Origin of the sequence: Paenibacillus sp. TC-CSREp1 (assembly GCF_050171015.1) — a bacterium.
Classification (GTDB): domain Bacteria; phylum Bacillota; class Bacilli; order Paenibacillales; family Paenibacillaceae; genus Paenibacillus; species Paenibacillus silvae.
In genome coordinates this window covers 1-57,671 of the sequence record NZ_JBNOKM010000019.1, presented here as the reverse complement: position 1 = coordinate 57,671, position 57,671 = coordinate 1, and the positions used below count along the sequence as shown (strand labels likewise).

Below are 57,671 nucleotides of genomic sequence, written 5' to 3'. Positions count from 1 at the left end.
ATCAGTAAGTCTCGGTATCAGATTATGTTGTTACTTCTTTTTTCATTAGTTGCTCTAATACTTCCAGATACAGTTTTTTCATTTTTATATTTATCATTCGCTGAGACAAGCGATTCAAATGACTTTTTAAACCAAACAAACAATAATGACGCTTCAAAAATGTTTTTCTATTACATTAAATCCTTTTACTACTCCTTTTGTTTGCATTTTGCTGTGCCAATTCCTACAACAGGGTTCTATAGTAATATGCAACACGCAGTCATGAGTTATCCTCATTTAAAAGTATTACAATTTCTGCATTATACACAAAATAAACTTGTTGAATTAACATTATTTGCAGTTATAGCTGGTCATGTATCCAATGCTCTTGGACTTGGGACTAAAAATAGTAATGAAGATACTATTAAAGCTGGCGAGAACCATCGATAAATTTAATTCTATGGATAATCTTTAGGTTTCAATTGAAGTGTTAATGTGGAAAGATTGCCTCTAACAAAAAAAAGCAAAGCTTCTTTTGCTTTTTTTGTTAGTCATCTTTGGATTCATTCAGCAGCTCTCTTAGAATGTTTCTGGATAAACGGATTTTGTTTGAAGAAGACTCTCTTAACATATCTACTATCTCTTGAATGATTATATCTGTCTCAGTAAACTCAACTTCATCACTTACATAAGCAAAAAGTTGAGATACATTGACCTCCAGTGCCTCTGCTATCTTACCAAGATTAATCAAGGCAATATTCTTTTCTCCACGTTCAACTTGTCCAATGTATGTAAAATGGAAACCACCTTTTTCTCCAAGTGCTTCCTGTGATAACCCTTTCTCTTTCCTTAAAACTTTAATTCGTGCACCGACTAATTTTAGAATTTTTCTATCATCCACAAACAGATACCCCCTCTATTCAAAAGTGTAGACAAGATTTTGGGGGCTAAACATGGGTATATGAATCGTGAAAACAAAATAAATTATATCTTTAGATATTTATTTTGTTGTATAATATTGGTATTAACTCATTGGAGGGATGACAATGGCAAGAAATCGGTCCATTACCGAAGCACATTGTAATCACCAAGTAGGTTTTACTCCTCGTTTTCAAGAACGTTATAACTCTATGCAATCTGTGTTCAGACATAATCTAGATGACTATAGACTCCGTAATACAATCATGGGCTATCACGAACATTCGAAATATCACATCAAACTTGCCATCATCATGCATAGTCACAATCAGTTCCAAGCCTGTCTGATACTCTGCGATTGGGCACTTGCCTCATTGATTAAGGCATTATATATCCAAAAGTACCGTGCAGTACATCCACCGAAGGAGCTTACTATGAATGAGATTTTGCCTTTGGTGCATACAGATACTGTACCTGGATTGGACATTGCTTTGTTCATCGGTACGATTCAACATATGTCCTCCGTGGGGGAGTTTAACCAGGATCGGATTCTAAAGGCAAACAACATCAAAAAGCTTCTTCAACGAACAGAAGAAATATTGAAGGAGTTAGAGAACCGGTTGAAGCATGAACTATCAGAGCTAAAATAGTCAATTTATTCAACGTGTGTATAAATTGATGAGTTTTCTTAAACATAGGACTCTAAGGTTAAAGAACAATTTTTATAATAAGGGAAAATCAGGATATTGGACGGATGTATATATCACATACTTCTGCTAACATAGTAAAATCTTATTTACTTCGGAGAGAAGCGTATGAGTACAATAAAAGTAACACCGGAGCAACTACTATATGTATCTAAACAGATTGAGCAGGGAAGACAGCAACTCGAATCGATACGGAATGACCTGACCGCAAGAATCGGCTTCATTGAGTCTCAATGGGCGGGAGCAACACAGGAACGGTTTTTCTATGATTTTCGGCAATCTCGTCCTGTACTGAATCGTGCACTGGAAAGCATGGTGATGTCCTCTCAGGATCTCAGGGCCATTGCCGAGAGGTTCCAACAGGTGGATCAGGAACAGGTGAGCTTGGGAGCTATTGCTGGGCAGATTGCTGCTGGCAGCATAATGAATCAGGATACAGCTAACCGGGAAGAGCAACAAAGAATGGTATACAATCCTTTGTTTGGTGTAGTTATGCCTGCCAGTGAAGCTGAGGATGGGATGCCTGGACAGAAGGAACTAAGGGAATACTTTAATAATGGTGGTTCATTAGAGGAAATGAGAGCAGGGCCGAAGCAACCGGAGTCTAGTGGGGGAGATATTTACGAGGAACAAATTAGCGCATTAAAAGAAGGCTATAATCCCTTTAACGGGGAAGCTGTCCCTGCATGGCAAGCTGGAGTTTCTATCGCTAGTTTGCATCTTGGCAAGATCGCGATGGCTTTTACAGGAAAGTATAATAAAAGTTATAAGGTTCCGAAAGAAGGACTAGGTTTTCCCAAAGGGATGATTGGTGCAAGATATACCGTAAGCAGCGAAAGAGTTCACCACGCTTCTATTGGAGAGTTTAACTCCAAAAACAGATTAATTAATGGCGGTCATGGACAGGAAAATATAAAATTTCTAATTAAAAATAAAATTCCATTTAACATTACTAAAGAATATGCAAACGGTGTGAGGGTTGGAAATATCCCAAACCACAAAAACAAAGCAAAGCGAAGTGGAGAGGGCCAAGCGTGGTTCCCTAAAGAGTGGACAGCAGAGGATATCAAAAAGTCAGGTGAGTACGTAGCCAATCTCCCTAAGAACAGAAATAAAGGAGATGGAGAATGGATGTTTGGGACTTATAATAATGTTAGGGTGGGGGGAATCAAGAATGATGGCCAGATCGGAACAATTACTCCAGATAACTCTAAACAACCGTGAGGAGAGTACAACATGATAGATTTCAGCGAAGAAGTAATTTCGTTAGTACAGAAGAGAGAAAACTTACATCCTGATGATCCGGCTATTCAGTTAATCTGGAACGAGTTGGTTAATCTTTTAAAGCAGGATGAGGAAAGTACCATATTATTTCTAGAGCAATGTGATAAAAAATATTTATATTGGATTAGTGAGATATTTGAGGAATTATCTGCTGAATTTCAAAGTCGAGCATTTATAGATTGTCTTCTTCAATTGCAAAAGAAATATCCTGATCTGGATATGGAGCAAGATATCGAATATGCGATCCAATCCATAGAAGAATAAACTGAGATCAAAGCTTATATGTGCTGTGCTGCTAGAGGTTGGTGAAGAATGTGCCAAAGAGTATTTATTTTAAGCAAAAAGAAGAGTTATTGCCAGAGGAACTCATGGCCTATACATTAGCCAAATTGGGATCGTACGAGTGGAACAGGACAGAGATGTACAATCCAAACCGGATTTATGAGCATCCTGCGGGTTTTTATTTTAGATTCCACAATGCCGATCAGGTTTATGAACAATTAAAGCCGTGTATTGAGCAGTTTAAAGGTAGCCTGAAATGGACAATCCATGTAAGTCCTATATCTAAAAACAAAAATTATGTTATTGAGCCCGCCGATGTATATCATGCAAAACAAACGGAGGCATATCAGGCTAATATGGAACTCGAAGAAGTGCTTCAAGCATCGTATAAGGAAATCTGTGAACTAGCGATTCAAGATATTCCTCTATTATGTAACCATGTTGAGCAATGGTTTGAGTTGGAGCATAAAAAACTGTATCCACCCACTATACCGAGTTAATGAGTAGGAGAGAATAATTTAGCGTGAGTACAATTTGTTATGTTCAGCGAATAAGTTATATACAAGATGTTCTATATCAAAATGTCACGAAACTTCCTAGGAAAATTGATTGGTTATTTCATGTAATAGGATGAGTGGTTCTGGACAAAATGATTTTGACTGCCTAAAGGGGTTTTGGACATGGGAAAGTATGTGTCTGTTAGAGGTTGGTTAGAGTGTGATGAGAGCACACTTAATGAAGTGAAAAAGATACGGGATGACTTTACAACGAATTACAATGAAGGTTTACTAGATGAAGAAAAATTGGAACTGTATCAGTCTGGCTGGACATTTCCGGAGAAGCAAATTAATTGGACGGCATATGTTTTTTATGGAGCAGATATCAGAGAGTACCATCTTGATTTTATGAAAAAGCAGCTTTCTGAGATGGCTAACATTGAGGATATAACAGGATATTTTTTGATAGATGATCATGACGGAGAATATCATTTGTGCTGGCAGATAAGTGATAATAAGATTATTGAAAGTGAACAGGAGAACATCGTATTCAACAAATAAATAAGAATGTAGTCATAAGCCCATTACACTTGTAACAGAAGAGTTATGGACTGTCTTCGTTGGAGGTACTGAAATAATGGCATCAGCTTTTGTATTGGTAGAAGAAAACAGTAATATACCCATAGATCGTTTGGTGGAAGATATACGACAAGTTTGTCTGGAATCAAACTTGCATTTAATTGATGGAATTAAAGATGTAGATTCAGAACAGAACATGAAACATTGTGCCTTGGGTATTTCACGTCCAAACCAACAAGATTCAGACAATAGTGTGGCGAACGATATGATCAGAGTTGATGTTTATGATGAACCTGCCCTACATCAATACAGAGAATTGGAATGGAGAGAGGATGGGCAGATATACTTTAACACACTTATTATCGATGAAGTTTATCAAAATGAAGAGGTCACGCTAACCTTCCTGTATCATTTTCTTGCGAAACACCCACAGCTGATAGTTTGGATAGAGGAAGATTGGGTGTATACATTTTCTGATCTGGAGAAAGCTTTGAAAACTTCAAATCTGTCTGATTGGTGTTACGTGAACCCGAACGCCTTATAGGTAACACGAATTTCGAAGTAGGCCCATTTCGACTCCTAAATGAGTAGCTAAGGGCATTTTTTATTTCTCATTTGCTCCCATCACTTCACAAAATCCACCTCTCTCCATCCATGGCAAATGATATAATGGCAAAAAGGGAGATTCTGGCGTGAAGCTGGAGAGCTTCCAGAGCAGAAAGGATGAAAAACCACATGCCTACATACAACAAATTGGTGCGGGACAAGATTCCGCATATTATCACATCCAGCGGCAAGGAGTGTCGGACGCGCATTCTGGACCCGGAGGAATATAAGCAAGAGTTAAGAACAAAGCTGAGCGAAGAATCGGAAGAATACATGAGTGCTGAAAGTGATCAGGAAGCGCTGGAGGAGCTGGCGGACATGCTCGAAGTGATCCGGGCGTTGGCAGAGGTTCATGGAGCCAACGCTACGCATTTGGATAAGCTGCGTGCAGATAAAGCCGAGGCACGCGGAGGATTTCAGGAGAGAGTGTATCTGATCGATGTCGACGAAGCTTAATGTAAAACTCATTAGCTTTTGAATTCATAAATAGCCAGAATAATAATGGCAATTAGAGCTATAAGAAAGAAAATGAAAAGGGCAGCTAACAGTCCGTAACCTAGGATAGAAGCTAACTTCGTGATTAATTTTCTCACAAGGAAACGTCCTTTCTATATATGGACTTCTTTCATAAAAACAATCTTATATATGATAGTACCATACGTATTTACTGATGAGATGCTGAAAAAGGATAAGAATTAATTCTAAAGATTATTCTAGTAATTCTCTTTTATCCATTTGATATACACGAACGATAAGTTTGAGATATAAACAAGCGGTTGACGTGAGAATACAACGAAGGCTTACCTTGCTTCAAAAATTGAAGCAGATAAGCCTTATTTTTGTAATCCGTTTAAAATGAGGTTATGACTTGGATGATGGAATCATCGTTTTTGCAATGCGAAGCAGCTCTTCATCGGAGATGTTGCCTTTAGCTGATCTCAGGACGTAATGATATGCATACTTGGTTTTTGGGTCTTCATGCACCCATATGAACTCGGAAGGTCCACTGCCATAAGTCCGTTGGATGACATCCTGCCCGTTAATTTTAATCTTATGACTAGTGACTTTAATGCTATCTTGATAGGAAGCAGTGACTGTGCCCGTGTCCTTACTGTTCAGAATGTTCAGAGAAACTTCTTTTTTGCCGCTGGTGTAAGTCAGGGTGGTGAGCCAGAACTCGTCTGTAAAAGGAACCGGCATCAAGGCGTAGTTTTTTCCTGAAGCCTGTGCTTCCAGAAGAAGCTTGTTAGCGATGTCTGCCTTTTCCGTCTCGGAGAGCTTGTTGAGGTCCATTCCATGCTCCATATGCACGCTTGCTTTTTGGAATGTATATTTTTCTTTTCCTTTGCCAGCAATCTCTTTAACTAGAGGTTTGCCCGGAATGTTAACCATCTTTTGCAGGGGGGTGAAATTTTTAATAATATGCGAATTCGCCTTGAGGTAGAGCTCCTGGTTCGGATTGTTGGGCACGATGTAGATGATCGCTGCTTCACCTGGTTTAATTTGATTCACCCAGATGTTATTCATGAGACGAATTCTTTTGTCGTCATCCTCGGTACGATTAGATTCTGCGTAGGTCATTGGCTGTTCTTGAAAAAGTACATCCCCGTTGTCGTTGGTCAGAGACTGGTATTTCACGGCAGCAAATCCGGTTGAGGCGGTTAACAATAAACCTAGAGTAAGTAGAAAACTGATTTTGTATTTCACAAAAAATCGCTCCTTTGGTTTTATTTTTTCTTCAAGGTGAATCTGGTTCATAATCCGGTGATATAAGGCATTACCGACGGGTTCAACCTTCTGAAAACGAAATTTCAGACCCTGCCCGGGATCGAAGTGCTCCAATGATTTCCCCTCCCTTCTTACACTGGATATAACGGAAGGAAGGGGTTATAGTGTGACAAATGGTTGAATAAATTATGTAATTTATAGTTTTATTTTCAATATTGGGCGTGTTATCTACGAGGTGACTCTGAGGGGAGTATGCACAAGAATGGTCAACATACTGCTGCAGAGATAGAGATAGGAATAGTTGGAAAAATAAAAAAGGCTTATCTTGCTTCATTCTGTTGAAGTGGATAAGCCTTTATTTTTTCCTATTGGCATCCGGAAAATTTATCGGTCAGATGCTGGAATCAGAGTCTCCGCAATGTGAATTAACTCTTCCAGAGGAACCACACCTTCTCGAACACCAAGCGTATAGTGGTATGCATACTTGGTTTCGGGCTCCTGATAAGCCCACATTAGTTCTGCGACATCACCGCCGTATGTTCGCGCGATCACATCTTGTCCGTGAATGTTTATTTTGCGACTGGTGGTGTTGAGATCCTCATCATATGAAGCGATCAGCGGTTCGTTATCCTTGTTATTCATAATACTTAGCGAGATTTCATTCTGTCCGCTAACGTAGGTCATGGAAGAGAGCCAAACTTGATCGGTTACAGGTACAGGCATTAGCGCATGATCCTGACCTGAGGTTTGAGCTTGAAGGCGCAGCTCTTGAACCAGGGCTTCTTTTTTCTCATCCGAAAGCTCATATACATCCTGCTTGTACTCCATACTTACACTTGCCTTCTGAAAAGTATATGTACGTGAAGCACCTGATAGCTTTTGGGATAGCGGTATGCCAGTGACATGAACCATGTGGCTTAATTGCTCAAAATTTTCAACTCTAAGCGGGTTAGAGCGGATATCGAACTGATGATGTGGGTTATTCGGAACGACATAGATTAATGCGGCTTCACCCGGTTTAATTTCATTCATCCAGATTTCATTCATACGTTCCAATCGCTGCTGTTCTCCTTGAGATGGTTGGTGCACAGGATCAGCGGTGAGTGGTTTTTCTTCCAAAAGAACATCGCCTTTATCGTTGAATAACGACTGATAATTCATTGCCGCAAATCCGGTGGATGCTGTCAGCAACAAGCCTGCGATCAGCAGAACCCCGACACGATGTTTGACGATGAATCGCTCTTTCGGTGCGGATTCTTTGTGAATCAGGCTCATGATTCGATCTTGCAGGTCAGAGCCTGAAGGTTCAACTTTTTGAAATAGTCGTTTCAGCTCGTGTTCGGGATCGTTGTGCTTCATTTGACTTTTCCTCCTCTTGGCTGACGTAGTTCTTTCTGAATTTGGCAGCAGCACGTTGAAATTTTTTGCGTAGATAAGCGGTATTCGGATTCAGTACAAGACTGATATCGTTGTAGCTTTTGTCCTCGACACAGCGCAGGATTAGCAAGCTTCGTTCTTCTGCGGACAGTGCAGCAAGTGCGTGTAAAACGGCAGGGTTATAATATTTGTGATCGATCGCTTGATCCACGTGATTGTTCTCCCGGTCGTTTTTGTACAAAAAAGGCAGCAGCCTTGTGACCTTGCGCTTACGAAGCATATCGATGGAATGGTTATAGGCAATGCGGTACAGCCACGCTTCGAAAGGTCGATCCGGTTGATAGGTATGCAGTCCGCGATAAGCCTTCAGGAATACCTCCTGGCTGCAGTCCTCTGCATCGCCGTAATCCCCCAGCATGTGGTAGCAGTAATTAAAGATGAATTTTTCACAGCGAGTGACGATCAAGGCATACTTATCTTTTTCTCCTTGCAGCACATCCTTGATGATCTGCTGAATTGGTTCCTCCAAGTGATTCCCCCCTAACATATAGTATGACGGTATGAGAGATACAAAATGTGACAGGTAGGATGAAAAAGAGAGGGGAAGATAGCTTTTGTTACAATATTACTTCTCTTAAATTTAATTTTGAAAGTAAACTTAAATAAATTATCAAGATTAAGTAAGTTTTCATGTATTAAATTGGAAAAACACCCCTCTAGAGGAGTGTTCCGTTTCATATTATCAAAATTCGTTTCACGACTATTTCTCCATGCTTTTTCAAGAGATTGATTTCGGCGATGATTGAGCTTTCTCCAGAAAGACTCAAGATTGAACGGCATGATCGAACAAAAAAGCTAGTCCTTGGGCGATTATAACGCCAAATTTACCAGCAAAGCTAACAGCATGATCAAAATGGCTTTCAGCATATTTACTTTGAAGTGACTGGTTAGCAGATTTAGCGCCTATAGCTTCGAAAAGTGTCTTTCATCGGATAGGATATTCCTTCCACTTGTTGAGATGCATTCTCCCCAAGTGATTGTTTTCTTCGAAGAATCCAGTTTTCTTAACAATTTGTCTTTTAAGTTGTCTGTCAATGCCATACTTCTTCATTTCCTTATGTTTTGGAATACTCATAAAGGAAGCAGGTTATAAAATAACCTGAAGTGAGGGAATCAATTATGAAAAAATATATAACTCTGTTTTTAATTCTGTGATTATAGGATCGTAAAGCAAGCTTGGTATTATTTATACAATTTTTCGCCAAGCTGATTAGTGAATCAACATTTGGCCAGACAAAGACTAAAGAATACTCTTTGCCTGAGGAAATAGAAATTTAAAGCGAGTTAATTGCATTTTTCTTGTATTTGAACATTATTGTTTGTAATAGTGGCAATAGTGTATCCAGATCCACTTTCTGTATACGAACAAACCGTTTTTCTAATGTTTTCTCCCGTTGCATCTATATATTTCAAATATATACCTCCCTCTCCCGTGATTGAAAGTCGAGGTTTGATTACGGTCTGCTTTCCACTCTCTAAAGGAATGGAATATGTTTGTTTTGATTTTTCTTCGATAGAATTTCCGGAATCAGCACTTTGTAATACTCCCATCTCCACCAACTCCACCTCAAAATCGGAATCATTAATGACTGTTAAAGAAAAGCTTTGGAATTGGCTCAGAAAACCTCCCCTTAACGAATTTAATCCGACTGCGATGATAATAATTAGAAACAAACTTCCAATGACAATGCTAACTAATAACTTTTTATTCACTCTGTCGCACCCTCCTTATTTACTACTGGAGGCACCACAGCACAATGCCTCTACAATAATTAACGAAGCAACCATTATTAAAGTTATGCATAGCCGTAGATTTAATTACTGCAAGCAATATGAAAAGCTGACCCCTTCTTAATTTAGAAGGAATCAGCTTTAGCATTTTATCTTAACCTTATTGCCAATATCCAAAAGCAGTGCTTCTAACTGAAGAGTTAACATTACTGGTCCATCCAATTAACGCATTATCAGTGGCGAACGCTTGATAAAAAGCATCGCCAACATTAGGGTTAGAATTATATAGTGCATATCTTCTTCCTTGTGAGTTGTTGTAGATATCCATCACGCTGTCGGCTGCAAATTGAGAATTAAAAGCGCTTAGGCTTCCTTGTGTGTTAGATCTTATTACAAATGCTCTAGCCACTCCATAGGTTACTTTTTGATCAAATGAAAGTGCTGTTTGATTGTTTGCATCAACAGCCGCTGCCATTGCAAGTTCATGGTAATCTCCAAAAACTCGTGCATCATTTGCACCTATGTCTTTAGTGTTTAACCAGTTCCAGGCGAAGTGCCTGTATGCATCTGCAGGATTGTCCCATGTCTGCGTATAACCCATTAAATTTGCGTAAGTTACTCCAATATCTCTTGCGGTATTGGCGTTTTGAAAGGATTTCGCTATATCAGATACTGATAAGGTTGGAAAACCCACATAAATAGCAGCCTCTATAGCTTTGGATAATTGTGATTCAAAATACATAGGTGTAATTACGTCAGTATCTGTATCGGAACTAACGGATGAAATTATGTTGTTGTAGTACTCCTGAGATGCTACTACGATTTCCAACATCTTTTCTTTTTCTTCTTGTGACAATTCATCGTATTCTCTTCCCTCAATTGCTTGGAATAATTCTGGTGCCTGATTTAAAACTAATGGTTTTTCAATCTCTACTGTTATAGTAGCATTTTGAATAGTACGTTTATTCAATACCATTTCTGCTGCGTCCCGTGCCTTTTTTAATTCTCCATTATCTGAACTTTCCACAGATGCGCCGATTGCTAATGGTGCAAGGGTAAACATGAGGATCGCCACAAGCATGAAAGAAATAATTCTCTTCAAAAAAACACTTCCTTTGCATTTTATTATTGCGAATGAATACTAATCTTCAACAGTTTCCTCCTGTCCTCCTTTCTGCGATATTTAGAAAAGTAGATTTTCTTGGTGTCTATATTATATAGACGATTGAAACATGCAAAATATGACGCTTTTTATCAAAAATAAATAAAATATTATTTATTGCAACAATTATAATTATATAATCCTTATTTACATTATATTACCAATTAATTAAACTGAAAGGGAATACATTTTACGTGATCATACTACGTATTTGAGATCATTGGGGGTACTATGGAAAAATGGTGGCTATTATTAAAAGCAGATTTCGATATGTTGGACCCCGAACTTCAGAGACATATATATAATTGCTTCTATTGTTTTGCATATAAAGAAATCATTTTTTTTCTCAAAGATCATGCATTGGCCGAGGATATCATACAGGAGGCGTTCTTAAAAATAACTGCCAAGCATCATCAGCTCCTTAAGCCGGAATCTGCCAAGCAATGGGCAAAGAGACTCATCCGAAATCAGATGTTGGATACGCTCCGAAGAAAAACTCGTTATGAAATGGGTACGGATAACGTCTACAAGGAAAATAAAATTGCCGCTAGAGTGGAGACGGCCGTTTCTGTCGAATATACAGTCGAGGAAGCATTTCGCAACCAGGTGCTTCACGAGACAATCGTGGAGTTAAAAGAAGACTATCGAAGTTTACTTTTAAAGTTTTACATGGAGGAAAGACCTATCAAAGACATAGCTACAGAATCAGGGGTAAGCGAGCAAGTCATTGCCCAACGTCTAGTCCGCGCCAGAAAAAATTATTGGGTCAATTTTCAAGAAAATGGGTTGATGACGACGAATAAACGGGGAAATGCAAAACTTGATCGGCATATATGTGACTTATCCGAACAAATGGAGATAACCCCAATCATTGGGCCTGTTAGACTTAATTATTGGTACAATATTAGAAGTTGTTAAAGTGGTGATAAAAAGTGAACAAAACACTCTTGATTTCTATGATGCAGTTAGGAAAGCTCAAAGTGGGGACCAAGAAAGTGTGATGCAAATTATTTAATGCATTCCAGTCATTTATCCAACGGTTGAGGAATCAGGTTAGATCATAAGAACGTGATGATTTGCCCAAAGTATTATTGAAGGACTAGTGATTAAAATTATCAATTACAAGTCGCACGTTGTCCCTAAACATACGGAGTTCTGAAACAATTACAGGATAAGAATTATATGATGAAACAAAACAATCACTAAGTACGTCTGAAGCTTGAGCCAATCTACATACCAGGAGAGGATGGGCTTCCTATGAAAAAAATGATGATGTTCATCGCTGCACTATGCGTTGTATCTGTGGCCAGCGCACTGTATGCTTCAACTGCCAAAGTCAGCGCAGCCGCGTCTACGCCAGAATACAGCTTAACGGTCAATGGAAGAGCGGTAGAAGTTAAACGTGCAGAGCAGATGCCTTATGAACAAAAAGGAACAGTGATGGTGCCTTTGCGCGCTACGGCAGAATCTCTGGGGTACAAGGTAAGCTGGATTGCAGCGGATAAAGCCATTCGTGTTGAAGACAGCATACAATCCGTTGTCGTGAAGGATGGCAGCACGCAAGCCAGGTTTACGGGCAAGTTGAAGGTCATTAATTTGACCCATGATGTAGAGCTGCCTGTACCCGTGCAATCCAGGAAAGGCGTAACGTATGTGCCCGCTTCATTCTTTGAACCATTCTTCAACGAGGTGGTTGTAAAAGAGGGGAATGTGTCCATCTCGGCGCAGATGTCGAGCATTCAATAAGTTTAAGCCAGCGACAATCCATGTGTTTAGACACGGTATGGGTGATGCATGCAAACGGCGGGGTTCATTAAAACCCGATCATTCGAGTCCAAACCTTTGAAGACCTGCCTCCACAATGGAACAGGAGTCTTGAAGGTTTTTTCTTTTTGCTAGGCAGCCTATACTGCATCTTACCATTCAACCCAAACAGGCAAAAGTACCTTAGCACGTATATTACTTAAGTATATTACTCACGTAAAATACTGTAGCCAGCATGTATATAACCGCAGCTTTTCAACAAAAATATGGAAGGAAATACGTCATCAAGATCCATATTCCATAATCTCGTTCAAGTCAGGGATCACGCAAGTTTCGAAATAGACACATGTTTCAAAAAACGCTTCCAAAATTTCAATTCTGCCCTACCTTTTCGGCTCAGAAGCTGAGATAATGGGGATGGCTAATCCGATGAAGGATTTTAGACGACATAAGGGATAGCGGTTACATGCCGCTTGCATATGAAATGGGAGGAATAGAGATGACCACACAGGTAACACAGCTTATTCAATCAACACAGGGACAGGCCTTGCTTGCGCAAATGTACGGACCACAGCATGTAGAGGAGCAGGGTGCACGTTATGTGAAGCTGGATGCTTCATTCCGTGAGCACTTTGGTGAGCAGGATAACATGCATCTGTTCAGTTCTCCGGGACGCAGCGAGATCGGCGGCAATCATACGGATCATAACCATGGTAAAGTGCTCGCGGGAAGCATTACACTGGACACGATTGCAGTAGCCGTGCCGACGGGCGACAACGTAATTACGTTCTACTCCGAGGGATATGACAAAAAGTATGTGATCAACCTTGCTGACCTGAAGCCTAACGCGGAAGATGACGGTACAACCGGATTGATTCGTGGTATGGCGGCAGGCTTTGTCGAATTGGGCTACAGCATTGGCGGCTTCAAAGCGGATATTTCCAGTAACGTATTTGCGGCTTCGGGTGTAAGTTCTTCTGCGTCTTTTGAAATGCTGATCTGCACCATCCTGAACCATTTCTACAATGATGGCAAGCTGGATGTGGTGACACTGGCAAAAATCGGACAGTATGCGGAAAATCATTACTGGAACAAGCCGTCCGGCCTTCTGGATCAGATGGCTTGCGCATATGGCGGCCTGATCTCGATTGATTTTGCCAATCCGGCTGAACCTGTGATTGAGCCTGTGGAATGGAATTTCCAAGAGAACGGATATTCCCTGGTCATCGTGAATACAGGCGGCAACCACGCCGACCTGACGGAAGATTATGCTGCTGTTCCTAACGAGATGAAAGCTGTCGCGAAGGCACTTGGCGCTGAATACGTGCGTGAGATTTCGGAAGAGGACATCTATGCGAAGCTGCCTGCGATTCGCGAAGCGGCTGGGGATCGCGCGGTATTGCGTGCGCTGCATTTCCTGGCTGAGAATAAACGGGTGGATGGACAAGTGGCGGCTTTGCGTGAAGGTCGTTTTACTGATTTCTTGTCACTGATCACTGCATCGGGGAATTCGTCATGGAAATGGCTGCAAAACGTGTATCAAAGCGGTGCGACTCGTGCACAGGAAATCTCAGTGGCGCTTGCGCTGACCGAGAACTATTTGAGCAATCTGGGAGACGGCGCATGCCGAGTGCATGGCGGTGGATTCGCAGGCGTTATTCTGGCGATTGTTCCTAATGCCAAAGCAGAAGAATATATGAACTGGATGCGCGGCATGCTGGATACACCAGTGATCGTTGTTAACGTGCGTCAGCACGGTTCCATCTGCTTGAATGCAGAACTGAATCAGGCTTAATCATAGCCATACGTAGATTATAATTTACCGAAAAGCGGACTCAATGGGTGTAACCCACGGAGCCCGCTTTTTTCTTAGGACAAAGATATGCAAATAGCCTCATGCAGAAACTGCAAAAAAGATTCATCCCCAAACTGGCGAAAATACGTTATATATCTTGAATCGGTCCTATAGATCTCGGCAATACATCGCAGAATCTCAGCGTCACAGGTCATGTAACGTGAGATGATATGTTTCCACTGTAACACCAAATCTTGTACCTCTTCCGCAGCAGGAGACAAGTGCTGAAGTACGGCCAGCTTTTGAAATACCGCCTCCATATCTGCTGCAAACTGCTGATTCGCCTGTTCCTTTGCGGCTGGAGAGAGTGCTGCCATATGCGCTTCATATTCCTGAAATCGTTGTGTTTCTCCGTAGAGCAGCTTCGCCTCGGATACATATTGCGACTGAATGGAGTGGATAGGCGAGTCGCTGAACAGCTCCAGTTGAGTCCTATCTGTTCCATCTACATAATGGTCGAGTTGACGTATGGTGGCTTCGAGCTTTTCTTTTCGCTCAACCAGTGTCATCCGATGCGTTCGCAGCATCTCTTTCTGTTCATCTATAGATAATTCCAGCACGGCCGCGATATCCTGTAATGTAAAATTCATTTCCTTGAACAACAGGATCGTTTGCAGCCTGCCTAGCGCTTCCTGATCGTAGAGACGATAGCCATTCGCTTCAATTTTGCTTGGTTTGAGCAGATGGGTCTGGTCGTAATAATGCAAGGTTCGTTTGGTAATACCCGTGATCTGCATCATCTCTTTAATCGTGAAATAACGTTTCTTCATGCCAAAATTCCTTTGTCTCAGCAAGGATAACACTTGCTGGTGTAATGGTGGCTTCTGTAATCGGCTGACCTGTTTTGTTCAGATAATACCGAATCAGATGATATCCACAGGCGTAACCGGCGGCATAAGGAACACCAACGGGTGTAAAGTTCTGCATCCTCGCGATTTCGTCGCCGTAAAGATAAGCATGAATCTGATCGAATCCCGTCACATCCAACTGGTCTTTGAGCTTGGGCTTGATGATGGTGTTTAACGTGTTCATATCCGTTTTGGTCACCCATGGACCTAGCAGTTCCTCCCCATACAGGGATGTCGCAAAATTCTCTGCAAGCCCCTCGCTCACAACCATCTCTCCAAGCGTAATTCCAGGATTCCACTGGATATGCTGGTATCTCACATTGTGGTTACACTCATGGGCAAGCACGGATGGAATGCGAGGTAGAGTATACGCGTTTGGCACCAGATTGGCAATAATATAGCCTGGAATACCACCATCTCCACTAATGCCTTCATTCATCTGCAGCATCGGGCTGTCCGGATCACCTAATAAAATGGTATACAAATAGTCCGAAACGTTCAGGGTGACGCCTTCCTTGATAAATACACCCAGACTTGTCTCAACGGCCTGCTGACATTGTTTCCAGAATGCTGCGGTAGAGATGGCGGCCAAAGGCTCGTTGATGTCGGATGTAATCGCCTCAGGTGCGATATTCATCCAGTTGTTCATCGTGATCACATCGAATCCGCCAGGCTCTTGAGCCCGGAAAGGGATGTGCTGGATGTTCCATTTTGCCATAAAAGGGCTGAGCATCTCCTGACGGTACAATTCCTGTTTTTCCGCTGGTGCAGCTTGTATGATGTTACGGTAGATCTGGTCTGACTGTAACGCAGTTATTTTGACGGACATGTTCAATTGCTCCTTTGTGTATGATTGAGCTCATTATCCGGGATAACGTTACGTTACAGTCAAGCGAGTCAGGAAAATACGTTTCATTGCTGTTTGTCTGAGGTCGAAGTGTGCTTTGAAATAGCATCAATGATTGAATCCCAATCATCATAGTGAAGCTCATGCCCGGAACCTGACAATGTCAGCAAAACCGAGCCGGGGATCTCCTTGGCGAGATTTTCTCCATGTTCATAAGGAATAATGGGATCTTCTGTTCCGTGTATGATCAAAGCAGGTACATTGATTTCTCTTGTTCTAACCAGATAGGACTCTCCGCCTGACAGCAGGGCATGGTTGCCCATACTTGCTGGAAGGTCACTTCTCGCAAATTCTTTTTTAGCCAGGAAGCCGACCTTTTCCTCATCAAAAACATGCTTTGAACCGACCAGGAGTCTTGATCTCTCCACAGCAAAATTGACGACCGATTCTTCGCTAGTCCAGTCGATCATGCCCATGTTCGAGAAAAAATCCATAATCCTTGCTTCCATCGGGGGAAGATGCGGTGCAAAATTGGACGTTGCTAGCAGGGTAATGGTGAGGACTCTCTCCGAATGCCGCAGAGCAATCATTTGAGTTAACATACCACCCATGGACATACCTACAATATGTGCCTGTTCAATCTTGTAAGCATCCAAAACTCTAACGGCATCATCTGCCATATCTTCGAATGTATAACCCGGTTGACCCGGTTCGTAAGTTGTTGAACGTCCAACATCGCGGTTATCGTAACGAATGACAAAACGTCCGGTGTCTGCCAAACGCTGGCAGAATTCTTCTTCCCACCAGATCATTGAGGATTGAGCACCCATTATTAATAAAACAGCTGGATTAACAGGATTCCCAAAACTGTCTGAACATAATTTAATTCCATCTACCTCTACTAATCGTTCGTTCATGTCAATTCCTCCTCCAATATCTATATACAAAATAAAAAAACACAGGCTATAGGCCTGTGCATATCGTAATCGAAAGAGAGAATGCGAATGAACGCCATACATGTTCCCCCGTGACCAGAACTGCAGTCTGATTATTGGGTAGACATTAAAGACTTCATTTCACATTCTTCAACTTCAGCATATGCGATATCAGAGTAAAGTTACCCTGTTCCACTCGCATATCACTAAACCAGGTTACCGCGTTGGTAAACCATTCTTCGATTACTGTGCACACCAAAATAGCCCTGAAACCACTATTCGATTCATTGTGCAAACAATATCGAAGAATTAGATTAACACACGTAACCCCTCCGTTCGTATAAGTTAAAGCGATACTAGCATGAGATAAACGACAATGTCAATTGTTTTAAAACCGGGTTCTATGAGGCTTCAAATCATTACTGTTCCGGTACATTTCGCATTTTGGAAGCAAACAGGAAGCAGGCCACGATGTAAACCCCACTTAGTAACAGGTAAGGTAATTGCAGCGAGAACAGACGGTCAAAAAAGGTTTCGCTCACGCGAACGAGCAATCCGCCAAGCAAGGTGCCGATGGCGCTGATGCCAAAGGACAGGAACCTGAACACGCTCCCTACACGCCCGAGCAATTCATTAGGCACGGAACGCTGCAGGATCGACGAACGGGTTACGTTGTAGACAACAATAAAAAAGGCTGCGCAGAAGTACATGCCACCCACTACATATGCATTGGATGTCAGACCAACCGCTCCATAGAGCAGACCCATAGCTAAGATGGATAGAAGGATGAGCTGCTTCGAACTCCAGCGTTTGCGCATAGAAGCCACAGCCTGACTGCCCAGAATACTGCCGATGGTTGCAATTGAGATCAGGATACCAAAAGCGTAGGCTTCAAGCTGCAGCACTTCACGTACAAAGAAAATCTGGGTTACGAGAATCATGGAGAACATCAGCGTAATCGTAACTGACAATATAGCCAGACCGCGTAGAAATTGATCCTGAAATACATATCGAATCCCCAGCCACATTTCCTTTTTCCAATTTTTCAGCGGATGGGCCTGCTGCTCGTTCTCCTCTTGAGTCGTTTGTTGCTTGGAAGCTGCCGCAGACGTTTCCTGAGCTTGGGCTGCTTTCGTGATAGTCGGCCGGAAGCTGCCGCGTAAGCCAATGATTAGCAGAAGGGAGAGCACCGCAGTTACGGTGTCGATGGCAAAAGGATACACGATATGCATCGTGATAATAAAACCGCCGAGGGCTACGCCCAGAATATCGCTGGTAATCAGCTGCCCGGCTGTGAACTGGCCGTTGGCCTTTTCCAGCTTCTTTTCCTCCACAATCTGCGGAATAATCGTTTGCACCGTACTGTCAAAGACAACACGACTCAGACCGATTCCGAACATAAACAAGGCAAGCAGCGGTATGCTGATCCAGCCTCCCCAGATACAGATTGTCAGCATCAATAGAAATATCATACGGGTAAAGCTGGCTCCAACGAGCATATGCTTGCGTGAATATCGGTCAATGAGAACACCAACCGGTAAGCTGAAAATGAGCCAAGGCAGGCGCAAGGCTGTCATCGTAATGGATGCATACAACGTATCGGTTGTTAAGGTGGAGACAAGCCAGGGTACAGCAGCTAGCGTTAATCCATCTCCTAGAAAAGTAAGGGAAAAGGCACCGAACAGCTTGGAGTAGTTATGCTTTACAGCGTGTACTTCGTTCTTCATTCCTTCCTCCGTTTCGTAGATGTAGATGTAGATGTAGATGTAGATGTAGATGTGGGTGGTTTTCTGTCAGAGTTAGCAAGGTAAAATGATAAATTTGGTGTAATACCACTGTATGTTATTGTAAAATGGATTTCAATCCTGATTTTGTAAGCCTTTTCTGATGTACATGATATAAACATGCTTTGCATCAAACTTGTTTGTCTCTGGAGTGTTATTTATTTTATGGAATTGAACTAAGAGGAGGGATATTCATGAATACAACAAAGGTTGAAACAAGTCAGACAGAGGGGCATTTGTATGAGGAGCTTGGTCATGTACTAGGCGAGTTTTCGGAAGGGGAACGGCGGCAGGTTATGCAGCGTATGATCCGTCGATTGAAGTTTAAGCAATGGCGCAATGAGCGTTTAAGCTGGATTGAAGACTCTTGGAATAGTGCTAAACCAGTCAAGCTCTGGGTCTGCATCGCCACTGGAGCGCTGGCACCGGTTGTATTTTTCTGTATATTCATCTGGCTATCTCTTTGGGTAGAGTAGCGGTATAAGAAATAAAAAATAGTTAGATTCGGGAGAGAACAAGCTCCGAATCTAACTATAGTTCATTTATATGTGGTTGGCTGGGATACAAGGGACTAGTTATTATTTATTCATCATTTTGACTTGACCCTGTACATATTCATGGTAGTCACGAAAACTGTTGATATGCTGCAGGGCATCCGTCTTCGCAGACTGGATTTTAATTTTTCCGGATTGAGGTTTGCTTTTCATTTCGGCCACTGCATTCTTGGAGCCTTCAATATCTCCTGACATCTCCTGAATTCGTTGTAGCAAAGCAGGATGACCGTCATACTGCAGCATCTCGGCGAGTGGCCTCATCTCTTCCAGTTTCTGACTGGAACGTTCCAGTGTTGTCATCACCTGATCCTCATCCGTACTTACGCTCAGGGAAACCATGCGATGAATGTGATCCTTTTCCATGCGCTCAAGTGCTTCAAGGTGAGAGGCTTCAAGGCGTTTAGGGTCTCCCCAGCTTTGGGCCTGTTCATTATGATTAGGCTGATCTACGGCCGATCGGCTGGTATTGTTGTTCCCGTTTCCACACCCCCATACCAAGGATATACATACGAATATGGTTCCTATAACAACTAATTGTTTTTTCAAACTCATGCCGTTACTCCTTCCGTATTTTTCTAAAGGTAGTGTGAGCTGTAGATTCCAAAAATATGCTTTAATTTATATTGTTTTTCCAAGAAGGAGGAAGCATGGCGATCTATAAAAATCCAATCTGGCGCTGGACGATCAATCTTCTGTATCCTGCGATCATTTTTATTTTTCAGAGCTGGGGACCAATCTTAGATTCATGGGTTTTTCCTATATTGTTTGCTGCTTTGTTTTGTTTCTTATGGAGTGATGTGAAGGATATGCTGGCTTCTACAGTGTTAACATGGGGAGTAGCCATTCCAATATGGTGGTATTTTATTGAGCGTCCAAAGCCTACATTCGGTGCAGAACATTTTGCCGCTCATCTATGGTTAATTGTGCTGATGTATGTAATCTTTGTGTTAATCCCGCAAATGTTGATCCTCACAACACGATTAAGAGTCATGAACTACTATTGGAAATGAGAAGAGGAGAACCGATCAGGACGGATAGGAGGCAGCTGATAAACGTGATGAAACGGATAAACAGACCCTACTTTGTCTTTTTGATATGGAACGTGTTCATGGTGCTCGCAGTACATGTGATGACCATCAAGCATGAAGCAGGAAAGGGGATATCAGGTAATGGGAATCTCGGAATTCTGGCCTTATTTCCGGCGTTGATTTCTTTTATAATCCTCTGTTTGTGGACCGTATACAGGTGCAGATGGTGGTTTTATGACCAACGAGAGTATTGGGGGAGAAAAGGGAATATCATTATTGTCGTTGGTGCATTAGTCATGAGTGTGCTATCGGTCTGCTGGCAGCTTCATTTTATTGAGGGGCTGCGCCTTCAGTCAACGGATATACAGATAATCCAGGGTCGGTTGTGTACCGATTCGGGTGGTTGAATCAATATACGAATACCTTGTTCTATAATTTCCCCATTTTATTGTTTGGATTATCCGTATCTGTAATCGTTGGTTGGTTGCTGGAACAGTTTTTGCTGCCTCGAAAGTTAACTGAAATAAGTAATAAATAAAGTAATCAATATAAAAAAATAATCAAAATCCAAAGCCCTTCCCGTACATACTTTTCATATACCGCGGAAGGGCTTTGCATCTTTATTTGTCACACTTTCCGTTTATAGCGGCCTGTATATGGGATCGTGAGGTGAACATTTAATTCTTCTATGGAATCCTCGGTGAGAATCAAGTTTTCCCCATCACCGCTCAGCTTGTTCCAGAGCTTCGGGTTTTTGCGGTACAAGTGCTCCTGCAAACCATACACATCCACCCCACGCTTCAAACCGTTACGGTATGTTTCCATGATCTGCTTTTTGATTGTTTCCTCGCTAATCCGGGTCATTTCATCATAAGACATAGGCACAAGGTATTCATACAAAGCAGTCAGATATTTGGCATCTATTTTGAACGTAACCCGTTCTCCCCGTATAATCGGCTTGATCTTGATTGTAGGTAATCCTACACTAAGGGCACCGTAGATGACATCATCTTTTTGAATAAGCAAGGGGGCTCGGCGCATACCTTTGATCAGCCAGTGATAACCAGGTAGCTGACTTTTAGGCAGGAACTCGAATTTCTCACCCATTCGCTCGAAAAAGGCGCCTTCAATCAGGAACAGCTCGTGCTTTTTTTTGTTCTGAAGCCACAGATCTTTGTTCAAGGTAATGGCAGGCAGATACGTTGTCGTTGCCGGATCATTGTGTGTTGCAATTAGCTCGAAGCTGAGTACAGGTTTAAACAAGGAATTTTCCAGATAGCTGGGTAGCGGGTTATGCAGCACACTGTCCAGCGGTGACAGATTGTAGATGGACGCGGTGCTTAGAATGTCCAACAGAGAATCTTTGGTGCCGTACACCCAAGTTGTGTAACGTGCTTCCGGGAAACGACCCATCATATCAAATACGTCCTTAATATGCTTGTTGTTCAGCACACTCTCAGCCAACACGATGGCGGTGACATGCCCCCAGGCGATGTGAAGCTGTGAGGCACGCCACAATTCATTCATAGCAAGGCTCATCGTTGGGCCTTCAGCATGGCCTACCCAGATCGGCGGAGCTTGCGACGTTTTGCTGGAATTATCACTTTTTGCCACGCTGGAGAAGTCCAGTGTCTGTACATAGAGGTGATACATGCCGTCCTTGTATTCAACACCGATGGCTTTGGCGTAATCGACCTGCTGAATTTCGTAAGAGCTCCAGCATCCGGTTGTCATGAGGCAAAGAGACAGGCTCAGCATTGTAAGCAGGCAGCGTGCAAGGAATCGGCTCATTTTCTTTTACCCTGCTTGCTCGGCTTCTGTGTCTCCAAATAGACAGGACGGCGTTTTCGGAGACTGGTTGGCATTTTGAACAGGGACACAAAGGCTTGCCTGATGTTAAGCGGTGATAAGGGGGTCAGATACGGGATGCCGAAGGATTTCAGATCTGTCAAATAGACCAGAAACAGAATCATGGACAGAATGAATCCGTAGATTCCTAGTGTAGCTCCAAGGATAAAGCACAGGAAACGCAGAATCAGGATCGAACTGATCATAACCTGATTGACAATGGTCGCACCGGCTACAATGGTCAAGGCAATGACAACAATCATCAGCGGTGAAACCATGCCTGCCCGGATGGCAGAATCACCAATAATCAGACCGCCCACAACCGTCAGTGTCTGACCGATGGCACTCGGCAAACGAACCCCGGCCTCACGGAATAATTCCATAAGCAGCATGATCAGAAACATCTCCACACCGGACTCCATCGGCAGCCCCATTCGGCCCGCAGAGATCGTTGCCACAAGGGGGAAAGGAATCTGGTCCATATGAAATGAGGTCAGTGCAATATAAAATCCTGGAAGAAACAGGGTGACAAACAGACCGATGAATCGCAGCATACGCCCCATATTAACCGATAGAAAAGGAAAGCTTGCATCCTCTGGGGATTTGAGCAGAAGAAACAGATTAACAGGCCCGATAATGGCGCTCGGATTGCCATCGACAATGAGAATAAAGCGACCGTTCAGCAAGCATTCTGCTGCGAAATCAGGTCTTCCTGTGTAATGCGTTAATGGAAACAAAGTGATCTTGGCAGGAGATAATAACTCCTCCAGTTCGTTGGCTGTCATCAGACGTTCGGTCTGGATGGTGCGCAGACGATGCTTTACATCATCAATCAGCCCGAGGTTGGCTACATTTTTCATATACATCAACGCTACCTTGGTTGCAGACAATGAACCGATCAGTTCAATGTTACAAGCCAGATCGGCTGTTCGTAGCCGGGTGCGGATCAAGGCGACATTTACAGCCAGTGGTTCAATGAAGCCATCCCTTGCTCCGCGAATGGATACCTCGGTTGTAGATTCTTCTGGAGTTCGTGTTGGCATGTTGGAAATATCCATACTCCACATCGTTTGAAGCGAGGGGAGACCGATGAGAAGATGCCCTTCAAAAACACGAAGTGATATCAGGTCCGCGCCATATTGCGGGTCCTGTGTATCCACAATGTTCCATTCCAGACTGATATGCTTTTCTATATCGGACAAACGTATGAAGCGAGTCAATTCATAGGTTCGTTTGAGTTCGGGCAGGATGATATCATAGATAATCTGGGTATCCACCATACCGCTGCAGTAGGCCATTAGCAGCTTCGTTTGCCCATCTCCAAGGGTATGACTGTCGATAATGACATCATCTGACCCGGAGAAAAAGGTCTTCAGATGATGCTGTGTAATGCGGAAAGCTTCATCCTTTGGTTGGATTGGTGTCGTTCGCGGTGGAAGGGCCATGAGCAGGTTCCTCCTTGTCCTTTTTATGTAGTAGAGCAGCCAGTGTAAGCAAAATGGTGACGATGGAGACGTAAGACAGCATGACAGGAAATTGAATGTGGTTCACATAATAATCAACATAATCAATGCGCCACCATTGAATGGCCAAAGCAGACATCAGCAGTGTGACACAGAGGATGGCAATGTATCGTTTCCCGGGTCTGCGGAAGTTGAGCAGATCAACAATGAGGTACATGGAGATCGCCAAACGAGCAAAAGCTCCGCTGAGCCACTGATAGATGGATAGAAAATCAACGTGTTGAAACAACTTTCCGATATTGACCAGCTTCCACTGTTCGAATGGACTGTTACGTTGCTTGGCCGCCTCTTCTGGCCCAAATTCCACAATGGCGCCCATCGTGGGGCCGACAGCCATACTGATCATAAAGATGCCCAGCAACAGAATATGCCACCAGCGAAACCTGCTTTTGATCTCATGCTGAAAGAGCATCAGAATCCAGATTTCCAATAGCCCCGCCAAAGAGTAGATTACACCCCGCAACACGGGAGTCCAGCCATGCTCCACCATAGGAAACAGTTGGCTATAGTCCTTGTATTTCATATTGGCAGACATCACAAAGTACCCGAGCACAATGACAAATGGTAACAGAATGCTGGAGGTCATCGCAATCGAGCGAATCCCTTTGGCAGCGGACCAGGCAGCAACCAAAGCACCAGCACCAGCGAGCACATAGGTTGGCGTAAAAGGAAGGTAAGTCGATACGGTCCAGTTGGTTGTTTCATATAACGTATGTGTTCCCAGTGAAAAAAGCAGCAGAGCCGCGGTAATGCGAAAAATCCAGGCAGTTACGTGACCAAATTCCCTTGCAATCCAGTCCGGAAGCCGCTGCCCGTGAATACGGCGCATAATGATAAACATCATAGCCAGAAAAAGCATAAATAGCGGTGCTGCTGCAAGCACAGACAGCCAACCATCACGACCTGCTGCATCCAGAATAGCCGGGATGGACAAGACATGGCAGACCAGCCCTGCGCTGAGTAAAATAATTGAAATGGATAACCAGATTGTAATCTGTCCTTTATCCTGCCCCATGCGAATCTCCCTTCCGCTTCACTACGTTTCCGTTAGGTTGTACAGTCTATGAGAAAATGATTCGCTTTTCAGTTTTTTTCACAGAAAACGCAGCCCGAGATAGACGGGCCGGGGAGAAAGCTATAACATATAACATATAGGTCGAGTAACACATAGATTGCGAAGTGTATGGACGATATTTATTTTAACGATTCCAGATGAGCTTATTGGAGCAAAATAAGGCCTTCAGAAATTGTAACGATTCCCAGAAGCCTTATTTAGCTGAAAACACGCGAGAAGTGCCCGTTTTCACATCGAATTCTCCAAATAAGCTCTCCTGAGATCGTTAGAAAATAAAATCGGGTGATATGGCCAAAATAGCGTTTCTGGAGATCGTTACAGGAATGCGGAAGCGTTTCACCACCTGCATCACAGAAGCCGAAGTTATAATTGAAGTTGAAAAGTTGAACCAGGCTCATGGAATCGTAGACGAGCACATATATCATCCAAGTACAGGGAGGAAAACGGCAATGACACAATCGGTAAAATCACCTGAAGAGACTAAAGTAGGCTTTATAGGAACTGGCGTTATGGGCAAAAGCATGGCCGGTCATATCCAGCGCGCAGGATATGCACTTCACGTATACACGCGTACAGCTTCCAAAGCAGAGGAACTGGTGAATGAAGGGGCTGTCTGGCATGAAACACCAGCTGCATTGGCAGAAGTGTGTGATGTAATTATTACAATGGTGGGTTATCCGAAAGATGTTGAAGAGATTTATCTCGGGGAGCATGGGCTTGTTGCTCACGCGAAACCAGGCTCGTACCTGATTGACATGACCACCTCCAGTCCGCTGCTGGCTGCACGCATCTCGGAGGCAGCAGCAGCCAGAGGGCTGTTTGCACTGGACGCGCCTGTATCCGGCGGCGATATTGGCGCAAGGGACGGCAGGCTGTCCATAATGGTGGGTGGTGCCGCGGAAGCATTTGAAGCGGTGCGTCCGATTTTTGAGCAGATGGGCACCAACATTGTGCTGCAGGGCAAGCCAGGCGCCGGACAGCATACTAAAATGTGCAACCAGATTGCCATCGCCTCTGGCATGCTGGGCGTATGCGAAGCACTCGCCTATGCCAAGACGTCGGGACTGGACGCGGAGAATGTGCTGAAAAGTATTGCGACAGGCGCAGCCGGGAGCTGGTCTCTCAGCAACCTCGGACCGCGTATGATCAAAGGCGATTATGAGCCTGGATTTTACGTGAAACATTTTATCAAGGACATGGGAATTGCTCTCGAATCAGCTCAAGCGATGGGCATGAAAACCCCAGGACTGGCCCTTGCTGAATCTCTGTATCAGGAAATATCAAAGAACGGCATGGACGAGAAAGGTACACAGGTGTTGTACACTTACTATCTTCAGGCTTAAATAAGGCGTGTACAACGTGAAGGCAGCAGCGGACTCTTTGGTGTAAGGCAAGGGGCTGCTGCTTTTTTCTTGGAATTGCGGGCAGGATTTTGGAGTGCAGCATGTGTCTAAAGTCGCAGATTAGGGTATTGGATATTATGTACATTTAACATAACAATGAATTTGATCCAATGCCCTTTATTTTTGTTCGACTTTATCCGACATAAGGTATAGAAGTATGCTTGATCATAAGGTGCCAAACATCTTGCATGATGCGGGTTGCGCGAAACATCTACATAATGAATAAGCCACTCTAAATAGAACGGAGCTTGCCCATGTTCAAGAAAATCCTGTCTCTGTTCAAGACACGACCGGAGCTTGCGAGTCCACTTACAGATGCTGTCCCGTCTCCTGCGCCTGCTTCTGCTTTATCGCCAGCCACGGGCATTCCCCCTCGTCTGACACGCAGTCGGCGCAAAAAGAAGAAGTCTGATCCCGACTGGATCAGCGCACCGCAAGAGCCATCCACAGCCGAGCTTCTGCTAGGTCTGCCTCGTGAGTATAAGGTGCTGAACGACCTGCTGGTGAGCAATCCTAAGTCTCGTTCAGGGTATTCGCAAGTGGATCATGTCGTGGTTGGCCCGCGGTCGATCTTTGTGATCGAAACCCGGAATCTGACTACAGGAGAGATTCGCGGCGGCCGCCGGGAGGCCAATTGGACGGTCAGCAGCAGTCGGGTCAAAATGTACAATCCGCTCATGCAGCACCGTGCCCATGTTGAAGCTGTCCAGGCCCATCTTGGAGATTACAAACGGGTTCGCGTGGTCTCCATGGTCACGTTTACGAACCGCTGCCGCATCAGCGTCGATCCGGCCGTAAGATATGTAAATTCGGATGAAATGGTGATTTATGACCATGAATTAGTGGAAACGATTCAGCGCAAAACCGAACGGCTGGAGTCCGAGCTGCCCGAGACCTTATATAAAGAGCAGGACATTCAGGCGATCTGGGATATGCTGCATGCCGCGAATTCGACGGACCAACAGATTCGAGCCGAGCATATGGCTAAGGCCAAAGGAATCAAGTAGCGGGATTTTGAGTCAAAATTCAGAATTTGGTCAGAGTCGGCAAAAAAAGATGAAACAGGGATATTCCAGATGACATTGTCAATCTTCGAAATATCCCTGTTTCGTTTTAACCATTAGGGCAAATGAAGTGTTTGAACGTGACTCGTGTGCATAAACCGTGTATAGCCTTCTGCATCAATGACTTCAATTAACTTGTCATTTACATTTTTCAGTAATCCTGTCTGCTCAGGTTTGTAATCCAGATTCAGGATGACGAGTTCCCCTACCATTTTTTGCAGTTGTTGATCGAGTGTGCGAGAGAGGGAGATCGTTGATGGTTGTATCGGGAAATGTTGATGATCCATCGCAAATGGTCTGCTGTTGGAGGGAGAGGGGATAATATATTTCAGATGATGGATGGATACATAGACAGATTGGTGCAGAGGTGAATAGAAAATAAAATAGTCGTTCATGATGCTGGTAATATATCCGTGCAGCTTTCGTCGACCAATAGAGATTTCACTAAATTTTCCGCGAGCATTCATGAGTACTTTTCGGTACGAGATATTGTTATGGTCCATTTCAGGATCAGGTGCAGGCACGTCCATGCTAGTTGTATTTTCTTCTGATCTGGTAAAATGCATCGTTTGAAGATGATGGAGCGGCACATAAATGTAACGCTGATTACCATACAGAACCATGATATCCTCGCCTACATCAATGACCTCACCCTGAATAGGCAATTTGCAGCCGGACAGCTCAAACTCAATGGTTTTACCTAACCATGTCATAGCAGGTTTCACAGTTTACCTCCTCTCAAAACAGCATAGCTACCCAAATATATAAGGAGAATAGGCTAATAATTAAACTGATGGGTATCACTATGAAGGTGACTTTCATATACTGTTTCCATGAGACTCGAATATGGTGAGTCCGTAATATATACATCCAGATTAAGGTGGCAAGTGTGCCTATGGGTGTCAATAATGCTCCAATGTCACTGCCTAGTATATTAGCAAGGTATGCTAGATGTAACTGGGTATCACTCAAATGAAGGTCAGTAACAGCGAATGTTCCGATCATGACAGAAGGCAGATTGTTGAACAAATTAGATAGCACCGTTAACAGTAACCCGGATACAGCAATAAGACTGGCATTTCCTCCTTCTGCAATCGGACCTGTGAATTCGGTAATCCATGATGTCATCCCGGCTCGGTGAAGACTGTCCACGATAATATAGATGCTGAAAGCAAAGAGTAGAATATGCCACGGCGTCTGTGTCACGACATCTTTCAGTCCGGATCGTGTGCGATACCACCGTACAGCGAGCATCATAACAACTCCGGTGATGGCGACAATCTCCATGTGTATACCGAATTGCTCAGCGAGAAAATATCCTGCCCGGATCAATACAACAATCCCGATACAAACACGGAACAACCACCAGTCTACATTGTTTTTGGAATTATGGGATTCGGATTCTGTTGTCTGCAGTGGATGATAACCTGATCCAGATGAATTTTGCATGGATACGGGGAATTGATGAATAACTTTGGGTATGCTTCTGCGAAAATAGTAGAGCAGCAGGAGAGTCATTGCGATAATCCCGAGCATGGATGGTACAAACATCATCTGAGTATAGGCATTCAAGTTTAATCCCACCATCTTCAAAGCGATCAGGTTAGCCAGATTACTGAGTCCAATGGGAGCGCTGGAAGCTGTAGCGATGAGTGCACCGGAGATGAGGTAGGGCAGCTGCTGATGAATTTTCAGACGTAACATGGAACAGATTCGAATGATGATGGGGGTCGTGATCAGAATGCTGCCGTCGTTGTTGAAGAAAATGGTCATGAGAAAACAGAGCAATAGAATCAGCCAGAACAATCGAAAGCCGGAGCCTCGTGCCCTTTCAATCATATTCACAGCGATCCAGCGAAAAAAGCCGATACTATCCAGAATAATCGACATAACAATGGTGGAGAGGATCGTAATCGCTGCCCCGGATACAATTTCGAAAATGCCCAGGATATGCCCCAAACTGCTTACACCAGTCAGGATAAGAAGCAGGGCGCCAAGCGAGGTGGGTATGGATTCATTTAATCCGCCAGGCCGCCACATCAGGAAAATAACAGTGATGATAAATACCCCGAAGGTTAACCACAACTGGTAATCAGGCATTTACTGTGATTCACCTCCCAGGGGGAGAAGTCCTTGTGAAGATTGAATCGGATGTTCATAAGTCGGAGTGGGCCTTCCTGGCATAATGAGCCAATAGAAAGGCACACCTGTCAAGACGATTGCAATAAAGATCAGCATGATCATTCCCCCCTTTAAACTGGCTGTAGCTTAGCTCCTCAGCATAGTCAAATTATCGTCTGCCACCAGACTTATTTCCGCGAGATTGATTCCCCCGTGTTTTGTTTCCACCAGACTTGTTTCCGTGAGACTGATTGCCACGTGACTTGTTGTTCGATTTATTTCCTTGTGATTTATTCCCACAGGCTTGGTTACCTGCACTGCGATTCCCTTGGGAACGATTTCCCCCGGATTGCGTATTTTGTGTTTTGTTCCCCTGGCTTGTGTTTTTGCTGTTGTTATTATTGTTGCTGCTTCCGCGAACCAGAGAGACGGATTTCACATGTTGTAAAGGAATACGGACAATCTCCTGGTTTTTCAACGTCAAAATCAATTGACTCTGGTTGGCATCGGCCAGGATGCCTTCCACTTTTTCCGGACCTCCGCGGTTGATCTGTACCTGACGGAAGCGAAGTGCCTGCATAACGCCAAGGAACGTGTTAGCTGGGATCGGATTCCCCATTGGTCCTTTGGCTCCACCGGAACGACCTGTTTCCGTAATGCTTTTGACATGAGAATCACTCACATATACGATACCTTCCTTGCAGCTCACAGCTAAATAGTCCCAGTGTACATCCATTAATGTGCCTAGTACTGAATCTGGTCCACCACGGTTAATCTTGACTTCTCTTCCAAGTAAACTTCTCATTCCATGACCATGCATAGACATTGTATTTTGCCCCTTCCCGGATATAAGTTCAGATAGGCCATTGACGGTTGTTATATGAATCCCTAACACTCGTCATTGGAGTCTGTCTGTAGTTTAATCATATGTGTCCGTAACATCTGAGGAACCAACGGACAACTATTTTTATAGTAAATTGGCAGTAATCTATGAGAGAAATGGTAATTTATAGATTCGTGTTGTGGTTTTTCAAGCGAAAATATGATTTTATTTACATATGGTTCCAAAAATAGGCTGTACATTCGCCCTTACGGCCTGATGTATATGTGCATAGGATGATGTAATAGCCTACGGGCAATCTCAGGGGTTTTCGAAAGGCGGATGGAAATGGCTCTACCTGTCTACCACATCACGGTGTCCGATAACGAGTATCAAAAGTTAACATCTAATATCTGGTCCGATACGTTTGTGAACGGAACGATGCAGATGCATGGCAAGCAGCTTCCCATTCGAATTCGATATCGGGGAGGGCACACACGCGGCTATGTCAAAAAGTCTTTTGAAATTCGAACGTCCAGCAGAACATTTCATTTCAATGCCGAGTATGATGACCCATCATTGCTGCGCAATGCACTCTCGTTCCGTTTTTTCGAATCCCTACGTGTTCCGGCTCCGTCGACGCAGCACTGTATACTGTATCTGAACGGACAGCTAGAGGGTGTTTATTTGCGTATTGAGGGAGTTAAATCGTTCTTTTTTCGGCAACGAAAAATGCCTGTTCGAAGCATCTTCTATGCGGTAAATGATCATGCGGGATTTGCACTGAATTCGGCTAAAACAAACAAGGATATACTATCTGGATATACATTGATACGCGGCAAGGACGAGGATCGCACGAGGCTCCGTACCTTTATTCAGCAGCTGAATACGAAGTCTAGGCAGGACCTGCTTCGCTTTTTGCAGGCGAGAATGGATACGGATAACTATTTGCGCTGGCTGAGTGGAGCTGTGCTTACAGGCAATTTCGACGGGTTTCATCAGAATTACACATGGTATGAGAAGAGCAAGACCCGGAGGTATGGTATCCTGCCATGGGATTATGAGGGAACTTGGGGAAGAAACTGTTATGGTGCGAGAGTAGATCCTAATCTCGTACGGATTCAGGGATATAACAAATTGACCGGGCGGCTGCTTGCCTTCCGCCTTTTCCGTCAGCAGTACAAGAGAATGTTGCAGCAGCATCTGATGAACGTTTTCACCGAGAAACGAATTATGCCGGTAGTGTATCGATTACACGGTCAGATCCGTGAAGCTGTGGAGCAGGATCCGTACATGAAATGGCCCATTCATGTTTTTTATGGTGAACCCGAAAAGATTCGTACCTATGTGGCAGAGCGTCGGGAATATCTGAAGAAAGAGCTGCACCGATTATAGGTGCCTGGATTAAAAAAAACCAACTAAATTTCTATACAAACAAATTAAAGTAATATAATATAATTTAAAATCAAAGTTAATTAATTGGAATAGTTTGCATTGATAGGGGGGGGATGAAGTGGAAGAACGGGATTGGCGAATTCTGCAGGAATTGTACAAGCAGCGTAATATCACAAAGACCGCGCAGAATCTGTTCATGTCACAGCCAGCACTAACGGCAAGGATTCAACAAATCGAGAAAGAATTTGAAACCACGATTGTGCAAAGGGGAAGAAGAGGCGTAGATTTTACTCCCCATGGTGAATATATGGCAAAAGCAGCTGATGAAATGCTCAAAAGATATCAACATATTAAGGATGATTTACTTAAGCTGGATGACCAGGTTACCGGGACACTGAGACTTGGCGTCGGCTATTTTTTTACCAAGAACAAGCTTCCCCGGATGCTGCAGATGTTCAAGGAACTATATCCGGAGGTGGAGTATAAGGTCACTACTGCACGCAGTAAAACCATTCACAACCTGATATTGAACCAAGATATCCATATCGGGCTCATTCGGGGGGATTATACATGGAACGGGGAGAAACATTTTCTGTTTCAGGACACGTTATGTGTGGTGTCCAAGGAGGCGCTCACCCTGGAAGACCTGCCACATCGGCCTCGGATTGATTACACGACCGATCAGGTTCTTAAATCCGAGATTGATAATTGGTGGTCCGACCATTATTCCGTACCTCCCAGAATAGGCATGGAGGTTGATCATGCAGACTCAGCCAGGGAGATGGTGATGAATGGATTGGGTTACGCCATCATGCCAAGCATGTACTTCAACGGAGAGAAACTGATGAAAATCCATATCAAGAACAGGAAGGGGGAGCCCATCATCCGTCGGACATATATGTTTTATCACGAGGAATTCATGCAGCTTAATCAAGTCAATGCCTTTGTGCAATTTCTGAAAAACTTTGATTTTAACAAATCCCTATAGGTATCATAGGAATTCGTAATGGTCAAGCATAGAGATTTCTTATTTTATTTATCTCACACTTTCAGTTAGAGTGAATTACAGTTACATTTCCAGTAAACGTCGTCACAAGAATGGATAAAGTCAGTTGATAAACCAACTAAACTCATAGGTTAATTCAATTTTAGTTCTGTTCTGCGATTTGATGTGAATCTGACACATATATTTAAGGGAGATGGAAATTATGGCAACGTTGAATGAGTACCTTGCACAGAAAAGAGAAGCCGCACAGGCGTTACATCAACAGGCACTAGCCAACCCGGAGCCAAGAAACTATTCCGCCAAGGTACGCGCGGCAGGTAGAAGCGGGGTCCGCGAGATTCGGATCAGGGATTTTCAGATCATTAGCGATAGTCCCGAAAATTTTGCCGGATATAGTCTTGGCCCGGCATCGCCGGAAATTCAACTGGGCGTTCTGGGCAGCTGCATGACCCACATTACATTGATCCAGGCTGCCAAGCTCGGCATTTCGCTAGAATCCCTCGAGATCGAGGTTCATGGACAGGAACATCCCCTGGCTGGACAAGAAGGGTTTGAACATGTCCCTATCTATCCGCACAATATTCATTACAAAATTCACATTACCTCTGACGAAAGCCCCGAAAAAATCAAGGAACTTCATGAAACGGTTGAGCGAGTATGCCCTATATACAATCTTTTGCTTAATCCCCAGACCATCACAGGCGAGGTTGTGTTAAACGCTGTCTCCGGTCTTCAAGGAGCAGCATCAGAACAAGGGAATTAAAAAAATGGCCAAATATATCGTTCGATCCTTGCTTCAGATAGTCCCGGTTCTCTTCATTATTACAATGATTGTATTTATACTCGTTCATGTCACAGGTGATCCGGTAGCTATGATGCTTCCAGATACAGCCACAGCTGAAGACAGGCAGGTTCTAAGGACTGCCTTGGGTCTGGACCAGCCTTTATATGTACAGTATTCCATATTTGTATCCAATTTGCTGCGGGGGGACTTCGGTGACTCCTTCCGTTACGGTCAATCCGCCCTGCCCATCGTATTGGAGAGATTACCTGCCAGCTTCGAACTGGCGGCGGCTTCGATGGTCGTGGCCTGCTGTATTTCCATCCCTCTTGGCATATGGTCGGCGGTCAAACGAAACTCGTTTATGGATCTGCTGATCTCGGGCATATCCGTTCTTGGCAAGGCAATGCCTAACTTTTGGGTCGGGATCATGCTGATCCTGCTTGTCTCCGTCAAACTGGAATGGACGCCCGTGTCGGGAAGAGGCGGCTTCTCACACTTGATTCTACCTGCGCTCACACTGGGCACTGGCATTGCCGCCGAGATGACTCGGATGATTCGTTCAAGCTTTCTTGAAATTATCGGTCAGGATTATATCCGGACGGCCCGAAGTAAGGGGCTACGAGAAATAATTGTCTTGGGCAAACATGCTCTGAGAAATGCCCTGATTCCGGTCGTGACGATATCCGGATTGCAGCTGACCAATCTGGTCAGTGGATCGCTGGTCACCGAAACGGTTTTTTCATGGCCAGGCATGGGCTTGCTTATTGTCCAGGCGATCAACACACATGATATGGCGATCATACAGGCTGCCGTATTCATAATTGCATTTATCGTAATCCTGATTAATCTGCTCACAGACATCGTGTACAAGCTGTTGGATCCACGGATTAAATACAGCTCCTAATGTCCGACGACATTAATCCTACTTAACCTATAATTAAACTTGGTATATGTTTTGGATCACCCATCAGAGAAAGGCGGATTAAACGATGCAACGTTTGTATAAATGGCCACTAACCCTGCTCATATTCCTTTTAGTTATCACCGGGTGCAATAACACCGCTTCAGTAAGCACCGGCTCGTCTGGCGACGAAAAAGTGCTGACCATCGGCAATACCATTGATAATGTCACTTTTGATGTCCACGATCATGGCAACACACAAACCGAATCCATTCATGTGAATCTGTTTGAGTACCTTGTCAAAAAAGATGCTTCCGACCCCCAAAAGAAGCTGCCGGGTCTTGCCGTTTCCTGGGAAAGAACGGATGATCTGACATGGCACTTTATTCTGAGAGAAGGGGTTACATTCCATAATGGAGACCCGTTCACCTCAGAAGATGTGAAATTCACCCTTGAAAGGGTAGCACGTGACAAATCCCTCATCGATTATCCCTCGTACAATATCATTGACCGGGTTGAGATCAAGGATGATTATACCGTTGATATTATAACGAAAGAGCCTGACCCCATTTTGCTATCCAGGTTGAGTCGAATAAGCTCCGGCATTTTGCCAGCCAAATATTTTCAGGAAAAAGGCGTTGAAGGTTTCAATGCGGCTCCGGTGGGGACAGGGCCCTACAAGTTTGATCGATGGATTAAGGATGACCGGGTTGAACTTGTCAAAAACGCAGACTACTACGCTGGAGAGCCAAAATGGGACAGGGTCATTTTCCGTACAATACCCGAATCTACAACACGCATATCCGAGCTTCTTACAGGTTCGGTTGATATCGCCGTGATTATTCCCCCAGGAGATGTCCAGCGGGTCAAGGACAGTGGCAAGACTTATTATACGGATCTGGAGAGTGCCCGAGTCCAAAGCTTGCTGGTGCGTCAGACCCCCGGAACTGTAACTGCAGATCCTAAGGTTCGGGAAGCGATTGAGCTTGCAATCGATAAACAAACATTGGTGGACAATGTGCTCGAAGGCGCGGGAGTCCCGACTCAAGAAGCAATTGGACCTGGTATTTTGGGATTCAATCCTGACCTGTTTAATACCAATCTCTATAATCCGGATCGTGCCAAGCAATTGCTTGTGGAGGCAGGTTATCCAAACGGAGTTGAGCTGACGCTCAGCAGCCCGGCTAGCACCAAAGAGGTCGCAGAGGCCATCGCCGCCTATCTGACAGAGGCTAATTTTAAAGTGAATCTTGAAATTTTGGAGCAGACGCAGTACAAGCAGCGAGACAATTCCAACACGTTTAAGGAACTGGCCTTGCAAGGCAAAGGCAATTCCATGTTCGAAGCCCCGCTTCAATTGGAAGTGTTCAAATCGGAAAATGCCAAAGGCCAAACAGATTATAACAATCCAGAAGTCGATGAACTACTCACTGAAGCTTCAGTGAACCTGGACGACCAAAAAAGGGAAGCTCAGTACCAAAAGGTGCAATCCATTCTGGCGGAAGAGCGCCCAAGAATTTTTCTGTATCAGAATAAATTCAATTATGGAGTGAGCAACAGAATAGACTTTACTCCACGTGCGGATGAGATGTTCTACGCAGAAGACATTACCCTGAAAGAATAGGCAACAACGTAAAGAGGGATTGGAGGGGATGGATTTGTCAAAATCCATTCAGACAGAAGCATCACTGGTTATGCCGGCTCACTCATCCCATGGGGAAGCGCAGCAACGCAGAGGTAGTTGGAGGAACATGTTCAAGAGTAAGACCGGGGTTGTGGGCCTGTTCCTGCTTCTGATAATCATATTACTATCACTCGCTGCACCTTATATTGCGCCACATGATGCGTCAAAGGCAAATATTGCACAAAAGCTTCTTCCCCCTGCGTGGGCAGAAGGCGGAACTTGGGAATACGCCCTGGGTACCGATGGGCTGGGTCGTGATATTTGGAGTCGGATTTTATATGGATCACAGGTCTCACTAATCGTCGGTTTTAGCGCCGTGATCATCTCGGGAATCATCGGTATTGTGCTTGGTCTTTTGGCCGGGTACTACGGTTCGTGGATTGATGCCATCATTATGCGTGTGACAGATGCTTTTGTCGCTATTCCTACCATTTTGTTCATGATGCTGTTCATGTTTGTGCTTGGGGAAGGGATAGGGACCCTAATCTTTGTCATTGGCATCACAGGCTGGGTAAGTTATACCCGATTGGTCCGAAGTGAGGTACTGAGTGTACGAGAGCGTGATTATGTGCGTGCTGCCCGCGTTAGTGGTGCCAAAACACTTCGAATTGTAGGGATTCATATCCTGCCCAATATTATTTCATCGATTATTGTCATTGCTACGATTAATGTGGGAAGAGTCATTATATCAGAAGCCGCTTTGAGCTTTCTTGGATTGGGCATTCAGCCGCCGGCCGTATCATGGGGAGGCATGCTCAGCGACGGCAGGCAGTATCTGGCTACCAGCTGGTGGGTAGCTACACTTCCGGGACTGGCCATTACCATCACGGTACTGGCGATCATTTTTGTCGGAGATTGGTTACGTGACTGGCTGGACCCCAAATTGAAATAGGCAGTATGGCGGAGTGGCTCTCATCCAAAATTCAGATTTGAGGTGATGTGTCTATGTCTATGCCCGAAATGTTGCTGGAGGTGAAGGATCTCCAAACCTCTTTCAGAACAAGGGAGGGGATCATTCCTGCAGTCAACCGGGTTTCATTTGAAATAGGGAGAGGAGAAACCCTTTGTATTGTCGGTGAATCGGGTTCAGGCAAAAGCGTAACCTCATTGTCGATTATCGGGCTTCTTGATTCACCAAGCAAAGTGGTTACCGGTGAAATCAAGTTAAAAGGGCGCAATCTCCTTACATTGAGCAAAAACGAAATGAGAAAAATTCGTGGCAGCGAAATTTCCATGATCTTTCAGGAACCGATGACTTCGCTCAATCCTGTATTTACGATTGGTAGCCAAATTGCCGAGTCGCTCCGGACGCATACGGGGTTGAAGCGAAGCGAGGCCAAGGCTAGGAGCATCGAATTATTAAGAATCGTTGGCATTGCACACCCGGAAAAGGCATATCACTATTTTCCCCATCAGCTATCCGGAGGGATGAGGCAGCGAGTGATGATCGCATCCGCATTATCCTGTAATCCAAGTCTGCTCATTGCAGATGAACCTACAACAGCTTTGGATGTTACCGTCCAGGCTCAGATTCTGGAAGTCATCAAAGATTTGAGCAACAAGCTGAATACAGGCGTGATTCTCATAACGCATGATCTTGGGATCGTTGCCGAAATGGCCGATCGGGTCATCGTAATGTATGCAGGGGAAATCGTAGAAGAGGCACGGGTAGAGGATCTGTTCGACCGTCCGCTTCATCCTTATACTTCCGGCCTGCTAAAGTCGCTGCCCCAGCTTCATATCGAGCAGGAAGAGCTCTTTTCCATCAAGGGCACGGTTCCTAACCTGCATGAACTTCCCCCCGGCTGTGCCTTTCAGTCCAGATGCCCGTTCGCAACAAGCAGGTGTGGAACAGAGAAACCGGAACTTGAGTGGATTGAAGCAAGTCATAGGGCAAGATGCTTTTATCCGCTGACTCAGGGAGGGATAAGGTGAAAAGTGCATTGCCGGAAAATCATAAAGAACCATTATTGATGGTACAGGGACTAAAAAAATATTATCCCTACAGAACGGGATGGCTGGGTGCAAAGAAGGGGCACATTCAGGCCGTTGACGACCTCAGCTTCGTTGTGCACAAGGGAGAAACGCTTGGCATTGTAGGGGAATCAGGGTGTGGCAAATCGACATTGGGGCAGCTGATACTTCAATTAGAGGAGCCGACGGAAGGAGAAGTATGGTTTGCGGACCAAAGGCTGACGGGCATGAGTGAGAAGAAGCTTGGCAGCATACGTTCGGACTTGCAATTGATCTTTCAGGACCCCTATTCTTCATTGAATCCAAGGCTTAAGGTCAGGGACATTATTGCAGAGCCGTTTCGTATCCATGGTCTGCCAAAGGGAGAGTCTTTAGAAAGCAGACTTGTGGAATTAATGGAAACGGTTGGTCTGGCCAAGCATCACTTGGATCGGTATCCGCATGAATTCAGCGGTGGGCAACGGCAACGAATCAGCATTGCCAGAGCGCTGGCATTAAGACCCAAGCTCATCGTATGCGATGAAGCTGTATCGGCACTGGATGCATCCATTCAGGCACAAATCCTTAACTTGCTCAGGAAGCTTCGGCGGGAGCAAGGGATCACATTTATTTTTATTGCGCACGGTTTAGCCTCCGTCAAATTTGTCAGCGATAAAATCGCAGTAATGTATCTTGGCAAAATCGTAGAGCTGGCCGACAAAAATGATTTGTTCAGCCATCCAAGGCATCCGTACACCCAATCCCTGCTGTCAGCGATCCCTGTATCGCATCCAAGGGATAAAAAGCAGCGAATCGTGCTGCAAGGGGATGTCCCAAGCCCCTCAAATCCACCCCGAGGATGCAGGTTTCATACGAGATGTCCGATAGTACAGGAAATTTGCCGGAATCAATCCCCTGAACTCAGGGAACTCACAGCAGGTCACAGGGTATCGTGTCACTTTCCGTTATAAACATTACATGAAAGCTGAGGTGAGGCAAGCGAATGAACAGGAACCGCCAGATGATATTGAATTTTTTCATGAATAGTACAGGCTTTCACGAAACGGCATGGAGATTGCCTTCGGCTGAGCCGGAAGGCGTCACTTCATTTTCGTTGTACAAAAAAATGGCGCTGATCGCTGAGCAGGCCAAATTCCACACCGTATTTTTGGCCGATGCCTACGAACTTGGAGAGAATATGAAACATCAGGCGCTTAGCCGTCTGGAACCGTATACCCTTTTATCCGCATTGGCAGGGGTTACTGAACGAATCGGACTTGTAGCCACGGTATCTACTTCTTATACAGAGCCTTATCACACGGCCAGACTGTTCGCTTCCCTGGACCATCTGAGCGGCGGCAGGGCGGGCTGGAATATCGTGACAACGGGGATCGGGAATACACATCTTAATTTTGGCCGCAAAGAAAATTATGAGCATACCGAGCGTTATCAGCGTGCATTGGAATTTGTTCAGCTAGCCACCAAACTATGGGACAGCTGGGAAGACGATGCACTCAAGTTTGACAAGGCTCGGGGCTTGTATGCGGATGTGGAGCGTATTCATGCGGTGAGGCATCAAAGTGAAATTTTCTCCGTGGAGGGTCCCTTGAATCTGCCGCGTCCACCGCAGGGATACCCGGTTTTGGCCCAGGCAGGTTCTTCGGAGGATGGCAAGGAGCTGGCGGCGCGTATCGGAGAATTGATATACACAGCCCAGCAGACATTGGCAGATGCCCAGGCATTTTATGCCGACGTCAAGTCCCGGGTAGAAAAATACGGACGCCATCCGGATGATGTAAAGATCGTTCCAGGATTCAGCGTAGTCGTGGGCGCAACCGAATCGGAAGCAAAAGAAAAAGAGGCCGAGCTGCGGGAGTCTATTATTCCTGAACTGGGATTGTACCGGCTCTCCAAGCGGTTGAAGGTGGATCTGTCCTCTTATCCGCTCGACGGGCCTGTGCCTGAGCTTCCCGATCCAGCAACCATTAATGAAAATCGAAGCCGGTTTGAGTTGATGAAAAATATGATTGAATCTGAAAAGCTTACCATTCGCCAGCTGATCGAAAGGGTGTCTGGAGGCAATGGACACCGCACTTTTGCCGGTACGGCCGAGCAGGTGGCAGATGAGATGGAAGAGTGGTTCACTAACGGTGCATGTGATGGCTTTGTCATCCGGCCGCAGGCACTCCCTTCAGGCCTTGAGGATTTTGCCAGATTGGTAATTCCCGAGCTGCAGCGGAGAGGATTGTTTCACACAGAGTATCGGGGAAATACGCTGCGGGAGAATCTCGGACTTACCCGTCCAGCCAATTCGTTTTCGGTTCGAAGTAAGCGAGATAAGGGAGTGCAGCTGATATGAGCAGGGGAAGAAAACTGAAGCTGGGATTATTCGTGCAAGGTGCGGGCCATCATGTGGCGGGCTGGCGTCACCCTAAGGCACTATCCGGAAGCGAAAATTTTGATTTAATCAAGCAGGTTGCGCAAAAGGCGGAGCAGGCGAAGCTGGATATGATCTTTTTGGCGGATGGACTTACGACATCTGCAAGCAGTCCGGCCTCGGTGGTGACGCGTTTTGAGCCGATTACGCTATTGGCGGCGCTGTCTACGGTAACCCGGCAGATTGGTTTGGCCGTTACGGCTTCCACAACGTATTACGATCCGTTCAATCTCGCCCGTCTTATCGCTTCGGTGGATAAGCTAAGCGAGGGGCGGGCAGCGTGGAATGTGGTGACTACATCCAGCCCGGAAGCAGCCCAAAATTTCTCTAACACAGCGCATCTGGAGCACCACTTGCGTTATGAGCGTGCGGCTGAATTCGTCGAGGTTGTTAAGGGACTTTGGGACAGTTGGGAACAGGACCCTTACATTGTAAACAAGGAGACCGGTGAATACATCGATCAAAGCAAAGTGCACGAGCTGAATCATACAGGCAAGCATTTTGCTGTTAAAGGTCCATTAAGTGTGACCCAGAGTCCGCAAGGTCATCCCGTCATCATTCAGGCGGGGTCATCGGGACCGGGACAAGAGCTGGCTGCGCGGATTGGAGAAGTAGTGTTTACAGCGCAACAGTCTTATGAAGATGCCCAGGCCTTTTACGCAAGCCTTAAGGGGAGGCTGCCGAAGTATGGTCGCTCTCCAGAACACCTGCATATTCTTCCCGGTTTGTTTCCCGTCATCGGCAACACCGAAAAGGAAGCCAAGGAGAAGTATGAGGAACTTCAGCATTTCATTGATGACTCCCGAGCCTATGTGACGTTGGAGGAACGGTTCCAATATGATCTGAGCGGTTACTCCCTCGATGATCCAATACCGGATATTCCAGAGTCGGATGGTCGCAAGAGCAGACCTCAGCTCCTGATGAAGCTTGCCAGGGAAAAAGGGCTTACCCTGCGTCAGCTGTACCGTGAGGTTGCGGGAGCACGCGGGCACCGCATTGTGGTGGGCACCGCAAACCAGTTGGCTGACCATATCCAGAAATGGTTTGAAGGTTATGCTGCGGACGGCTTCAATATTATGCCTCCTTTTCTGCCAGACGGGTTTGATGACTTTGTTCAGGGAGTTATACCGGAGCTACAGAATCGCGGGTTATTCCGAACCGAATACGAAGGCAGCACGCTTCGGGAACATCTCGGTTTACCTGTGCCCCAAAACCGTCATTCCATCGTTCCTACCCCATAAATTATTTGAGGAGAGAAGAATCATGTCTGATATCGAGGTAAAGAACATTTTCCTTGGATTGCCAACCACCTGTATTTCAGATGTACTAGGGGGGTTGACCAATCTGGATTATGCGATCAAACCGATCGATCCCCAGCACAGGATCGTTGGGAGGGCCTTTACGGTGAGCATTCCCGCAGGAGATAATCTTACCGTTCTGCAGGGAATTCGGGAAGCCCAGCCCGGTGATGTGCTGGTGATTGCAGCTCAGGGCGATACTCGCCGGGCTGTTGCAGGCGACTTTGTTGCAGGGCTTGCACAAACCTTCGGACTTCAGGGGATGGTCGTTGACGGCGTCATCCGGGATATTGAAGGGATTCGCAACCTGAATTTCCCCGTTTTCAGCCGAGGCACAACAACGGCGTCATCCAACAAGTACGGGGGTGGGCATACGAATATTCCGGTCTCGGCAGGAGGGACAAATATCCGGCCCGGTGATTGGATCATTGGAGACATCGATGGTGTGGTTACCGTTCCTAGTGAACAGGTGTACGAAGTAGCAAAGGCTGCCAGAAAGAAATTAATTCAGGACGAAGAACGCAGCAGCGGTATCCAGAGGGATAAAATTTTGGCCGGAATCTATATAGATAACCTGTTGGGGACCATTCCTCAATCCAATTAATGATGTCATTACAGCTATTAGCTGTCTGAGAACAAAACGTAGTTGCTTGAAAAGGTCGCCAATTGGCGGCTTTTTTTTCTCTCCATCGTTCATAATAATTCTCCGGGGATTAACATCATGGGGGTGCCAAAGATAACAAAATAATTCATTTCTAAAGGGCCATACGTATTGTACCTGTGTCCATTTCGGGTTAATAATAAGAAGGAAAGTAAGATATTAGCGATTTGATGATTCAAAATGCGATATAATAAGCGTATTGGATACGTGAAATTTTACATAGAGTTAAAGAAAGAGAATAACGGAGCTGATGGCAAGAACCAGGTGCAGGATCGCCTGAATGATGCTCCGGGCCGGAGGAATGGGAATGATCAAGCTGTTTGTTCACTTGAAGAAGTACCGGGTCGCCGCCATTGCAGCGTTAGTCATGATGCTGATTGAATTAACGGTGGAGCTGGCTCAGCCGTATCTGATCTCCAAAATTATTGATAATGGTATCCAGCAGGGGGACTTGAACGTTGTGTGGATGTGGGGAGGCGTGCTGGTGGTAAGTGCGCTGATCGCTTTTGCCGCGGGCATTGCAAGTTCATTTTTTGCCTCTCATGCCAGTTTGGGGTTTGGATATGACCTGAGGGAGAAGCTGTATGAGAAGATGCAAACGTTTTCCTATGCGGTGTTTAACCGCTTTGCTACTTCGTCGCTTATCACCCGATTGACCGGGGATGTTACTCAGGTGCAGGATACGATCTTCATGAGCCTGCGCTTCATGACACGAGTTCCGCTGGTGGTGATTGGCAGCATGATCATGGCGGTGGTGGTAAACCCGAGACTGGGATTGCTGCTGGTGGTTATGGTGCCTGTGTTGCTTTTCTTTGTTATCTGGATGATCAAAAAGGCAGCGCTGCTGTTCCGCAATGTGCAGCGCAGACTGGATGCCGTGAACGGTGTCATCCAGGAAAATCTGACAGGCATCCGGCTGATCCGTGTCTTTGTTCGGATGGGCCATGAGATTGAACGCTTTGCCGGCTTCAGCGGCAAGCTGATGAAGGGCACAATTTCCGCGCTGCGCCTGACGGAGACAACAATGCCGTTCATGCTCCTGATGATGAATGGCTGTATTATTGCCGTGTTATGGTTCGGGCGGCTGGACATCGCCTCGGGCTCAGCAACGGTCGGTGAAGTCGTTGCTGTTATTAACTATCTGCTGCGTACTATTGGAGCGATGTCGGCGCTATCATGGATTCTGGTCACTTTTTCCCGGGCAAGTGCTTCAGCACAGCGTCTGAATGAAGTGTTCGAGACAGAGGATACGTCGGAGACGGAACGGACGGGACAAAGCAGCCTGACTGGTCATATTACACAGATTAGAGAGAATGGAAAGAGTGATCAGACCGGACAGGTTGTATGGATGGAAGAGCACAGCAAGAATGGGCAAACTGGGAAGATTGGGCAGAGGGATCAAAGTGAAAGTGAAAGTGAAAATGTAAGTGAAAGTGAAAAGGCCCCAGTGGGTGTGTCCGAGAGAGGGACAGAGCATGTAGATCTCCCAAGTTCAATCCATCATCGTTCAGAAAGCTCTGGCGCGGGCTCTACACGGAAAGAACATAATTCTCGTACTGTGCAAGGTGCGGTAGAGTTTCGCAAGGTTGGCTTCAGTTACCCGGGTAGTGAGATTAAAGTGCTCGAGGATATTTCGTTCTCAGCCAGAGCGGGCGAGCGAATTGCCATTATGGGCGCAACCGGTTCTGGAAAATCTTCTTTGGTGCAGCTGATTCCGCGGCTGTACACCGAAGAACAAGGGCAGGTGCGTATTGATGGCGCCGATGCGTCAACGCTGGATTTACCGACGCTGCGCGGTTCAATCGGGTACGTGCCACAGGAGGTAATCCTGTTCACCGGCTCCGTGCGGGAGAATATTGCCTGGGGACGTGAGGATGCTTCAATGGAGGAGATTGTAGAGGCAGCGAGACGTGCGCAAATTCATGAGACGATCGAGCAGCTTCCGAATGGATATGATACGCAGCTGGGCCAAAGAGGGGTTAACCTTTCCGGCGGACAGAAGCAGCGCCTCTCGATTGCGAGAGCTTTGGTGCGCCGTCCAAGCATTCTCATTCTGGATGACAGCACAAGCGCACTGGATGTAGCTACGGAAGGCCGCTTGCTGGATGCGTTGGAGGAGCTCTCCTGTACGACGTTTATTATTACGCAGAAGATCAGCTCGACGACTTCGGCCGACTTGATCCTGTTATTGGACGATGGAAGGCTGATCGGACAGGGCAAGCATGAAGACTTGATGGAGTCGTCGGAGCTTTATCGTCGAATTCATGAATCACAATACGGGGAGGGTGCGCAGTATGTTCAAAGCATTCATTGAGCCGTTCCGTCAGCCACGGCCTGCACTTGATCCCGAATCACTTCGTTCAGGCAGTGGACGCAAACCGAAGGCAAGAGCCAAAAACTGGTCAGGTACGCTGGGGCGAATCTGGAGTTACCTTGCACGCCGCAAGGTCAAGCTTTCGCTTGTGCTGCTCATGGTTTTGGCCAGCTCCGGTCTGGCTTTGCTTGGTCCATATATGGTCGGCGTGGCGGTGGATCAATTTATAGCCGGGGAAGCGACAAGCTCTAGCTGGATCACGTTTCTGCTGGGGCTGACAGCGGTGTATGTTCTCTTTTCGCTCACCTCCTGGCTGCAAAATATATGGATGATCGAGATCGCACAGGAAACGGTATTCCGCATGCGTTATGATTTGTTCTCCCATCTGCACAAATTGCCAATCTCGTTCTTTGGCAAACGTCAGCAGGGTGAGATTATGAGCCGGGTGACCAATGATATCGAGAATGTGAGCAGTACGCTGAACAGCTCGGCGATTCAGATTTTTTCGAGTGTATTAACCCTGCTCGGCACTTTAGGAGTAATGCTGTGGCTTAGTCCGCTGCTGACCTTGCTTACCTTTATCGTTGTGCCTCTGATGGCCCTCGGCATGAGATGGATTACACGCCGAACAGGCCCGCTATTCAAAGAGCGGCAGCGAAATCTTGGTGAACTCAACGGTTATATTGAGGAGACGTTATCCGGTCAGCGCATCATCAAGGCTTTTTCACAGGAGGAACGGGTTATTCGCGGCTTTGAAGAGCGGAATATGCGTATTCGCATTTCGGCCTTCTGGGCGCAGACCATATCCGGTTTTATCCCGAAACTGATGAATGGGCTCAATAATCTGAGCTTTGCGATTGTCGCGGGCATCGGTGGCATCTTGGCGATCCAGGGCTCTGTGACCGTGGGTGTCATTATCATCTTTGTAGAATATGCGCGTCAATTCACACGTCCGCTGAACGATCTGGCGAATCAGTGGAACACACTGTTGTCTGCGATTGCGGGTGCAGAGCGGGTGTTTGAGGTGCTGGACGAGGATGAGGAAGCGAAGGATGAAGGGGCAGCGATTGCTTTGGATAAAATGGAGGGCGACGTCCGGTTCGACAATGTATCGTTCGGGTACGATGAAGGGCGAGATATTCTGCGCGGCATTAGCTTCCAGGCAAAGCCCGGCGAGATGATTGCGCTGGTGGGGCCAACAGGAGCGGGGAAAACCACGCTGATTCAGCTGTTATCCCGTTTCTATGATCCGACAAGTGGAGCCATTACCGTGGATGGGCATCCGATGACGAGCATTCGTCGTGATAATTTGCGTTCGCACATGGCGTTTGTATTGCAGGATTCATTTTTATTTCAAGGAACGATTCGTGAAAACATCCGGTTTGGACGTCTGGATGCCACCGACGAAGAGGTGGAGGCTGCTTCGAAGCTGGCGAATGCCCATTCCTTCATTATGCGAATGAAGGATGGCTACGACCGGGTGCTGCAAGCGGACGGGAGCGGCATCAGCCAAGGGCAGAAGCAGCTGCTTGCGATTGCCCGGGCAATTTTGGCTGATCCTTCCATCCTGGTGTTGGACGAGGCCACCAGCAGCATTGACACCGTGACCGAGATCAAAATTCAGGAGGGGCTGGAACGTTTGATGCAAGGCCGCACCAGCTTTGTCATTGCGCACAGGCTGAACACCATCCGCCAGGCTGATCGAATTTTGGTGCTGAAGGATGGACGGCTGCTGGAGCAGGGATCACATGACGAACTGCTGAAGCAGGGCGGATTCTATAGTGAGCTGTACCACAGTCAGCTGCGGAAGAAGGCACAGTAGGCTGCAAGAATAGAGCAGATCTGAGCGGATTGGAATGGAAGTGGAGAGAAGAGAAGATAAGAGAAGGTAAGTGAAGTGGAGAAGAGAAGAGTTATGAGAAGTATTAGGGGAAATTAGGTGAATGGTGCAGAGATCTAATGAAGTGAAGCTTGATGCAGAGCGCCAATTAAGTTAAGCAGGTCGGGAAATGCGGGGAAGTGGGGTATGAGCTTAAGTGGGGATCGCGGAACAGAAGAGTGATGGGGAAACAGAGGCGTGGTGAGTTGTTCTGGACTCGATTTTTGAGTAATGAATGGTGCTGAGTTCTGGACTCTGAGTAAATGAGTGCTAAGTGGTGCGGAGTAGAGTCGTGTGGGTCGAGTAATGATGAGTAATATGTAATGGAGCGTGGGGAGTTTAGCAGTTTAAGTAGTCTAAGCTTTTGTGCTGAACGGCATCGGATATGGCTGGGCAAGTGCTGCTGCGAACGTAGTGGTTAGGAGGTTGCTGTCGCTTTTGAAAAATCAAAAAGTAGCGCACTGGCTTATTCTTTTTAATGGAATTTACGCAATTACGCTGTTACCGTATCCAGTTTTCTTTATTTTCGGATTATATAGTCAGATGGGAAGTAAACAGGGAGGCATTGAGTATTGGATTTATGCGCTGCTGCTGTCATATCCGATAGGTGTATTACTTTCTCTGTTCTGTTGGTTGTTTTATCATTTTGGGAAATACAAAACAGCGATCGCAGTGGCTAATCTTTTTCTCATATGGCTGGTTCCGCTGCTAACTTTGATTGCATGGTTGAATTACTATTGAGAAGAAAGAGGACTTCCGAAGAGTCATTGGCGCGTGTCTGAAAACGCTGAAGGAAGCAGATTTTACCGAAATTTTGTTCCAAGCCAAGCAGTTTACCGCAGGCGTGCCGGGGCACATCAAGGGAAAGTGATGCAGCTAGGCGGCGAAAAGGCGATAAATGATGCACTTCAGTAGGTTTCAAGATATGCCGTGAGTATGACGGGAAGTCCTCTTTGATATGTTTACCCGACAAGTCACGCCAGCCTGATGAAATTGGGGAGGGGAGGGGGATTTTTTTATGGAAGCTGAACTCTAACGATCCCAGGAAAGCTTATTTGGCAGTTTTTGCCCAAGTTTAAAATGTAACGATTCTGAGAGACGCTATTTAGTGATATTTAGCTCATTTGGAGCTGAAATCGTCATTTCGCGGAGGAATAAGGTCACTGGGAATCGTTAGAGTTCTGAATGCTGGGAAATGACCCAAATAAGGTTTCTAGGAATCGTTAGAATTGGAGAGCGACGGTTTCCTGGATAACCCCGTGCCTGTCGGTCGGTCATGAACTACAGATACGTAGATACCCCGCGCCTGTCGCTCGATCATGAACCGCAGATGCGTAGATAACCCCGCGCCTGTCGGTTGAGCTTGAACTACAGATAAGTAGATAATCCCGTGGCTGTCCGTCGGTCATGAACTACAGATGTGTAGATACCCCGCTCTCGCCAATCGAGCATGAACTTACAGTTACCTAGATAATTCAGCGCCCCGCCGATCGAACATAAGCCACAGCTTCCCGGATAATTCTGCGCCATCGGCGGTGCCAACCCAAATTACATTCCACCACCTGAGTCTACGTTTCGCCTACAACGATCCGCACCATTAACCTGAGCCTAAACGAAGTACAATTCCCTCGTCGTTATACAGCTTTAACCAACCATTCCATCTATGCAAGGCACTTCATCCAACGTCCACCCAATATCTATCCATGCATCAAACGTCTATCCAACGTCCACCCAATATCTATCCATGCATCAAACGTCTATCCAACGTCCACCCAACCGCCGTTATGCAGCAAAAGCCCCGCCCACTGTGAACTGGGGGCTATGCGCGAACATTGTTAGTGATCCCCAGAGAGTATGATGTCTACCTGTGCTGCTTCCCTTCCACGCATGACGGTGATTGGCCCAGTCTCAGGAAGTTCACTTAACAAGTCACCTTCCAGTTATGCACTTCATTTACCAGTAGCGGCTGATGCCGTCGAATGTAATCCTCCACCAGTGCAGCCATATCCGTGGCGCCTTCGTGCAGCACCTTTTTGCCCGGATACATCGCATAATCTCCACCGCCTGCAGCACGATAGCTGTTCATCACCACAGCGTATGTTGCGTCCATCTCCAGTGGTTTTCCTTCACGCTCCAACTGTACCACACGGTTACCAACTGGCTTAGAGATGTCCAGTTCGTATTCGATCCCGGCCCACATGTCGTAGTTGTAATGCTGAGGTTTGGGCTGCATGTATGCGGGATTCACGGCCACTTTGCCTGAAGCGTCTAGCTCGAAATAACGTGCGGTCTGCTCCAGTGCTTCCCGAATATCCGCTCCGCTCAGTTCAAGCACAGTCAGGGTGTTAGGATAAATGAAGTTCGACAACACATCACGTACCGTAATCTGTCTGCCGAATCCGCGAGCCTCTTCGCTAAGCATAGCTGTGTTGGACAGCTGAGCACCTGTTGCTTCGAGCTGTACCTGATGCACAAATTCAATAAAAGGATGCGCTTGAAGCCGAAGTTGCGCGGCGCTCGCAATAGACAAATCCCCATCTCCCGCGACTTCGCCAATCGGCTGATCCAGCCATGTCTGTGCGGATGCCTCCAGCTCTTCGGTCAGCTGCATCACGAGTGGGTCAGGCTTGAGATCAGGATGCTCATCCAGCAGTAATAAACGCGCTTTTTTGTCCGTCACTGCCCATTTGCCGCCTGGCAGCTGCTCAAGCTGTACTGACACATGACCTGCTGCACTTCCGTTGAATCCGGGTTGAATCACGGTTACCCCATGAATTTCGGCGGTTAGCTGGCGGTGCTGGTGTCCCGTGAGCAATACATCAATACCTTCGATCTCCCGGCAGATGGCATAGGCCTGATTTTCCCCCGTTAAGCGCTCCGCAGGTTCTCCCGTTTCCAGCTCACACTCGAATCCGCCATGATAACTGACCACCAGCACATCGGGCTGCTCATATTCACGAATGTATGCCACCCACGCACGAATGGTTTCCAGTGCATCCACAAAGTGAAGGCCTTCAATATTTTTCGGATGCTCCCAGTTGGGGATGTAATGTGTGGTCGCACCGAGTAAGGCAATTTTTACGCCTGAAGAGAGTGTCTTGACCAGATACGGATGTCCAAAAGCAGGGATACCCGCTCCAGCAGGTGCAATAGGACGTTCCAGTCGAGTATTTTCCGAATCTCCACTCGAGTCTGCATTATAGCAATGAACCGCGATCGATGTATCCTCATAGGTCATATACGCTGGCTGATTGGCAGGATGCTCTGCATTTGCAAGCTCTGACGTTCGCTTTTCACGTTTCATCACTATATTGGCAGAAAGCCAGGGAAAGGCTGAACCTTCCACCGCTCTGCGCAGCAGCTCCTGTCCATAGTTAAACTCATGATTACCCGGCACGGCGGCATCGTATCCCAGCTCATTTAACACGTTAATGAAAGGATGGAGACCATCTCTGGAAATGTGTGAAGCCGCATACGAGGCAAGGGGGGAACCTTGCAGCAAGTCTCCGTTGTCAATGAGCAGCAGCTCAGGTGAACGCTCCCGTTCCTTGCGAATAAGAGAAGCCAGCATGGCGAGACCTGCCGGACGATATGCATTGGTATTGTAGTGAATCGGGCGAATAGCCCCGTGAAGGTCACTGGTGAACATGAGCTCAACGTTTGTGGTAGGGGGAATGCGGGTCATTTTACAATCTCCTCTAATATATAAGTTTAGATATATGGCAGAAACAGTGGATGCTGTACAGGAAACAGCCTGAACCACAGGGGATAAGCCGTGATAAACGCATGTTTCATCCAGAAACATCGACCATAATGAGCCTATTTTAACAGATGAAAGTCCCGTTGACAGCATGACAGCAAACTTTACAAAACTCCAAATTTCGTTTCACATCACGCGAATATTTGCCAATTATAGTAGACAAGTATTGAAAATCAGAAAAACTTTTGGAGGGTGTTCGATTGAAGAAGTCTGCTTTATTTTTACCATTATTGATTTTGGTTCTGTTCCTGAGTGCATGTGGGTCTAACGCGACAACCAATTCGACAAACGGAGCTGAAGCCAGTTCGAGCGCGTCCGGCACATCGACAGAACCAGCTGAGAAAGACAAAACGGCTGATGGCTATGTTCCTACGGAACTGACGGTGCAATTCGTTCCTTCCCAGAATGCAGACACCCTTGAAGCAAAGGCAAAACCGCTGGAGAAACTGCTTGGCGACAAGCTGGGTATCCCGGTAAAAGTCAGCGTTTCTACAGATTACAACACAATCATTGAAGCGATGTCTTCCAAAAAAGTAGATGTAGGTTTCCTGCCTCCAACGGCTTATGTACTGGCGAAGGAAAAAGGGGCAGCACAGGTTATTTTGCAAGCTCAACGTTTTGGTGTGAATGATGAGACGGGCGCTCCGACAGAGCAGCTGGCAGATTCGTATAAATCCATGATTATTGTGAAAAAAGACTCCCCGATCCAGTCCATTGAGGATCTGAAAGGTAAAAAAATTGCCTACCAGAACGTAACGTCTTCTGCAGGTTATGTATGGCCTGCGGCACTGCTGATGGATCGCGGTATTGATCCGCTCAAGGATGTACAGCCTGTAACCGTTAAAGGCCATGACCAAGGTGTGATCGCCGTGCTGAACGGTGATGTGGATGCCGCAGCTATTTTCCAGGATGCCCGTAACACGGTGTCCAAAGACTATCCGAATGTATTCAAAGACACACGCGTACTTGCTTTCACTGAGCCGATTCCTAACGATACCATTGCTGTCCGCAGCGATATGAATGCAGATTGGACTGCCAAGATCAAACAAGCCTTCATCGATATCGGTAAAGATACAGAAGGTCATCAGATCATCAAAGAAATCTACACGCACGAAGGTTATGTGGAGTCCGATGACAGTAAATTTGATATCGTTCGCCAGTATAACGAGAAAGTGAAAACCGAGTAGTTTTTCGGATGAGTTGTATCGCTCACAGCAGTGAACAGGCCAGTTCAGCGTAATTGACGCTGTTCTGGCTTGTGCCGTTATTACTAGCACACTCCGCAGGCCTTGGATAGGATCAGCCATAACATAGCAGGCATGAACATTATGAATGAAAGAAGGATTAACGTGATGATTGAGCTTCACAATGTAACCAAAACGTATGCCAACGGAACGAAAGGCTTGAATAACATCAATTTGACATTGAAGCAGGGGGAATTCATTGCCGTGGTCGGTTTATCCGGTGCAGGCAAATCAACGCTGCTGCGTTCCATCAACCGGCTGCATGATATTAGTGAAGGTGAGATTCTGATCAACGGCAGCTCCATCACCAAAGCCCAGGGCAAACGCCTGCGCATGATCCGCCGGGATATCGGCATGATTTTTCAAAGCTTTAATCTGGTGAAACGCTCTAGCGTGCTGCGCAACGTACTGGCTGGTCGGGTGGGGTATCATTCCACACTTCGCACGATTCTGGGCCGTTTTCCAAAAGAGGATGTCGAGCTGGCCTTTGATGCACTGGATCGGGTGAATATCTCGGAGAAGGCTTATTCTCGTGCGGACCAGCTGTCTGGTGGACAGCAGCAACGTGTGGCTATTGCGCGTGTGCTCGCACAGGAAGCCAAAATTATTTTGGCCGATGAACCCGTCGCTTCCCTTGACCCGCTCACCACGAAACAGGTTATGGATGACCTCAAACGGATCAATCAGGAGCTCGGGATTACCACGATTGTTAATTTGCACTTTATTGATCTGGCCAGAGAGTATGCGACACGGATTGTTGGCTTGCGGGCGGGGGAAGTGGTGTTTGATGGCCCGGTAGAAGAGGCAACGGATGAGCGATTTGCTGAAATATATGGCCGCCCGATTCTGGCTGACGAATTGCTGGACAAGCAGGCTGTGCATGAGCAGGGAGAAGTGCTGGTATGAAGCAAGAGGTTAACGTTTCACTACAGAATGCAGGAGGATCGGGGAACCGGATGGGTCCGGGCTCTGGAACAAGTCCGAGTCAGGTCGTGCGTCGTCCCAAGCCGCCTGGTCGTACCAAACATGTACTGACGCTGCTGCTTATTCTGCTGCTGTTGTGGGCTAGTGCGAAGCAGACGGGTGCGGGTATAACCGATCTGATTACAGGCATTCCCGAGATGTGGAAGCTGCTGAAGGAGATGTTTCCACCGCGGTGGAGTTATTTTGACAATATCGTTCAAGGCATGCTGGAGACGATTCGTATGGCGCTGCTGGGTACGACAATTGGTGCGATTCTCGCGATTCCGATCTCGATTATTTGTGCTGGTAATCTGGCGCCGAGCCGCTGGATTTATTATCCGGCACGTTTTCTGCTGAACCTGATTCGTACGATCCCCGATCTGCTGCTTGCAGCACTGTTTGTTGCTGTATTTGGATTGGGGCCGGTTCCGGGTATTCTCGCACTGGCTGTGTTCTCGGTGGGGCTAATTGCCAAGCTTACGTATGAAACACTGGAAACCATCGACAAAGGGCCGCTTGAAGCGATGACCGCTGTGGGCATGAACCGGATTCAGCTTATTGTGTACGGCGTTGTTCCCCAGATTGCGGCACAGTTTACCTCTTATGTGCTATATGCCTTCGAGATTAACGTGCGCGCCGCTGCCATTCTGGGATTGGTCGGAGCGGGGGGCATTGGGCTTTATTATGAAGCAACACTCGGATTCCTCGAATACGACAAGACCAATACAATCATTATTTTCACACTGGCTATCGTTCTGATTATCGACTATGTGAGCACTAAGCTGCGGGAGAAATTGTTATGATGAAAAATGAAGCAAGCCGGTATCGGCCCAGACCCAAACCACGAAAAAATTCGCTGCGCTGGATCATTATCCTGCTGTTAATTCTGGTCTATGCGTGGGCGCTTGCGGGCGTTCCTTTTACCGGATTCAAGGAAACCGCAGGACAGATTATGAAGGCGATTATCGCAGGTATTTTCTCCCCCGACTGGAATTTTGTCTATTTGCCTGAAGGGGAGGATTTGCTGCGCGGACTGCTGGATACACTCGCGATCTCTGTACTTGGTACCGTAATCTCTGCTGTGCTCTGTATCCCGTTTGCCTTCTGGTCAGCACGTAATATGAGCGGCCACCGGGCCATCTCGGGTGCAGGTAAAATGATGCTGAGCTTCATCCGTACGTTCCCCGAGATTATTATGGCGCTGCTGTTCATCAAGGCTGTCGGTCCTGGCTCGTTCGCCGGGGTGCTGGCCCTTGGACTTCACTCGATTGGCATGCTGGGTAAGCTGTTTGCGGATGAGGTTGAAAATATTGACTACGGCCCGTCCGAGGCACTGCTGGCTTCAGGGGCAACCCGGATGCAGCAGCTGTGGTTTGCCATTCTGCCGCAGGTCATTCCTGGTTTCCTGAACTATACGCTGTATCGTTTTGAAATTAATGTGCGCTCAGCCACGATTCTCGGTGTAATTGGTGCAGGCGGCATCGGAACACCGCTAATCTTTGCACTCAGTACACGCAACTGGCCGCGTGTCGGCATTATCCTGCTCGGCATCATCGTGATGATCACGATCATTGACCTGATCTCGGGATATATTCGCAAGAAGCTGGTGTAACAGGGATTTGTAATACACTTTTTTCTCCAACCCGAAACGAAGCAATGATTTATACAAAATTGATCCATCATGGATCGCAAAGCAGCCGTGCATCAGCGCATGAGCTGCTTTTTGTTTATTGGATAAGTACTATTGATGGGAAAGAGTGAACATTGGTCGAGCCAGCTGGACACGACGGTTACTAAGGGCGAAAGCGAGCAGGGAGCATATATTATCTCTTACAAAAAAGATAGCTGGGAGAATGTTCAGAATTTTAAAATCAGCATAAACAATGGACAAATAATCAGACAGGAAACCGGTCTAGCGTCTGCTTCTATTCAGTTTCCGGTCATGAGGACAGAAGGCTTTAAGGCTAGTGATGAAGAAGACCAAACGGTTGAGATCGAGTGGACTGGTGTGAATGGTGAAAAATATGAAGAGAGTATGCTTTTACAAGCAGAGTAACTGAGAAAATTCGTGCTTTGGGGCAGCGAATATAAGGGCTCCGTGGGTGAGCTTCATACCTAGCTAAGCTTTTACATGAATTTGAACATAATGAAAACTGTATTTTATTTCTATTTACGCTTGTATTATTCATTTATCCGTAGAAGATACCGATGCTCTATTAAAAGGGGGCGTGAATCATTTTACGGATGATACTGTTGATTATCACGGGTGCGCTCAGCATTTGTGGCGGGTTAACTTTTTTGAAATATTCGATTGTACTGATTCCTGCTATAGATGTTGGTCTGCATGCCTTTTCTGGACCGTCGCTAAGCGGTATCTTGTGGAGGATGGTGTTAACTTTGCTCCCCTTTGTGGTGGCTGTGTATGGTCTTCATCGAAAACGAGAATATGTGTTTATCAAAGTTATGGTGTATCTTTTCAGCGCAGCCTGGCTTTTAGGATTTATCCGGTTGATTAATTCATAATAATTGGGTTGCGGGTGAGTGAATGGGGTTGATTGTTGGGAAGAGTTGCTATGTAACGTACATAGAGGAACAACTAAAAGTAAAAGTAAAGGTAAAGGTAAACAAGTAGTCAGCGGGAAGGCATATTGAGATTACCTATGAGAAGAATAGGGTGCCCAAGATAGAAGGAGCAGGATATGTTAAAGCTCTGAAAAAAATAATAAAAGGTGATTAGCCTATGGAAAAGTTTTATTTTATCTGGATCATGTTTGTGGCAGCGGTATTGCTGTACAGGATGATTTTTCAGAAGTTTCAACGACATCAACGTGAGAATATTGGACTTAGCGCTATTCTGATTGTGTTTACGGGGAGTAGCTATGCATTCGCGCAGATGAATCTTTTTTTCGTGATTGCAATCATTGCACTAGGTGCTTATTGCGCGGTCTGGAACAGTATTCTTTTTACAAGGAATGGTTACGAGAAAGCACGCCTGAAGTGATGTGAATGTTGTAAATTTATATGGAGTGAAATGAAATGATATGAAGTAAGAAAAGCGAAGCAAAGTAAAGTAAAGTAAAGTAAAAGTAAAATATAACGCATTGGAATCAACTGAAATGAATTGAAATAAGTAATACTCGTGGTACGAGGGAAGGTCCGGTAGAAGTCGCACAGTGAGTGTAAAGTGATGTGATTACTAGTATGACTAATAAGTGTTTGGATTGTCAACATCAAATCAGACAACTTTTTTAAGGGCTTCTTGGCGATACTGAATAGGTGTTAAATACCCCAGCGATCCATGAATTCGATGCCGGTTGAACCAGTTGACGTAGTCGTATAATTCCAGTTCTAAATGACGAAGGCTTCTAAACTCCATCTGGTAAATAAACTCCGTTTTCATAACCTTGTAGGTGGCTTCAGCTACGGCGTTATCGTAGGGACATCCTTTTTTACTGAGGGATCGGCCAATATCAAACGTACCTAGAAGCTGGTCCATCGCGTGGTTTTTAAACTCACTTCCGCGATCGGTATGAAACCACTGGATTTGGCTCAAGTCGCCTTCTACCGTTGCAAAGGCACGTGAAACCAGAGCAGCGTCCTTATGTGGACCTGCACTGTGGCCAATAATTTCTCGATTAAACAGGTCAATGAGGATGCAAATATAATGCCACCGATTCCCGACCTTCACATATGTTAAATCGCTTACGACAAAGCGTCTCGATTCCGTCTGATTAAACTCACGATCTAATTCATTTGCCGTTGTCGCGTCATTACAAGCTGTTTTGTGAGGCTTAAATTGGGCAATGGTGTACGTGGAAACGAGGCCCTGTTCTTGCATGATTCGACCAATACGACGTCTGGAGACGATGAATCCTCGTTCCTGAAGCTTGGCTTTCATCTTTCGTGTACCATAAACTTTTCGATTTTTGTGAAAGATACTCACAATAGCTTCCGTGAGCTTATCTTCACTTGGCTCTTCCTTCATTTCATAATAGAACGTACTTTTGGCGATCTCGAGGACGCTGCACATTGCTGATACCGAGTATTTATCACGGTTATTCTGGATGATAGCTACTTTCGTCCCATGATCAGCGCGGCTTGCTTTAAAATGTCGTTCTCCATTCGTAGACGTTGGAGTTCTTTACGCATAGCGATTAATTCGTTTTCTTCCGGCGAACGGTTGTCTTTTTCTTTAAAAGATCCTGTGGCCTGCGACTGCTTGATCCAGCGGTCTAAAGCCGAAGCAGTGAGGTCGTATTCCTCTACGATAGCAGCTCGGGGCTTGCCGTTTTCATAGAGCTGTACCATTTGTTTTTTGAACTCAGTTGTGAATGAACGTCGTTGTTGTCTAGGCATTGTAGAGGTCCGCTCCTTCAAATTGATAGTTTTATTCTACAAGCCCTTATTTTTTCTGTCCAACTAAGTGTAGCCGATCCAGTGCTGATTTGTTATGACTAGGTGTTTACGGTACTAAGTCGTTGTAGCTAGTATTGCTTGGTAATGAGTGGGTCCTGGCTTGGGTGTTAAGTTGGTGCTTTTTAGTGGCATTTCGGGCTGGGGCGAGGAGCTAACGATTCCCAGAAGCCTTATTTGGCCTGAAAAGGGGGCTTCAAAATTCTAACGATTCGTAGGAACGCTATTTGCTGCAATTAGCCCATTTTTGCTCTTCTGTACCCGAAATTTAGCCAAATAGCGTCGCTAGGAATCGTTAGAATGTAAAAGGTGTCCAAAACGGCTGAATAAGGTTTCTCAGATTCGTTAGAGTTGCAGTGACCAAGGGAGCGGGTGATTTCTACTCAAAGTATCGTGAAAAGCGCTCAAACGACGATCTCAACAAACATTCCCTATCCAACTCTCCCTTTTTGAAAAGAACACAAAAAAACCGAAACCAACAGGCCAGCTCTCTGGCTGTGTGGTTTCGGTTTTTGCGTCCCAGTTTGCGTCCCAGTTTGCGTCCCAGTTTGCGTCCCAGTTTGCGTCCCAGTTTGCGTCCCAGTTTGCGTCCCAGTTTGC

Annotated in this window: 57 protein-coding genes (1 of these 57 running past the window's edge); 37 read left to right on the top strand and 20 right to left on the bottom strand. The window is 45.7% G+C overall.

What is annotated here, in order from left to right:
- A protein-coding gene (locus ACQSGY_RS25095) for a hypothetical protein (RefSeq protein WP_427181389.1) crosses the window boundary here: on the top strand, nucleotides 1-429 show its final stretch. The gene continues 570 nt to the left of window position 1, outside the view; the window shows 429 of its 999 coding nt (coding positions 571-999); the start codon falls outside the window, past its left edge; its stop codon occupies nucleotides 427-429.
- Between the two features lie 97 nt (nucleotides 430-526).
- Here ACQSGY_RS25095 and ACQSGY_RS25090 read toward each other — a convergent pair whose 3' ends face one another.
- Nucleotides 527-880 (bottom strand): helix-turn-helix domain-containing protein, encoded by a 354-nt coding sequence (locus ACQSGY_RS25090; protein WP_427181388.1) that lies wholly within the window; start codon nucleotides 878-880, stop codon nucleotides 527-529.
- A 145-nt stretch (nucleotides 881-1,025) separates the two neighbouring features.
- On the opposite strand from ACQSGY_RS25090, the gene ACQSGY_RS25085 reads away from it, so the two are divergent.
- From ACQSGY_RS25085 to ACQSGY_RS25055, 7 genes are all read left to right on the top strand, one after another.
- Nucleotides 1,026-1,547, top strand: coding sequence for a hypothetical protein (locus ACQSGY_RS25085; protein WP_427181387.1), 522 nt, complete (start codon nucleotides 1,026-1,028; stop codon nucleotides 1,545-1,547).
- Nucleotides 1,548-1,712: 165 nt separating this feature from the next.
- Nucleotides 1,713-2,828, top strand: coding sequence for a WXG100 family type VII secretion target (locus ACQSGY_RS25080; RefSeq protein WP_427181386.1), 1,116 nt, complete (start codon nucleotides 1,713-1,715; stop codon nucleotides 2,826-2,828).
- A gap of 12 nt (nucleotides 2,829-2,840) precedes the next feature.
- Nucleotides 2,841-3,152 carry a hypothetical protein gene (locus tag ACQSGY_RS25075; protein ID WP_427181385.1) on the top strand — a complete coding sequence of 104 codons (312 nt, stop codon included), beginning with the start codon at nucleotides 2,841-2,843 and terminating at the stop codon, nucleotides 3,150-3,152.
- Between the two features lie 50 nt (nucleotides 3,153-3,202).
- On the top strand, nucleotides 3,203-3,670 hold the full coding sequence (locus ACQSGY_RS25070) for a hypothetical protein (RefSeq protein ID WP_427181384.1): 468 nt from the start codon (nucleotides 3,203-3,205) through the stop codon (nucleotides 3,668-3,670).
- A gap of 180 nt (nucleotides 3,671-3,850) precedes the next feature.
- Nucleotides 3,851-4,228 (top strand): hypothetical protein, encoded by a 378-nt coding sequence (locus tag ACQSGY_RS25065; RefSeq protein ID WP_427181383.1) that lies wholly within the window; start codon nucleotides 3,851-3,853, stop codon nucleotides 4,226-4,228.
- A gap of 76 nt (nucleotides 4,229-4,304) precedes the next feature.
- Nucleotides 4,305-4,790 carry a hypothetical protein gene (locus tag ACQSGY_RS25060; RefSeq protein WP_427181382.1) on the top strand — a complete coding sequence of 162 codons (486 nt, stop codon included), beginning with the start codon at nucleotides 4,305-4,307 and terminating at the stop codon, nucleotides 4,788-4,790.
- A gap of 191 nt (nucleotides 4,791-4,981) precedes the next feature.
- The gene (locus ACQSGY_RS25055; protein WP_427181381.1) at nucleotides 4,982-5,308 is read left to right on the top strand and encodes a nucleoside triphosphate pyrophosphohydrolase; all 327 of its coding nucleotides are present in this window, start codon (nucleotides 4,982-4,984) and stop codon (nucleotides 5,306-5,308) included.
- Nucleotides 5,309-5,713: 405 nt separating this feature from the next.
- Here ACQSGY_RS25055 and ACQSGY_RS25050 read toward each other — a convergent pair whose 3' ends face one another.
- From ACQSGY_RS25050 to ACQSGY_RS25030, 5 genes are all read right to left on the bottom strand, one after another.
- Nucleotides 5,714-6,694, bottom strand: a complete 981-nt coding sequence (locus ACQSGY_RS25050; protein ID WP_427181380.1) for a DUF4367 domain-containing protein — start codon at nucleotides 6,692-6,694, stop codon at nucleotides 5,714-5,716.
- Nucleotides 6,695-6,964: 270 nt separating this feature from the next.
- A complete protein-coding gene (locus ACQSGY_RS25045; protein ID WP_427181379.1) occupies nucleotides 6,965-7,939 on the bottom strand; it encodes a DUF4367 domain-containing protein in 975 nt (324 codons plus the stop codon).
- Nucleotides 7,887-8,486 (bottom strand): RNA polymerase sigma factor, encoded by a 600-nt coding sequence (locus ACQSGY_RS25040; protein ID WP_427181378.1) that lies wholly within the window; start codon nucleotides 8,484-8,486, stop codon nucleotides 7,887-7,889. Before ACQSGY_RS25040 ends, ACQSGY_RS25045 begins: the two co-directional genes overlap by 53 nt.
- Nucleotides 8,487-9,301: 815 nt before the next feature.
- Complete coding sequence (locus ACQSGY_RS25035) at nucleotides 9,302-9,730, bottom strand: hypothetical protein (protein ID WP_427181377.1); 429 nt, start codon at nucleotides 9,728-9,730, stop codon at nucleotides 9,302-9,304.
- Between the two features lie 178 nt (nucleotides 9,731-9,908).
- The gene (locus tag ACQSGY_RS25030; RefSeq protein WP_427181376.1) at nucleotides 9,909-10,850 is read right to left on the bottom strand and encodes a DUF6973 domain-containing protein; all 942 of its coding nucleotides are present in this window, start codon (nucleotides 10,848-10,850) and stop codon (nucleotides 9,909-9,911) included.
- Nucleotides 10,851-11,141: 291 nt separating this feature from the next.
- On the opposite strand from ACQSGY_RS25030, the gene ACQSGY_RS25025 reads away from it, so the two are divergent.
- From ACQSGY_RS25025 to ACQSGY_RS25015, 3 genes are all read left to right on the top strand, one after another.
- Nucleotides 11,142-11,828: an RNA polymerase sigma factor gene (locus ACQSGY_RS25025; protein WP_427181375.1), complete on the top strand. Its 687-nt coding sequence runs from the start codon at nucleotides 11,142-11,144 to the stop codon at nucleotides 11,826-11,828.
- Nucleotides 11,829-12,167: 339 nt separating this feature from the next.
- Entirely contained in the window at nucleotides 12,168-12,656 is a 489-nt protein-coding gene (locus ACQSGY_RS25020; protein WP_427181374.1) for a copper amine oxidase N-terminal domain-containing protein, read from the top strand.
- Between the two features lie 517 nt (nucleotides 12,657-13,173).
- Nucleotides 13,174-14,469: a galactokinase gene (locus ACQSGY_RS25015; protein ID WP_289375347.1), complete on the top strand. Its 1,296-nt coding sequence runs from the start codon at nucleotides 13,174-13,176 to the stop codon at nucleotides 14,467-14,469.
- 74 nt (nucleotides 14,470-14,543) lie between these two features.
- Here the strand turns inward: ACQSGY_RS25015 and ACQSGY_RS25010 are convergent, their stop codons facing one another.
- The 4 genes from ACQSGY_RS25010 to ACQSGY_RS24995 all read right to left on the bottom strand — a co-directional run bounded on the left by ACQSGY_RS25010 (nucleotide 14,544) and on the right by ACQSGY_RS24995 (nucleotide 18,886).
- Nucleotides 14,544-15,299, bottom strand: coding sequence for a MerR family transcriptional regulator (locus ACQSGY_RS25010; protein ID WP_427181373.1), 756 nt, complete (start codon nucleotides 15,297-15,299; stop codon nucleotides 14,544-14,546).
- On the bottom strand, nucleotides 15,274-16,206 hold the full coding sequence (locus ACQSGY_RS25005) for a DUF2268 domain-containing protein (protein ID WP_427181372.1): 933 nt from the start codon (nucleotides 16,204-16,206) through the stop codon (nucleotides 15,274-15,276). The genes ACQSGY_RS25010 and ACQSGY_RS25005 overlap by 26 nt, the downstream gene beginning before the upstream one ends.
- An 83-nt stretch (nucleotides 16,207-16,289) precedes the next feature.
- Entirely contained in the window at nucleotides 16,290-17,141 is an 852-nt protein-coding gene (locus tag ACQSGY_RS25000; protein WP_427181371.1) for an alpha/beta fold hydrolase, read from the bottom strand.
- 437 nt (nucleotides 17,142-17,578) lie between these two features.
- Nucleotides 17,579-18,886, bottom strand: a complete 1,308-nt coding sequence (locus tag ACQSGY_RS24995) for an MFS transporter (RefSeq protein ID WP_427181370.1) — start codon at nucleotides 18,884-18,886, stop codon at nucleotides 17,579-17,581.
- A 251-nt stretch (nucleotides 18,887-19,137) separates the two neighbouring features.
- On the opposite strand from ACQSGY_RS24995, the gene ACQSGY_RS24990 reads away from it, so the two are divergent.
- Complete coding sequence (locus ACQSGY_RS24990; protein ID WP_427181369.1) at nucleotides 19,138-19,419, top strand: hypothetical protein; 282 nt, start codon at nucleotides 19,138-19,140, stop codon at nucleotides 19,417-19,419.
- Between the two features lie 102 nt (nucleotides 19,420-19,521).
- Here ACQSGY_RS24990 and ACQSGY_RS24985 read toward each other — a convergent pair whose 3' ends face one another.
- Nucleotides 19,522-20,049 (bottom strand): hypothetical protein, encoded by a 528-nt coding sequence (locus ACQSGY_RS24985; RefSeq protein WP_248064481.1) that lies wholly within the window; start codon nucleotides 20,047-20,049, stop codon nucleotides 19,522-19,524.
- 95 nt (nucleotides 20,050-20,144) lie between these two features.
- Between ACQSGY_RS24985 and ACQSGY_RS24980 the strand changes: the two genes are divergently transcribed.
- Both ACQSGY_RS24980 and ACQSGY_RS24975 read left to right on the top strand, forming a co-directional pair.
- Complete coding sequence (locus tag ACQSGY_RS24980) at nucleotides 20,145-20,507, top strand: hypothetical protein (protein ID WP_289375334.1); 363 nt, start codon at nucleotides 20,145-20,147, stop codon at nucleotides 20,505-20,507.
- Between the two features lie 44 nt (nucleotides 20,508-20,551).
- Complete coding sequence (locus ACQSGY_RS24975; RefSeq protein ID WP_427181368.1) at nucleotides 20,552-20,932, top strand: hypothetical protein; 381 nt, start codon at nucleotides 20,552-20,554, stop codon at nucleotides 20,930-20,932.
- A 220-nt stretch (nucleotides 20,933-21,152) separates the two neighbouring features.
- Here the strand turns inward: ACQSGY_RS24975 and ACQSGY_RS24970 are convergent, their stop codons facing one another.
- The 3 genes from ACQSGY_RS24970 to ACQSGY_RS24960 are packed head-to-tail and all read right to left on the bottom strand — an operon-like array spanning nucleotide 21,153 to nucleotide 24,911.
- Entirely contained in the window at nucleotides 21,153-22,316 is a 1,164-nt protein-coding gene (locus tag ACQSGY_RS24970) for a Ger(x)C family spore germination protein (RefSeq protein WP_427181367.1), read from the bottom strand.
- On the bottom strand, nucleotides 22,313-23,818 hold the full coding sequence (locus ACQSGY_RS24965) for a spore germination protein (protein WP_427181366.1): 1,506 nt from the start codon (nucleotides 23,816-23,818) through the stop codon (nucleotides 22,313-22,315). Before ACQSGY_RS24965 ends, ACQSGY_RS24970 begins: the two co-directional genes overlap by 4 nt.
- A complete protein-coding gene (locus tag ACQSGY_RS24960; protein WP_427181365.1) occupies nucleotides 23,775-24,911 on the bottom strand; it encodes a GerAB/ArcD/ProY family transporter in 1,137 nt (378 codons plus the stop codon). Before ACQSGY_RS24960 ends, ACQSGY_RS24965 begins: the two co-directional genes overlap by 44 nt.
- Before the next feature lie 509 nt (nucleotides 24,912-25,420).
- On the opposite strand from ACQSGY_RS24960, the gene ACQSGY_RS24955 reads away from it, so the two are divergent.
- Nucleotides 25,421-26,314 carry an NAD(P)-dependent oxidoreductase gene (locus tag ACQSGY_RS24955; protein ID WP_427181364.1) on the top strand — a complete coding sequence of 298 codons (894 nt, stop codon included), beginning with the start codon at nucleotides 25,421-25,423 and terminating at the stop codon, nucleotides 26,312-26,314.
- Nucleotides 26,315-26,628: 314 nt separating this feature from the next.
- Entirely contained in the window at nucleotides 26,629-27,381 is a 753-nt protein-coding gene (locus ACQSGY_RS24950) for a nuclease-related domain-containing protein (RefSeq protein ID WP_427181363.1), read from the top strand.
- A gap of 113 nt (nucleotides 27,382-27,494) precedes the next feature.
- Here ACQSGY_RS24950 and ACQSGY_RS24945 read toward each other — a convergent pair whose 3' ends face one another.
- From ACQSGY_RS24945 to ACQSGY_RS24935, 3 genes are all read right to left on the bottom strand, one after another.
- Complete coding sequence (locus ACQSGY_RS24945) at nucleotides 27,495-28,163, bottom strand: DUF2642 domain-containing protein (RefSeq protein ID WP_427181362.1); 669 nt, start codon at nucleotides 28,161-28,163, stop codon at nucleotides 27,495-27,497.
- 13 nt (nucleotides 28,164-28,176) lie between these two features.
- Complete coding sequence (locus tag ACQSGY_RS24940) at nucleotides 28,177-29,538, bottom strand: arsenic transporter (RefSeq protein WP_427181361.1); 1,362 nt, start codon at nucleotides 29,536-29,538, stop codon at nucleotides 28,177-28,179.
- Between the two features lie 190 nt (nucleotides 29,539-29,728).
- Complete coding sequence (locus ACQSGY_RS24935; RefSeq protein WP_427181360.1) at nucleotides 29,729-30,385, bottom strand: DUF6897 domain-containing protein; 657 nt, start codon at nucleotides 30,383-30,385, stop codon at nucleotides 29,729-29,731.
- 342 nt (nucleotides 30,386-30,727) lie between these two features.
- Between ACQSGY_RS24935 and ACQSGY_RS24930 the strand changes: the two genes are divergently transcribed.
- The 14 genes from ACQSGY_RS24930 to ACQSGY_RS24865 all read left to right on the top strand — a co-directional run bounded on the left by ACQSGY_RS24930 (nucleotide 30,728) and on the right by ACQSGY_RS24865 (nucleotide 47,432).
- Nucleotides 30,728-31,774, top strand: coding sequence for a CotH kinase family protein (locus tag ACQSGY_RS24930; RefSeq protein ID WP_427181359.1), 1,047 nt, complete (start codon nucleotides 30,728-30,730; stop codon nucleotides 31,772-31,774).
- Between the two features lie 118 nt (nucleotides 31,775-31,892).
- Entirely contained in the window at nucleotides 31,893-32,762 is an 870-nt protein-coding gene (locus tag ACQSGY_RS24925; protein WP_427181358.1) for a LysR family transcriptional regulator, read from the top strand.
- Between the two features lie 220 nt (nucleotides 32,763-32,982).
- Complete coding sequence (locus ACQSGY_RS24920) at nucleotides 32,983-33,543, top strand: OsmC family protein (RefSeq protein WP_427181357.1); 561 nt, start codon at nucleotides 32,983-32,985, stop codon at nucleotides 33,541-33,543.
- A 4-nt stretch (nucleotides 33,544-33,547) separates the two neighbouring features.
- Nucleotides 33,548-34,468, top strand: a complete 921-nt coding sequence (locus ACQSGY_RS24915; RefSeq protein ID WP_427181356.1) for an ABC transporter permease — start codon at nucleotides 33,548-33,550, stop codon at nucleotides 34,466-34,468.
- Nucleotides 34,469-34,553: 85 nt separating this feature from the next.
- Nucleotides 34,554-36,089 carry an ABC transporter substrate-binding protein gene (locus tag ACQSGY_RS24910; protein ID WP_427181355.1) on the top strand — a complete coding sequence of 512 codons (1,536 nt, stop codon included), beginning with the start codon at nucleotides 34,554-34,556 and terminating at the stop codon, nucleotides 36,087-36,089.
- A gap of 70 nt (nucleotides 36,090-36,159) precedes the next feature.
- A complete protein-coding gene (locus tag ACQSGY_RS24905) occupies nucleotides 36,160-37,041 on the top strand; it encodes an ABC transporter permease (RefSeq protein ID WP_427181414.1) in 882 nt (293 codons plus the stop codon).
- A 59-nt stretch (nucleotides 37,042-37,100) separates the two neighbouring features.
- Complete coding sequence (locus tag ACQSGY_RS24900; protein ID WP_427181413.1) at nucleotides 37,101-38,084, top strand: ABC transporter ATP-binding protein; 984 nt, start codon at nucleotides 37,101-37,103, stop codon at nucleotides 38,082-38,084.
- A gap of 38 nt (nucleotides 38,085-38,122) precedes the next feature.
- Nucleotides 38,123-39,073 (top strand): ABC transporter ATP-binding protein, encoded by a 951-nt coding sequence (locus ACQSGY_RS24895; protein ID WP_427181412.1) that lies wholly within the window; start codon nucleotides 38,123-38,125, stop codon nucleotides 39,071-39,073.
- Between the two features lie 32 nt (nucleotides 39,074-39,105).
- Nucleotides 39,106-40,461 carry an LLM class flavin-dependent oxidoreductase gene (locus ACQSGY_RS24890; protein ID WP_216515780.1) on the top strand — a complete coding sequence of 452 codons (1,356 nt, stop codon included), beginning with the start codon at nucleotides 39,106-39,108 and terminating at the stop codon, nucleotides 40,459-40,461.
- Complete coding sequence (locus tag ACQSGY_RS24885; RefSeq protein ID WP_427181354.1) at nucleotides 40,458-41,780, top strand: LLM class flavin-dependent oxidoreductase; 1,323 nt, start codon at nucleotides 40,458-40,460, stop codon at nucleotides 41,778-41,780. Before ACQSGY_RS24890 ends, ACQSGY_RS24885 begins: the two co-directional genes overlap by 4 nt.
- 22 nt (nucleotides 41,781-41,802) lie before the next feature.
- On the top strand, nucleotides 41,803-42,441 hold the full coding sequence (locus tag ACQSGY_RS24880) for an RraA family protein (protein WP_427181353.1): 639 nt from the start codon (nucleotides 41,803-41,805) through the stop codon (nucleotides 42,439-42,441).
- 364 nt (nucleotides 42,442-42,805) lie between these two features.
- Nucleotides 42,806-44,812 carry an ABC transporter ATP-binding protein gene (locus ACQSGY_RS24875; RefSeq protein ID WP_427181352.1) on the top strand — a complete coding sequence of 669 codons (2,007 nt, stop codon included), beginning with the start codon at nucleotides 42,806-42,808 and terminating at the stop codon, nucleotides 44,810-44,812.
- A complete protein-coding gene (locus tag ACQSGY_RS24870; RefSeq protein ID WP_427181351.1) occupies nucleotides 44,793-46,634 on the top strand; it encodes an ABC transporter ATP-binding protein in 1,842 nt (613 codons plus the stop codon). The genes ACQSGY_RS24875 and ACQSGY_RS24870 overlap by 20 nt, the downstream gene beginning before the upstream one ends.
- Nucleotides 46,635-47,129: 495 nt before the next feature.
- Nucleotides 47,130-47,432, top strand: a complete 303-nt coding sequence (locus ACQSGY_RS24865) for a hypothetical protein (RefSeq protein WP_188594925.1) — start codon at nucleotides 47,130-47,132, stop codon at nucleotides 47,430-47,432.
- A gap of 1,180 nt (nucleotides 47,433-48,612) precedes the next feature.
- On the opposite strand, the gene ACQSGY_RS24860 is transcribed toward ACQSGY_RS24865, so the two are convergent.
- Nucleotides 48,613-50,376: a bifunctional metallophosphatase/5'-nucleotidase gene (locus ACQSGY_RS24860; protein WP_427181350.1), complete on the bottom strand. Its 1,764-nt coding sequence runs from the start codon at nucleotides 50,374-50,376 to the stop codon at nucleotides 48,613-48,615.
- Between the two features lie 275 nt (nucleotides 50,377-50,651).
- Here ACQSGY_RS24860 and ACQSGY_RS24855 point away from each other — a divergent pair, with 275 nt between their 5' ends.
- The 7 genes from ACQSGY_RS24855 (at nucleotide 50,652) to ACQSGY_RS24825 (ending at nucleotide 55,659) form a co-directional block, all read left to right on the top strand.
- A complete protein-coding gene (locus ACQSGY_RS24855; RefSeq protein WP_216515792.1) occupies nucleotides 50,652-51,638 on the top strand; it encodes a phosphate/phosphite/phosphonate ABC transporter substrate-binding protein in 987 nt (328 codons plus the stop codon).
- Between the two features lie 165 nt (nucleotides 51,639-51,803).
- On the top strand, nucleotides 51,804-52,601 hold the full coding sequence (gene phnC / locus ACQSGY_RS24850) for a phosphonate ABC transporter ATP-binding protein (protein ID WP_111270275.1): 798 nt from the start codon (nucleotides 51,804-51,806) through the stop codon (nucleotides 52,599-52,601).
- A gap of 50 nt (nucleotides 52,602-52,651) precedes the next feature.
- Entirely contained in the window at nucleotides 52,652-53,461 is an 810-nt protein-coding gene (gene phnE / locus ACQSGY_RS24845) for a phosphonate ABC transporter, permease protein PhnE (protein WP_427181411.1), read from the top strand.
- On the top strand, nucleotides 53,458-54,270 hold the full coding sequence (gene phnE, locus ACQSGY_RS24840) for a phosphonate ABC transporter, permease protein PhnE (RefSeq protein WP_427181349.1): 813 nt from the start codon (nucleotides 53,458-53,460) through the stop codon (nucleotides 54,268-54,270). Before phnE (ACQSGY_RS24845) ends, phnE (ACQSGY_RS24840) begins: the two co-directional genes overlap by 4 nt.
- 135 nt (nucleotides 54,271-54,405) lie before the next feature.
- Nucleotides 54,406-54,714 (top strand): hypothetical protein, encoded by a 309-nt coding sequence (locus ACQSGY_RS24835; RefSeq protein WP_427181348.1) that lies wholly within the window; start codon nucleotides 54,406-54,408, stop codon nucleotides 54,712-54,714.
- Between the two features lie 197 nt (nucleotides 54,715-54,911).
- Complete coding sequence (locus tag ACQSGY_RS24830; RefSeq protein ID WP_427181347.1) at nucleotides 54,912-55,181, top strand: hypothetical protein; 270 nt, start codon at nucleotides 54,912-54,914, stop codon at nucleotides 55,179-55,181.
- A 217-nt stretch (nucleotides 55,182-55,398) separates the two neighbouring features.
- The gene (locus ACQSGY_RS24825) at nucleotides 55,399-55,659 is read left to right on the top strand and encodes a hypothetical protein (protein ID WP_427181346.1); all 261 of its coding nucleotides are present in this window, start codon (nucleotides 55,399-55,401) and stop codon (nucleotides 55,657-55,659) included.
- A 234-nt stretch (nucleotides 55,660-55,893) separates the two neighbouring features.
- Here ACQSGY_RS24825 and ACQSGY_RS24820 read toward each other — a convergent pair.
- A protein-coding gene (locus ACQSGY_RS24820) for an IS3 family transposase (RefSeq protein WP_427181345.1) occupies nucleotides 55,894-57,014 on the bottom strand; the annotation gives its coding sequence in 2 pieces (ribosomal slippage) (nucleotides 55,894-56,765 and nucleotides 56,765-57,014; 1,122 coding nt in all).
- Between the two features lie 436 nt (nucleotides 57,015-57,450).
- Nucleotides 57,451-57,671: hypothetical protein (locus ACQSGY_RS24815; protein WP_427181344.1), on the bottom strand; the 221-nt coding region annotated here is incomplete at its 5' end.

What these genes read in the sequence shown, in the direction of transcription:
- ACQSGY_RS25085 (WP_427181387.1), top strand. Translation starts at nt 1,026, where the DNA reads ATGGCAAGAAATCGGTCCATTACCGAAGCACATTGTAATCACCAAGTA.
- ACQSGY_RS25080 (WP_427181386.1), top strand. Translation starts at nt 1,713, where the DNA reads ATGAGTACAATAAAAGTAACACCGGAGCAACTACTATATGTATCTAAA.
- ACQSGY_RS25075 (WP_427181385.1), top strand. Translation starts at nt 2,841, where the DNA reads ATGATAGATTTCAGCGAAGAAGTAATTTCGTTAGTACAGAAGAGAGAA.
- ACQSGY_RS25065 (WP_427181383.1), top strand. Translation starts at nt 3,851, where the DNA reads ATGGGAAAGTATGTGTCTGTTAGAGGTTGGTTAGAGTGTGATGAGAGC.
- ACQSGY_RS25060 (WP_427181382.1), top strand. Translation starts at nt 4,305, where the DNA reads ATGGCATCAGCTTTTGTATTGGTAGAAGAAAACAGTAATATACCCATA.
- ACQSGY_RS25055 (WP_427181381.1), top strand. Translation starts at nt 4,982, where the DNA reads ATGCCTACATACAACAAATTGGTGCGGGACAAGATTCCGCATATTATC.
- ACQSGY_RS25045 (WP_427181379.1), bottom strand. Translation starts at nt 7,939, where the DNA reads ATGAAGCACAACGATCCCGAACACGAGCTGAAACGACTATTTCAAAAA.
- ACQSGY_RS25025 (WP_427181375.1), top strand. Translation starts at nt 11,142, where the DNA reads ATGGAAAAATGGTGGCTATTATTAAAAGCAGATTTCGATATGTTGGAC.
- ACQSGY_RS25020 (WP_427181374.1), top strand. Translation starts at nt 12,168, where the DNA reads ATGAAAAAAATGATGATGTTCATCGCTGCACTATGCGTTGTATCTGTG.
- ACQSGY_RS25015 (WP_289375347.1), top strand. Translation starts at nt 13,174, where the DNA reads ATGACCACACAGGTAACACAGCTTATTCAATCAACACAGGGACAGGCC.
- ACQSGY_RS25010 (WP_427181373.1), bottom strand. Translation starts at nt 15,299, where the DNA reads ATGAAGAAACGTTATTTCACGATTAAAGAGATGATGCAGATCACGGGT.
- ACQSGY_RS25005 (WP_427181372.1), bottom strand. Translation starts at nt 16,206, where the DNA reads ATGTCCGTCAAAATAACTGCGTTACAGTCAGACCAGATCTACCGTAAC.
- ACQSGY_RS25000 (WP_427181371.1), bottom strand. Translation starts at nt 17,141, where the DNA reads ATGAACGAACGATTAGTAGAGGTAGATGGAATTAAATTATGTTCAGAC.
- ACQSGY_RS24995 (WP_427181370.1), bottom strand. Translation starts at nt 18,886, where the DNA reads ATGAAGAACGAAGTACACGCTGTAAAGCATAACTACTCCAAGCTGTTC.
- ACQSGY_RS24990 (WP_427181369.1), top strand. Translation starts at nt 19,138, where the DNA reads ATGAATACAACAAAGGTTGAAACAAGTCAGACAGAGGGGCATTTGTAT.
- ACQSGY_RS24985 (WP_248064481.1), bottom strand. Translation starts at nt 20,049, where the DNA reads ATGAGTTTGAAAAAACAATTAGTTGTTATAGGAACCATATTCGTATGT.
- ACQSGY_RS24980 (WP_289375334.1), top strand. Translation starts at nt 20,145, where the DNA reads ATGGCGATCTATAAAAATCCAATCTGGCGCTGGACGATCAATCTTCTG.
- ACQSGY_RS24970 (WP_427181367.1), bottom strand. Translation starts at nt 22,316, where the DNA reads ATGAGCCGATTCCTTGCACGCTGCCTGCTTACAATGCTGAGCCTGTCT.
- ACQSGY_RS24965 (WP_427181366.1), bottom strand. Translation starts at nt 23,818, where the DNA reads ATGGCCCTTCCACCGCGAACGACACCAATCCAACCAAAGGATGAAGCT.
- ACQSGY_RS24960 (WP_427181365.1), bottom strand. Translation starts at nt 24,911, where the DNA reads ATGGGGCAGGATAAAGGACAGATTACAATCTGGTTATCCATTTCAATT.
- ACQSGY_RS24955 (WP_427181364.1), top strand. Translation starts at nt 25,421, where the DNA reads ATGACACAATCGGTAAAATCACCTGAAGAGACTAAAGTAGGCTTTATA.
- ACQSGY_RS24950 (WP_427181363.1), top strand. Translation starts at nt 26,629, where the DNA reads ATGTTCAAGAAAATCCTGTCTCTGTTCAAGACACGACCGGAGCTTGCG.
- ACQSGY_RS24940 (WP_427181361.1), bottom strand. Translation starts at nt 29,538, where the DNA reads ATGCCTGATTACCAGTTGTGGTTAACCTTCGGGGTATTTATCATCACT.
- ACQSGY_RS24935 (WP_427181360.1), bottom strand. Translation starts at nt 30,385, where the DNA reads ATGTCTATGCATGGTCATGGAATGAGAAGTTTACTTGGAAGAGAAGTC.
- ACQSGY_RS24930 (WP_427181359.1), top strand. Translation starts at nt 30,728, where the DNA reads ATGGCTCTACCTGTCTACCACATCACGGTGTCCGATAACGAGTATCAA.
- ACQSGY_RS24920 (WP_427181357.1), top strand. Translation starts at nt 32,983, where the DNA reads ATGGCAACGTTGAATGAGTACCTTGCACAGAAAAGAGAAGCCGCACAG.
- ACQSGY_RS24915 (WP_427181356.1), top strand. Translation starts at nt 33,548, where the DNA reads ATGGCCAAATATATCGTTCGATCCTTGCTTCAGATAGTCCCGGTTCTC.
- ACQSGY_RS24910 (WP_427181355.1), top strand. Translation starts at nt 34,554, where the DNA reads ATGCAACGTTTGTATAAATGGCCACTAACCCTGCTCATATTCCTTTTA.
- ACQSGY_RS24905 (WP_427181414.1), top strand. Translation starts at nt 36,160, where the DNA reads ATGCCGGCTCACTCATCCCATGGGGAAGCGCAGCAACGCAGAGGTAGT.
- ACQSGY_RS24900 (WP_427181413.1), top strand. Translation starts at nt 37,101, where the DNA reads ATGCCCGAAATGTTGCTGGAGGTGAAGGATCTCCAAACCTCTTTCAGA.
- ACQSGY_RS24895 (WP_427181412.1), top strand. Translation starts at nt 38,123, where the DNA reads ATGGTACAGGGACTAAAAAAATATTATCCCTACAGAACGGGATGGCTG.
- ACQSGY_RS24890 (WP_216515780.1), top strand. Translation starts at nt 39,106, where the DNA reads ATGAACAGGAACCGCCAGATGATATTGAATTTTTTCATGAATAGTACA.
- ACQSGY_RS24885 (WP_427181354.1), top strand. Translation starts at nt 40,458, where the DNA reads ATGAGCAGGGGAAGAAAACTGAAGCTGGGATTATTCGTGCAAGGTGCG.
- ACQSGY_RS24880 (WP_427181353.1), top strand. Translation starts at nt 41,803, where the DNA reads ATGTCTGATATCGAGGTAAAGAACATTTTCCTTGGATTGCCAACCACC.
- ACQSGY_RS24875 (WP_427181352.1), top strand. Translation starts at nt 42,806, where the DNA reads ATGATCAAGCTGTTTGTTCACTTGAAGAAGTACCGGGTCGCCGCCATT.
- ACQSGY_RS24870 (WP_427181351.1), top strand. Translation starts at nt 44,793, where the DNA reads ATGTTCAAAGCATTCATTGAGCCGTTCCGTCAGCCACGGCCTGCACTT.
- ACQSGY_RS24860 (WP_427181350.1), bottom strand. Translation starts at nt 50,376, where the DNA reads ATGACCCGCATTCCCCCTACCACAAACGTTGAGCTCATGTTCACCAGT.
- phnC (WP_111270275.1), top strand. Translation starts at nt 51,804, where the DNA reads ATGATTGAGCTTCACAATGTAACCAAAACGTATGCCAACGGAACGAAA.
- phnE (WP_427181411.1), top strand. Translation starts at nt 52,652, where the DNA reads ATGGGTCCGGGCTCTGGAACAAGTCCGAGTCAGGTCGTGCGTCGTCCC.
- phnE (WP_427181349.1), top strand. Translation starts at nt 53,458, where the DNA reads ATGATGAAAAATGAAGCAAGCCGGTATCGGCCCAGACCCAAACCACGA.
- ACQSGY_RS24835 (WP_427181348.1), top strand. Translation starts at nt 54,406, where the DNA reads ATGGGAAAGAGTGAACATTGGTCGAGCCAGCTGGACACGACGGTTACT.
- ACQSGY_RS24825 (WP_427181346.1), top strand. Translation starts at nt 55,399, where the DNA reads ATGGAAAAGTTTTATTTTATCTGGATCATGTTTGTGGCAGCGGTATTG.